Consider the following 57,671-nt stretch of genomic DNA (forward strand, 5'->3'; position numbering starts at 1 on the left):
AGTCCGGCCGCACCAAAATCGTCTCGAAGTGAAACCGGAGAACCCATGGCAAACCTCCATCCGTTTGCCATCTTGAATCAGAAAAACACCGTTCCGGAAAGCCCCTATATGAGTCCCACTCACAGAGACTTGGTATAAGCCATCTTGGCGCAGACGTGGGTTCTTCTACGTCGCGGCGCTCGGAAACGGGGTTTCCAACCTCCCCCTGACGTTCTATAAGGGATTACCCTCGGAGCGCCTATTTCGCTGGACTTCCCGGCGTTCGTGCAGCGCAATATAGGAGCGCTGGCTGGGGCAAAGGGAGAGGACGCGCCACGTGGATTCCTTATTGTTGGAATACCTGCCGATTTTGATTTTTATTGGCATCGCGGTCGGGCTGTCCGCTGTCCTGTTGCTCGCATCCTATATCATTGCCCGGCAGAACCCGGATTCGGAGAAATTGTCCGCATACGAGTGTGGGTTCGAACCGTTCGATGACGCCCGCGGCCAATTCGATGTCCGGTTCTACCTGGTTGCGATCCTGTTCATTATTTTCGATCTCGAGGTTGCGTTCCTGTTCCCGTGGGCGATTACCCTTGGCGAGATCGGATATTTTGGATTCTGGTCGATGGTTCTGTTTCTCGCCATCCTGACAGTCGGATTCGTCTACGAGTGGCGAAAGGGGGCGCTGGAATGGGAGTAGAGGCCGAGTTCAAACAAGGCGGCCCCTTGCCGCCCGGCGCGGAGCAGGACCGCGTTCTCAAATCAGTTACGGAGGAGTTGCAGGAGAAAGGCTTTATCGTCGCCCAATTGGACAACGTGATCAATTGGTGCCGAACGGGGTCGATGTGGCCGATGACTTTCGGTCTCGCCTGCTGCGCGGTCGAGATGATGCATAGCGCGTGTAGCCGCTATGATCTGGACCGGTTCGGCATCGTATTTCGACCGAGCCCGCGCCAGTCCGATGTCATGATCGTCGCGGGCACCTTATGCAACAAAATGGCACCCGCACTGCGCAAGGTCTATGACCAGATGGCCGAGCCCCGCTATGTGATCTCAATGGGGTCGTGCGCCAATGGTGGCGGTTACTATCATTATTCCTACTCGGTCACGCGCGGCTGCGACCGAATCGTTCCGGTAGATATCTATGTACCTGGTTGCCCGCCGACCGCCGAAGCTCTGCTCTATGGGTTTTTGCAACTGCAGAAAAAGATTCGGCGCACCGGCTCGCTAAGCCGGTAGGCAACCGAGAGCAAGGACGCATATGGAACAGGCGCTGATCGAACTTGGCGAGCACGTCCGCGGATCTTTGGGGCGCGACGTTACCGCGGTGGAAGACGGCAACGGCGAACTGATCATTCGGGCCCGCCGCGAAGGGATCGCGCGAGTGCTCCAATTCCTGCGCGATGACAGCACATGCTCGTTCAAGCTGCTGGTCGATGTATGCGGCGTCGATTATCCGGACCGGGCAGAACGGTTTGAGGTCGTCTATAACTTGTTGAGCCTCAACCATAACCAGCGTTGCCGGGTCAAGGTATCGTGCGCTGAAGATAGCCCTGTCCCGACGGTCAGCGGCGTGTTCAGTGTGGCGAACTGGTTCGAGCGCGAGATTTGGGACCTCTATGGTGTGTTCTTCGAGGACCATCCCGATCTTCGCCGTATCTTGACCGACTACGGCTTCCAGGGGCACCCCTTGCGCAAGGACTTTCCGCTGACCGGCTATGTCGAGCCGCGCTACGATACCGAACAGAAGCGCGTCGTCTACGAACCGGTCAAATTGGTCCAGGAGTTTCGGACTTTCGATTTCCTCAGTCCCTGGGAAGGCATGACCCCGTCTTTGCCGGGCGACGAGAAGGCTGAGGAAAAAACGTCCTAATGGCCGAAGTCGCGATCCGAAACTACACCCTGAATTTCGGCCCGCAGCATCCTGCGGCGCACGGAGTTCTGCGCATGGTCATGGAACTCGACGGCGAAGTCGTCGAGCGTGTCGACCCGCACGTCGGCTTCCTTCACCGCGGCACCGAGAAGCTGATCGAGCACAAGACATATTTGCAGGCCATACCGTATTTCGATCGCCTGGATTATGTCTCACCAATGTCGTTGGAACATGCCTTCGTGCTCGCCGCCGAGAAGTTGCTCGGCCTCGAAGTGCCGGAACGCGCCCAGTACATACGGGTTCTGTTTTGTGAAATCACACGCATTCTCAACCATCTCTTGAACGTCCCGGCGTTCGCCCTTGACGTCGGCGCCATGACGCCGATGCTGTGGGCTTTCGAAGAGCGCGAGCATTTGATGGAGTTCTACGAGCGCGCGAGTGGCGCTCGCTTTCATTCGGCTTATTTCCGAGTTGGTGGAGTCCACCAGGATATCCCTGCCGGAATGCTCGACGATGTGTTGGAATGGGCCGGCCGTTTCGGCAAGATTATCGACGACATGGAAGGCCTGCTGACCGAGAACCGCATTTTCAAGCAGCGGACGGTCGATATCGGGATCGTATCGGCCGAGGACGCCATCGATTGGGGTTTCACGGGCCCCATGCTGCGGGGTTCCGGCGTCGCGTGGGACTTGCGCAAGGCTCAGCCGTACGACGTCTACGATCGGATGGATTTCGATATCCCAGTCGGCAAAAACGGGGATTGCTACGACCGCTACTTGGTACGTATCGAGGAGATGCGGCAGAGCCTGCGCATCATCGAGCAATGTTGCGCGCAAATGCCGGACGGTCGGCACGTCGCCGACGATCAGAAGGTCGCGCCGCCGAAGCGGGGTGAAATGAAACGCTCGATGGAAGCGTTGATCCATCATTTCAAGCTGTTTACCGAAGGCTTCCACGTGCCACCGGGCGAGACCTATACGGCGGTCGAGGCGCCGAAAGGCGAGTTCGGCGTCTATCTTGTATCGGACGGCACTAACCGGCCCTATCGATGCAAGATCCGGGCGCCCGGTTTTGCGCATCTTCAGGCGATGGATTTTTGCTGCAAGGGATACATGCTGGCCGATTCGGTCGCCATTCTCGGCTCCATGGACATCGTCTTCGGGGAGGTCGACAGATGACCGCCGATTGGGCAGTGGAGCCGGAAAGCTTCGCCTTTACGCCGGAAAACCTGGCCAAGGCGGACGCGTATATCGCGAAATATCCCGATGGCCGCCAGGCCAGCGCGGTCATGCCGTTGCTCGATCTCGCGCAGCGACAGCAGAACGGCTGGTTGTCGAAAGCGGCCATCGAATACGTTGCCGACTATCTCGGCATGCCGATCATCCGCGTCTATGAGGTCGTCAGTTTTTATGTCATGTATTTCGACAAGCCGGTCGGCACTCATGTTGTGTGGGTCTGCACGACGACTCCGTGCTGGTTGCGCGGCAGCGAAGAGGTTCTTGACGCATGCCGAGAGAATCTCGGTATCGAAGTGGGGGAAACCACCGATGACGGCACGTTCACGTTGCTTGAACAGGAGTGTCTCGGGGCTTGCGTGAATTCACCCATGATGCAAATCGGCGACCATTATTATGAGGACCTGGACCGCGAAAAGACGATTGCGGTTCTGGATGCTCTCCGCCGTGGCGAACAGCCGCCTATCGGATCGCAATCGGGTCGTCAGACATCGGCGCCGCAATCGGGACCCAAGGTCCTGATTGATATTGAGCAGATGGGAGAAAGTTGATGCTGCGCGACGCCGATCGGATTTTCACCAATCTCTACGGTATCCACGATCCAGGCCTTGCCGGTGCGCGCCGTCGCGGCGATTGGGACGGAACGAAGGAGATCCTGGGCCGCGGGCGCGACGCCATCATCGAGGAGATGAAGAGTTCCGGTCTGCGAGGACGGGGCGGCGCAGGTTTCCCCACGGGATTGAAGTGGTCATTCATGCCCAAGGAGAGTGACGGCCGGCCGCATTATCTGGTGGTAAATGCCGACGAGTCGGAACCTGGGACCTGCAAGGATCGGGATGTCATGCGCCACGATCCCCATAAACTGGTCGAAGGGTGCCTGATAGCCGGCTTCTGCATGGGCGCCCATACCGGGTATATCTATATTCGCGGAGAGTTCTACGACGAGGCGGTCGCTTTGGAAAAGGCGATTGCGGAGGCCTACGAGGCCGGGCTGGTCGGCCGTAACGCCTGCGAGAGCGGCTGGGATTTCGACCTTTATGTGCATCGCGGGGCCGGCGCCTACATCTGTGGTGAAGAAACCGCCCTGCTCGAAAGTCTCGAAGGAAAGAAGGGACAGCCGCGGTTAAAACCGCCGTTCCCCGCCAATGCTGGTGCCTACGGTTGTCCAACGACGGTCAACAATGTCGAGACCATTGCCGTCGCGCCAACGATATTGCGACGCGGCGCTTCGTGGTTCACGGGATTTGGCCGCGAAAACAACCACGGAACCAAACTCTATTGCATTTCCGGCCACGTCAACGAGCCGTGCAATGTTGAAGAATCGATGAGCATCCCACTGCGCGAGCTGATCGAGAAGCATGCCGGCGGCGTACGCGGCGGTTGGGATAATCTGCTCGCCATCATACCGGGGGGATCGTCCGTACCGCTTCTGCCGAAATCGATTTGCGATACGGTGCTGATGGATTTCGACGCCTTGCGGGAGGTCAAGTCAGGGCTCGGCACGGCGGCCGTAATGGTGATGGACAAGTCGACCGATATCGTCAAGGCCATCGCGCGCCTTTCCAAATTCTACATGCATGAAAGCTGCGGCCAATGCACGCCCTGCCGGGAGGGCACGGGATGGATGTGGCGCGTTATGGAACGGTTGGTGCGCGGCGAGGCCGAAGTCGGCGAAATCGATATGCTGCTCGAGGTGACCTACCAGGTCGAAGGCCATACGATCTGCGCCTTGGGCGACGCGGCGGCGTGGCCTATACAAGGCCTGATCAGGCATTTTAGGCCTGAATTGGAACGCCGTATCGTCGAACGCCAAACGACCGGCCAAGCGGCGGCGTGAGGGGACGGCCATGGTGAAGCTGACCATCGACGACAAGGAAATCGATGTCGAGCGCGGGCTGACCGTGCTGCAGGCCTGTGAGATCGCGGGCGTGGAAATTCCTCGCTTTTGCTATCACGAGCGCCTGTCGATCGCGGGCAATTGCCGAATGTGCCTGGTCGAGATGGAGAAGTCGCCAAAGCCCATCGCTTCGTGCGCGATGCCGGCAGGCGAGGGCATGGTGATCCGTACCAACTCCGCCGTGGCGCGAAAGGCACGCCAGGGGGTGATGGAGTTCCTGCTCATCAACCACCCGCTCGATTGTCCGATCTGCGACCAGGGCGGAGAATGCGACCTGCAGGATCAGGCGATGGCCTATGGCGGCGATCGCACCCGTTATCACGAGAACAAGCGCGCGGTGAAGGACAAGTACATGGGGCCGTTGATCAAGACGATCATGACCCGGTGTATTCACTGCACCCGCTGTATCCGGTTTGCCACCGAGGTCGCGGGTGTGCCGGAATTGGGCGCGGTCAATCGTGGTGAGCATATGGAGATCACCACATACCTCGAAAAGACGATGACGTCCGAAATGTCGGGCAACGTGATCGACCTTTGCCCGGTTGGGGCATTGACCTCGAAGCCCTATGCCTTTAGCGCCCGGTCGTGGGAATTGACCAAGACCGAATCGATCGATGTCATGGACGCGGTTGGCAGCAATATCCGCGTCGACTCGCGGGGCGGGGCGGTGATGCGTGTTCTTCCGCGTCTGAACGAAGACATCAACGAGGAATGGATTTCAGACAAGACGCGCTTCGCCTGCGATGGCCTATTGCGCCAACGTCTCGATCGCCCCTACGTGAGGCGCGAGGGTAAGCTGCAAGAGGCGTCGTGGACCGAAGCGTTCACCGTCATCGCGACCCGCCTCAAGGAGATACCGGGCGACCGCGTGGCGGCAATCGCCGGCGATCAGGCTGATGTTGAGGCGATGTACGCATTGAAGGATCTCATGGCCGTGCTTGGCTCGCCGCACCTCGATTGCCGTCAGGATGGGGCGTGGTTCGATCCGTCGCGCCGCGAGAACTATATTTTCAATACGACGATCGCCGGTATCGAGCAGGCCGATGCCTGCTTGATGGTAGCGGCGGATCCCCGGCACGAAGCCCCAATCATCGAGGCCCGCTTGCGTAAGCGGTGGTTGATGGGCGGGTTTGGCACCGCTTCGATTGGACCCGATATCGACCACACCTTCCCGGTTCTGAAGCTGGGCGCCGGTCCGGAGACCCTGCTCGCCGTGCTGGACGGAACGGCCGATTTTGCCCGGATTCTCGAAAGCGCGGAACGACCGATGCTGATCCTTGGCCAGGGCGCGCTTGCGCGGGCCGACGGCGCTGCCGTCTATGCGACCGCAACGCAAATCGCAGAAAAGTATGGCGTGGCGATCGACGGATGGAACGGGTTCAATGTTCTCCATACCGCAGCGGCCCGCGTCGGCGGTCTAGATATCGGTTTCTTACCTCGAACAGGCGGCCGTGACGTGTCGGGTATCCTTGCCGGCGCGGGTGCCGGCGAGATCGGCGCGGTCTACTTACTGGGTGCTGACGAAATCGACATGAATGCGCTCGGCGAGGCATTCGTGATCTATCAGGGTCATCACGGTGACGCTGGTGCCCATCGCGCCGATGTTATTCTTCCTGGCGCGGCCTACACGGAAAAGTCGGCAACCTACGTCAACACCGAAGGCCGCTTGCAGATGACCGAAATCGCCGTTTTCCCGCCCGGGGATGCACGCGAGGACTGGACCATCATCCGCGCCTTGTCGGAGCCCTTGGGGCACAAATTGCCCTTTGACAATCTCGACCAATTGCGCGCCTTGATGTTCGACCAGGACGGAACGCTATTCGGCATGCGCGACAACGAAGAAGTTGGCGGCTCGTTGACCGGACCCGCCGCCATGGATGCTTCAACACCGTTCCAGCTTCCTATTCGAAATTTCTATATGACCTGCCCGGTCAGCCGGGCTTCGGAAACCATGGCTCAGTGCGCCGCGGAGCTGGGCATCGGACCCGATGTGAGGACCGGCACCGATGGGTAGTTTCCTCGATACCTATATCTGGCCAACGGCGCTGATCGTGCTCTACATCATTTTGATCGTCGTGCCGATCATCATTAGCGTTGCCTATTTGACCTATGCCGAGCGCAAGGTCATTGCCGCCATGCAATTGCGAAAAGGCCCCAATGTGGTTGGGCCATTCGGCCTGCTGCAACCGTTTGCCGACGGCTTCAAGCTGCTGCTCAAGGAGACGATCGTTCCGAGCAGCGCAAACCGCGTGGTATTCATCCTGGCGCCGATCGTGACGTTCAGCCTCAGCCTGGTGGCTTGGGCGGTAATTCCCTTCGATGCCGGTCTCGTGCTCGCCGACATCAACGTTGGCATCTTGTATCTGTTCGCGATTTCTTCTCTCGGCGTCTACGGAATCATCATGGCGGGGTGGGCCAGCAATTCGAAGTACCCTTTCATCGGCGCGCTGCGGTCGGCCGCCCAGATGGTTTCCTACGAGGTTTCGATCGGGTTCGTAATGATCACCGTGCTGCTGGTTGCGGGATCGTTGAATCTAAGTGAAATCGTCATGTCGCAGGAGGGCGGATTTTGGCGCTGGCATTGGCTGCCGTTGCTCCCCATGTTCGTCATCTTCTTCGTCTCCGCACTGGCCGAAACCAACCGCGCACCGTTCGACCTTCCGGAAGCCGAGGCCGAACTCGTCGCCGGATACAACGTGGAATATTCGGCGTTCCCGTTCGCGCTCTTCTTCCTCGGCGAATATGCCAATATGATTTTGATGAGCGGCATAACCACAGTTCTGTTCCTCGGCGGTTGGTTGGCGCCGATCGAGATCGAGCCGTTGACCTGGATTCCCGGCCCAATTTGGTTTGCCCTAAAAATTGCCGCTGTCTTGTTTGTCTTTCTTTGGGTGCGGGCGACGTTTCCACGGTATCGCTACGATCAGCTGATGCGGCTTGGCTGGAAGGTGTTTCTGCCGATTTCCCTGGCGGCGGTGGTGGTCGTTGCCGGCGTATTGATGGTCACCGGCTGGGTTCCGGTGAGGTAGGCGCACGATGATGGTAAATGAGGCGTCATATCGAGGACGGGCGGCGGCCGATCTCAGACAAAGGCCGGCTCTTAGCGGAGAGAGGACATAGCAATGTTGGACCGCGGGGCACGCACCGTCTTGCTAGGAGAGTTGTTGTCGGGCATGAGCTTGACCCTCAAGTATTTCTTCAAGCCCAAGGTGACGATCAACTATCCTTACGAAAAAGGCCCCCTGAGCCCGAGGTTCCGGGGCGAACATGCATTGCGCCGGTATCCCAATGGGGAGGAACGTTGCATTGCCTGCAAACTCTGCGAGGCGGTGTGTCCGGCCCAAGCGATCACGATCGAAGCGGAACCGCGGGCGGACGGCAGCCGACGGACCACCCGCTACGACATCGACATGACGAAATGCATCTATTGCGGCTTCTGCGAGGAGGCCTGCCCGGTCGATGCCATCGTCGAGGGACCGAATTTCGAGTTTGCAGCCGAGACCCGGGAGGAGCTGATGTATGACAAGCAAAAGCTTCTCGACAACGGCGACCGCTGGGAATCGGAGATCGCCTCCAACTTGGCACTCGACGCACCGTACCGCTGAACGAAATCGATAAGGGGAAGGGGATCAAGGTGGGCATAACGCATCGGCACGGGCGGAGGGTCGCGTGATCATCCAGGCCTTCGCGTTTTATTTGTTTTCCGCCATCGCCATCGCGTCGGCGGTCATGGTGGTCTCCGCCCGCAATCCCGTGCACTCGGTGCTGTTCCTGATCCTAGCTTTCTTCAATGGCGCGGCTCTATTCGTCCTGCTGGGGGCGGAGTTCCTGGCGATGATCCTGGTCGTCGTCTATGTCGGCGCCGTAGCCGTGTTGTTCATGTTCGTCGTCATGATGCTGGACATCAATTTCGTCGAGCTACGCCAAGGCTTTCAGCAGTATTTGCCGGTCGGTGCCGTGCTGGCGCTGATCCTCGTCGTCGAGCTCATTCTCGTCGGCGCCGGGTGGGTGCTTGCGCCTGAAACCAAGGCCATTCTGGCCGATCCGGTCCCGCCCGCGGAGGCGGTCAGCAACACGCGGGCGCTCGGCCAGCTCCTCTACACGAAGTATGTCTATCTGTTTCAGGCGGCCGGCTTGGTTCTGCTGGTCGCGATGATCGGCGCCATCGTGTTGACCCTCCGGCATCGCCCCGACGTACGACGGCAACGCATCGCCAGCCAGATTCGCCGCCGGCGCGAGGATTCGGTGGAGATCAAGAAAGTGCCCACCGGTAGCGGGGTGTAGGCGGATGGAAATCGGATTGGGTCATTACCTCACCGTCGCGGCGATTATCTTCACGATCGGCGTTTTCGGGATCTTCATCAATCGCAAGAACGTCATCGTAATTCTGATGTCGATCGAATTGATGCTGCTCGCCGTCAACATCAATCTGGTCGCTTTTTCGGCCACGCTGCAAGACCTGGTCGGCCAGATATTCGCCGTTTTCGTGTTGACCGTTGCCGCCGCCGAAGCGGCCATCGGTTTGGCTATTTTGGTCGTCTACTTCCGCAATCGCGGCTCGATCGCGGTCGAGGACATCAACATGATGAACGGATAGACCGCCATGGAAGTCCTTGTCGTATTCCCGCCTTTGCTCGGCGCGATAATCGCCGGGCTGTTCGGGCGTTGGATCAAGGACACCGCGGCGATGGCGGTGACCGTCGGGATGATGTGCGTATCCGCCATCTTTGCCGTCATCCTCTTCTTTACGGTGGCGATCGACGGGCACGAGACCCACGTCGTTCTGTTTACCTGGATCGATTCGGGATCACTCGAATTCAGCTGGGCCATCCACTACGACACGCTGACCGCCGTCATGTGCGGCGTGGTGTCGGTCGTGTCGACGGCGATTCACGTCTATTCGATCGGCTATATGGGTCATGACCCGCACAAGCCGCGGTTCTTCGCCTATTTGAGCTTCTTCACGTTCTTCATGTTGATGCTGGTGACCGCCGACAACCTAGTGCAGCTGTTCTTCGGCTGGGAAGGCGTCGGTCTTTGCTCCTATCTGCTGATCGGGTTCTGGTATGAACGCCCCGCCGCCAATGCCGCCGCGATCAAGGCCTTTGTCGTCAACCGTATCGGCGATCTCGGCTTCCTGATGGGTATTTGCGGCCTCTTCCTGCTGTTCGACAGCGTCGACTACGCGACGATTTTCGCCGCCGCGCCCAGCGTGGCGGGAACGACAATGAGCTTCATCGGCATCGAATGGGATGCCCTCACCATCGTCTGCCTGCTCCTGTTCATCGGCGCGATGGGCAAATCGGCGCAATTCCTGCTCCATACCTGGCTGCCGGACGCCATGGAGGGCCCGACACCGGTTTCGGCGCTGATCCACGCGGCGACGATGGTCACCGCGGGCGTATTTATGGTCTGCCGCCTGTCACCGGTTTTCGAATATGCGCCCGATGCGTTGATGGTCGTGACCATCGTCGGCGGCGTCACCTGTTTCTTCGCCGCGACCATTGGCATCACCCAATACGACATCAAGCGCGTGATCGCGTATTCGACATGCAGCCAGTTGGGCTACATGTTCTTTGCCGCCGGCGTTTCGGCATTCCCGGCGGCGATCTTCCATCTGGCTACCCATGCCTTCTTCAAGGCGCTGCTGTTCCTGTGCTCGGGCTCGGTTATCCACGCCATGGGCGACGAGCAGGATATGCGCAAGATGGGCGGCCTGTGGCGCAAGATTCCCTACACCTACGCCATGATGATCATCGGCAGCCTGGCGCTTTCCGGAATACCGATTTTCGCCGGCTACTACTCCAAGGACATGATTATCGAATCGGCGTGGGGCGCCCACACCTATGTCGGCGACATGGCGTTCTGGCTTGGCGTTGCCGCCGCTGCGCTCACCGCCCTCTATTCCTTCCGATTGATCTTCCTGACCTTCCATGGCGCGCCGCGGATGGACCAAAAGACCTGGGACCATGTCCACGAATCGCCGCTGTCGATGTTGGGACCACTGGCATTTCTGTCGATCGGCGCGACTTTCGGCGGGATCCTCGGCTATGACACGTTCGTCGGTGCGGATTTCGAGGCGTTCTGGCGCGAATCGATCCTGATCCTGCCGCAGAACCATGCCATGGAGGCCGCACATCATGCGCCGTTGTGGGTGAAGTTGCTGCCGTTGGTCGTCGGTGTCGCCGGCATTATCCTCGCTTATATCGCCTACATGTCTTGGAAGCAGCTTCCGGGACTCGCGGTTTCCTGGATGCCGCGGCTGCATATGTTCTTGTTCAAGAAGTGGTATTTCGACGAGCTCTATGACGCCATTTTCACGCGCCAGGCGTTTTTCCTCGGCAACGGCCTGTGGCGCACCGGCGACGGCACATTGATCAACGGGTTGGGCCCCGATGGCTTGGCCGCGACGACCCTTAGCCTGGCACGCCGGGCTGGCCGGCTGCAGTCCGGTTATGTCTACCACTACGCCTTCGCCATGCTGATCGGCGTGGTGTTCCTGTTGTCCTGGTATCTGTTCCAGCAGGCGGGCTAGGCAATGGAAACCTTTCCCATCCTCACCGTCGTCACCTTCCTCCCCTTGATCGGGGCATTGTTCATTCTCTTCGTCCGCGGCGAAGAGGAGGTCGTGGCGCGCAACGCGCGCTGGGTCGCGCTGTGGACGTCAGGCATAACCTTCGCCTTGTCGTTGATGCTATGGGCGCTGTTCGATCCGACGACGGCCGCCTTTCAATTCGAGGAGCGCGCCGATTGGCTGCCCGAGTTCAATATCTCCTACCACATGGGGATCGACGGCATTTCGATGTTCTTCGTCTTGCTATCGACCTTCCTGACCCCGATCTGCGTTCTTTCGGCGTGGGAGTGCATCACCTACCGTGTTCGCGAATACATGGTCGCTTTCCTGGTCCTCGAGACCTTGATGGTCGGCATGTTCTGCGCCCTCGACCTGATCACCTTCTACATGTTCTTCGAGGGCGTTCTCATCCCGATGTTTCTCATCATCGGCATCTGGGGCGGCGAGGACCGCGTTTACTCGGCGTTCAAGTTCTTTCTTTTCACGCTGACCGGGTCGGTGCTGATGCTGCTGGCGATGCTGGCGATCTATTTCTCGGTCGGCACCACCGACATACCGACGATCATGGAACACGGCTTCTCGCGACAGGTCCAGATCTGGCTTTGGTTAGCGTTCTTCGCTTCCTTTGCCGTGAAGGTGCCGATGTGGCCGGTTCATACCTGGCTGCCCGATGCCCATGTCCAGGCGCCGACGGCGGGGTCGGTTATCCTGGCCGGCGTGCTGCTGAAGATGGGGGGATACGGTTTTCTCAGGTTTTCGGTACCGATGTTTCCTGACGCCACGGAATATTTCACGCCGCTGATCTTCACGCTCAGCGTGGTCGCCATCATCTATACCTCGCTGGTCGCGTTGGTGCAGACCGACATGAAAAAATTGATCGCCTATTCGTCGGTTGCCCATATGGGTATCGTGACGATCGGCATCTTCGCGCTCAATCAGCCTGCGGTCGAAGGCGCGATCGTCCAAATGTTGAGCCATGGCGTGGTCTCGGCGGCATTGTTCCTCGTAGTCGGCGTGGTTTACGACCGGCTCCACACCCACGTCATCGACCGCTTCGATGGCTTGGTCCACCGGATGCCGGTCTATGCTTTCATTTTCATGGCTTTCATGCTGGCCTCGGTCGGCCTGCCCGGGACCAGCGGCTTCGTCGGCGAGTTTCTCGTCATCGTCGGCGTGTTTCAGGTCAACACCTGGGTCGCCGTGCTGGCCGGGCTGGGGATCATCCTCGGCGCGGCCTACATGCTCTATCTCTACCGGCGTGTCATCTTCGGCACCATGACGAAGGACGACATCAAGGATTTCACCGATCTCAGCCCGCGTGAAATCGCGGTCTTCGCGCCACTGGTGGTGGTAATGCTGTGGATGGGTATCTATCCATCATCGTTCCTCGACATGATCCACACCTCCGTCGTGCATTTGATCCAGAATTACGAGACCGCCTTGGCGGCGAGCCAGGCAATGATCGTGGCGGGGCAATAGGCGATGTCCACGTTTCCTGACCTTCTGCCGGCGTTGCCCGAAATATTTCTCGCCGCGGCCGGCATGGTGCTGTTGATGATGGGCGTGTTTACGCGCGGCGACGGCACTCGCATGGTGTCGTGGTTTACCATCGCCGTTTTGTTGGCGACCACGCTCGCCGTTGTCGCGACTCGCCACGGCACGCCGACGACGACGTTCGCCGGCATGTTTGTCGTCGACGACTTTGCCGCCTTTATGAAGGTTCTGGCGCTGCTCGGCACCGTGCTCGCCCTTATTCTGTCGAGCGACTTCAATCAACGCGAACGCATCGATCGTTTCGAGTACCCGATACTGTTTCTGTTCGCCGCGCTTGGCATGATGATGATGATTTCGGCGAACGATCTGATCGCTCTCTATTTGGGCCTTGAGCTGCAGAGCTTGTCGCTCTACGTCGTCGCCGCATTTCGACGGGATACCATCCGTTCGAGCGAGGCTGGGCTTAAGTATTTCGTCCTCGGCGCCTTGTCTTCGGGTCTCCTGCTGTATGGCGCATCCCTTGTCTACGGGTTCACCGGAACGACGAGTTTTGCGGCCCTCGCCGAAATATTCGGGCACGAATCGCCATCCGTCGGCCTAATCGTCGGCCTGACTTTTGTTATCGCGGGTCTGGCCTTCAAGGTTTCCGCGGTGCCATTTCATATGTGGACACCGGACGTGTACGAGGGCGCGCCGACCCCGGTGACGGCCTTTTTTGCTGCGGCTCCGAAGGTGGCGGCGATTGCGCTCTTGATGCGTGTCATGATCGGGCCGTTTGGCGACCTCGTCGTCCAATGGCAGCAGATCATCGTGCTGATCGCAATCTTGTCGATGGCGTTGGGCGCTTTTGCCGCGATCAACCAGCGCAATATCAAGCGGCTGATGGCCTACAGCTCGATCGGCAACGTCGGTTATGCGCTAATCGGTCTCGCCGCCGGAACCGAGATCGGGATTCGGGGCGTCCTGATCTACATGACCATTTACCTGGTCACCACGATCGGCACCTTCGCCTGTATTCTGACCATGCGTCGGCAAGGCCGCATGGTCGAACAGATTGCGGATCTTGCAGGCTTGTCAAAGACCAATCCGGGCATTGCCCTCGCGCTCGCGGTTTTCATGTTCTCGCTGGCCGGAATTCCGCCGCTCGCCGGGTTCTTCGGCAAGCTTTATGTCTTCCTCGCGGCCATCGAGGCCGGCCTCTATGCGCTCGCCGTCATCGGCGTGCTGACCAGTGTGGTGGGCGCATTCTACTATCTCCGCATCGTCAAGCTTATGTATTTCGACGATGCCGCCGAGCCCTTCGACCTGCCGATCAGCCAGGAATTACGTTCGGTCATCGCGGTCACCGGGCTGATCATCATGTTCTTTTTCTTGTGGCCGACCCCGGTGCTCGATACGGCGGCGGCCGCGGCTGCGTCGCTTTTCACTGGCTGACCCCAATTTCGGTCCGGCGCGGAATGAGCGGCCAGTTCGATCTCCCGTCCTATTGCACTCCGGTGCTGCTCGAACAGGTCGACAGCACCAACGAGGAGGCGAAACGCCTGGCGGCGGACGGCGCACCTCATTTGACGTTGGTGGTCGCCCGGCACCAGACAAAGGGCCGCGGCCGGCAGGGACGCGCCTGGGTGTCGCCACCGGGAAACCTTTACAGTTCCTTGGTGCTTCGTCCCGATTGTTCGCCGGCGGTGGCCGCGCAGATCGGTTTTGTCGCCGCCCTTGCAACCCGGGACGTCATTGTGGACTTCACCCATGGGGCGGTCGACGTCCGCTGCAAATGGCCAAACGATGTCCTTATCGATGGCCGGAAGGTTTGTGGGTTTTTGCTGGAATCCGCCGCACTCGGGGCTGACCGCGTGGATTGGTTGGTGTTGGGCCTGGGCGTTAATTTGGTCAGCGCGCCGGTTGGCATCGATCGCCCGGCGACCTGCCTTGCCGACAACGGTGTCACGTCCTGCCTACCGGAAGATTTTCTTCAGGCCTGGATTCCGACCTTCGTCCACTGGTATAGCCGGTGGCGGAAATTGGGCTTCCGGACCATTCGGGAAACATGGCTGTCGCACGCGATCGGTCGCGGCGAGCCCATCGAAGTACGGCTCGGTGGGGAGACCATCCGAGGTCTTTTCGCCGATCTCGATCGAAGCGGCGCCTTGATAGTGGATCAGTCGAATGTGCGGCGGACCGTCACCGCCGGTGACGTCTTCGCGCTTGGAAATTGACATGCTGCTCGCCATCGATTCCGGAAACACCAACGTCCATTTCGCGATCTACGACGGCGATACGCGGAAGGGCGAATGGCGAACCTCGAGCAATGCCGATCGGACGGCGGACGAATACGCCGTTTGGCTCGACCAGCTAATGCAGCTGGATGGGCTGAAACGTAATGACGTCGACGCGGCGGTGATCGCAAACGTGGTTCCGGCGACCGCCTTCAATCTGCGCAGTCTGTGCCGCCGCTATTTCGACTGCGAACCGCTGGTTGTCGGTGAGGACGGCGTCGATCTCGGCATTAAGGTATTGCTTGGACGACCCGACGAGGTTGGCGCGGATCGATTGGTCAACGCGGTCGGGGCCGGACTTTCCTACGATACACCGCTCGTCATCATCGATTTTGGAACGGCGACGACGTTCGACATCGTAAATGGCGACGGCGACTATCTCGGCGGTATCATTTGCCCCGGCATTTCCCTGTCTTTGGAGGCGCTCCATGCCGCGGCGGCCAAGCTGCCGCTGGTCGCCGTCAAGCGCCCGCCCCAGGTTATCGGAACCGGTACCGTCACGGCGATGCAATCCGGCGTTTACTGGGGCTATGTCAGCATGATCGAAGGTCTCGTGGCGCGGATCGAGGCGGAATACGGCGCCGCCCTGACCGTTATTGCGACCGGTGGCCTGGCCCCCTTGTTCAACGACGCCACGGAGGTCATCCAGCACCTCGATCCCGACCTGACGATGCGTGGATTGTTGGAAATATACGGGCGAAGCAGTCGGGCATGACCGCGTCGATTTCGACGAAGCCGGATGAGCTCTATTTCGTCGCCCTCGGCGGGGCCGGCGAGATCGGTATGAACCTCAATCTATTCGGCCATCGAGGTAAGTGGCTGATGGTCGATTTGGGCGTCACCTTCGGCGACGATCAAGCCCCGGGCGTCGACGTCATCATGCCCGATCCGGGTTTCATCGCCGAGCGTGCCGGCGATCTCGTCGGGCTCATCCTGACCCATGCCCACGAGGACCATATTGGTGCCGTCCAATATCTCTGGCCGCAACTCAGGTGCCCGATCTACGCCACCGCGTTCACTGCTTCGGTCCTGCGCCGCAAGCTCGCGGAAACGGGACTGGAGGAGGCGGCGAAGATCACGATCGTGCCCGCGGGCGGTTCGTTTTCCGTCGGCCCGTTCGACATCGAATACGTGACTCTGACGCATTCGATTCCCGAGCCCAACGGCCTCGCGATTCGGACCTCGGCGGGCACCATCTTTCACACCGGTGATTGGAAGCTGGATCCCGACCCGCTGGTCGGGCCGGTCACCGACGAACAATATCTACGCGACCTCGGTGAAGAGGGCGTGCTGGCGCTGATTGGCGATTCGACCAATGCCCTGCGGGCCGGCACATCGGGGTCCGAGGCGGACGTCCGTCGTCACTTGGTCGATTTGGTGTCGGAATACGACAAGCGGGTTGTCATAACCTGCTTCGCAAGCAACGTCGCGCGGGTCGAGACGATCGCCAAGGTGGCCGAGGCGACGGGCCGCCATGCGGCGTTGGCCGGGCGGTCGATGTGGCGCATTCACGATGCGGCGCGCGAGAACGGTTATCTCGATAATTTGCCGCCGTTTCTAAGTGAAGAAGACGCCGCTCATCTGCCTCGCGACCGGGTATTGATCGCATGCACCGGCAGCCAGGGCGAACCCCGTGCCGCACTGACCCGCGTGGCGACCGACCAGCATCCGCATATCACACTGGAGGCGGGTGATGCCGTCATCTTTTCTTCGCGAATCATTCCCGGAAACGAAAAGTCCATCGGCCGGCTTCACAACCATCTGATACGCAAGGGCCTCGATGTCATCACCGAGCGTGACCACTTCGTTCACGTATCCGGCCATCCGGCGAGGGACGAATTGATTCGGATGTATCAGTGGATCCGACCAAAAATCGCGGTGCCGGTTCACGGCGAGGGCCGTCACCTCCTGGAGCACGCGCGCATCGCACGGCAATGTCAGGTCGGGCAGACGGTAATCGCGGAGAATGGGACGCTCGTACGCCTCGCGCCTGGCGTCGCCGAGACCGTCGGCGAAGTCCCCACCGGGCGGCTCGCCGTCGACGGCAAGGTGCTCGTCGATTTGTCCGCGGTGACACGCGCTCGAAACAAATTGATTTACAACGGTGCCGTCGTCGTCACCATGGTCGTCGATGATGCAGGCGATATGATGGATGATCCGATGGTTTCCCTCCAAGGACTGCCGGACGGCGGCGGCGCGCTGAACCGGGAGGTCGCGCTGGCCATTCGCGAGTTCGTGGAGGATTTGCCGGACGGTGCGAAAACAAGCGACAAGCGTGTCGAGGAAGCCGCTCGGCGGGCTGTTCGGCAGACGATAAATGACGAGATCGGCAAGCGCCCGGTTATCGACATTCATTTGGTCCGAATTTGAACTTACAGTAAGAACGCAAGGTTCGCGGAGAGGCGGTGCAAATGATCGGAAGGCTCAATCACGTTGCCATTGCGGTTCCCGACCTCGAAGCCGCGACCGCGCTCTATCGAGACGCCCTCGGGGCCGCGGTTTCGGAGCCGGTGGATATGCCGGCCCATGGCGTTACGACGGTATTCGTCGATCTCGATAACACCAAGATCGAGCTGCTGCGTCCGCTTGGCGTGGATTCTCCGATTGCCGGTTTCCTCGACCGCAATAAGAGCGGTGGCATCCATCATGTTTGCTATGAGGTGGGCGACATCCTGATCGCACGCGACGCGCTGATCGAGAGAGGGTTGAGGGTCCTCGGCGACGGCGAACCGCGGATTGGCGCTCATGGCAAACCGGTCGTCTTTCTCCATCCCAAAGATTTTTGCGGTACCCTTGTCGAACTCGAGCAGGTCTAAGTGAGCTGGCCTTCCGCCATTGTCACCTTCGTTATAATCTGGTGGTGCGTGTTCTTTATGGCACTGCCGTGGGGCAACCGCGCGCCCGACAACCCCGAGATCGGTCACGCCGATAGCGCCCCCGTGAAGCCGCGGCTATGGCTGAAGGCGGGGATTACGACCGCTGTAGCCGTCGTGCTTTGGGCGATTGCCTATTACATCATCGATTCCGGCCTGTGGTCCTTCCGCGAAATGGTGCGGACATGAACTACTGCGAGATCGCGCCCGACCATCCTTTCCACGGTCCCTACCACGACGAGGAGTATGGCTTTCCGGTCCGTGACGACAGCGCGTTATTCGAACGCCTTATCCTGGAGATCAACCAGGCCGGCCTGTCGTGGCTCACCGTGCTCAAGAAGAAAAAGGATTTTCAACGCGCCTACGACAATTTCGACATCGACCGGGTCGCCGCCTATGGAACTCGAGAGACGGCGCGGCTGCTCAGTGACAGCGGAATCATCCGCAACCGGCTCAAGATCGCGGCGGCGATCGAAAACGCGAGGCGCCTGATCGCGATCCGCGATAGTCACGGCTCGTTCGCGAACTGGCTCGAGGCCAATCACCCGTTGCCGAAAGAGGCGTGGGTAAAGCTGTTTCGCCAGACCTTCAAGTTCACCGGCGGCGAAATCACCGGCGAATTCCTGATGAGTACGGGATACCTGCCGGGGGCTCATGTCGAAGCCTGCCCGGTCTTCGACAAGATCGCCGCTCTCGGTCCGCCATGGATGCGAATCGGGGGCCAATAAAAAAACGGGCAAGGCCCCGTTCGAAGGTCTTGCCAGTTTCATACCCGATGGTCTGACGCGTCAGGAGCAATCCCGGTTCCAAGACGCGATCACGGCCTCCCGAAATCGGGTCGCCATGCGGTTTCGCCGCTTTGGTCCTTTATTGGGACAATTCTATGACATTCCGGGCAGCGGGTCATCTGTTTTGTCCACCAGGCAAAAACTAACCAACGGCGAATTTTGCCACGAATATTAGAGCCAGGACGGCCACCGTCGGCGAAATTTCAGTGAATTTTCCGGCCAAGAGTTTGATCGCCGCGTAACTGATGAAACCGAGCCCAATTCCGGTCGATATCGAAAAAGTGAGCGGCATCGAAATTGCGGTGATAACCGCCGGCACATATTCCGAGACATCGTCCCAATCGAGATCGGCCAGGCTTCGCGTCATCATGCAGGCAACGAATAGAATGGCCGGCGCCGTTGCGTAGGAGGGGATGGTGGCCGCCAAGGGGGCAAAAAACAACGCCACCAGGAACAGAATCGCGACCACTACGGCGGTAAGTCCGGTTCGTCCGCCGGCCTGGATTCCGGCGGTGCTCTCGATATAGCTGGTCGTGGTCGAGGTGCCGATAATAGATCCCGCTACCGTCGCGGTGCTGTCGGCAATCAAAGCTTGTCTCAAGCGCGGCAGACGGCCGTCGGCATCGAGCAGCCCACCCTGATAGGCGACGCCGATCAAGGTGCCGGCCGAATCGAAGAGATCGAACAGCAGCAGGACGAAGACCGCGGTAACGAACCCAATTTCCAGGACGTGGGCAAAGTCGAATTGGAAAAACGTGGGTGCCAGGCTCGGCGGCATGGCGAAGATATCGCCGGCGGGAGTCTCTCCCAACGCGATACCGACAATCGTGATCGATAGGATGCCGATCAGGATCGCCCCGGGAACCCGCCGAACGCTCAGGGCTGAAATCACGACCAGGCCGAGGCATGCCAGCAGCACCGTGGTGCTCTTCAGGTCGCCGAGGCCGACCAGAGTGGCTGGATGGGCAATGACGATCCCGGCATTCTCAAGCGCGATGATGGCGAGGAAGAGACCGATTCCGGCGGCGATAGCCAGTTTCTGTGAACGGGGTATCGAATTGATGATCCATTCGCGAACCGGGAGGATGCTGAGGATTAGGAACAGCAGGCCCGAGAGGAAAACCACGGTCAGGGCGACCTGCCAGCTGTACCCCATCGAGCCGACGATAACGAAGGCGAAGTATGCATTCAGGCCCATCCCCGGGGCCTGTGCGATGGGATAGTTGGCATAGAGCCCCATGATCGCCGAGCCGATCGCGGCCGCCAGGCAGGTCGCGACAAACACGGCACCACGGTCCATGCCGGCATGGGACAAGATGTCCGGATTGACAAAATTGATGTAGGCCATGGTCAAGAACGTGGTCGCACCGGCGATGATTTCCGTCCGTACGGTGGTGCCATGTTCGGAGAGTTTGAAATAGCCTTCGACCATCGTCGTTTCCTTGCCACGGTTCGTTATCCGGTCCCCGGTCCGTTCCGCTGTTCCGTCGTCGTCGGCGAGGATTATAGCCAGGTAATCGGCGCGATTTGGCGCTCTATTTCGGCATGATTCCGCGCGCCAGCGACGGACGATTGGGGCCATTGCCTTGCCGCAGGCCATTGCCTAAAGTCGGCCCGCCGCGGTGGCTCTGAACGGGAATGGATAGCGCGCCTCATGCGATTATCGAAGTTTTTCATGCCGACATTGAAGGAAACGCCGAGCGAGGCGCAAATCGTTTCGCATCGGTTGATGCTGCGCGCCGGCATGATACGCCAATCGAGCGCCGGGATTTACTCTTGGCTGCCCCTCGGCTTTCGGGTGCTCAAGAATATCGAGCGGATCGTTCGCGAGGAGCAGGACGCGACCGGCGCCCAAGAAGTGCTGATGCCGACGATTCAGCCGGCCGACCTGTGGCGGGAGAGCGGTCGCTACGACGACTATGGCAAGGAAATGCTGCGCATCTGTGACCGCCATGACCGCGACATGCTCTATGGCCCGACCAACGAGGAGCAGATCAGCGAGATCTTTCGGGCATCGGTAAAGAGCTACAAGGACTTGCCGATGAACCTCTACCACATCCAGTGGAAGTTTCGAGACGAGGTTCGGCCGCGTTTCGGCGTTATGCGCGGGCGCGAATTCCTGATGAAGGATGCCTATTCCTTCGATATCGACTATGCCAGCTCCCGAAAGTCCTACAACAAGATGTTCGTTGCCTACCTCCGCACCTTCGAACGGATGGACCTGCGGCCTATTCCGCTTCGAGCGGAGACCGGGCCGATCGGTGGCGACCTCAGCCATGAATTCGTCATCCTCGCCGATACCGGGGAAAGCGAGGTGTTTTGCCATCGCGACCTGCTCGGGTTGTCCCTGCGCGATGAAGCGATCGACTACGACGGCGATCTCGAACCCATCGTCGAACGCTACACGTCCCATTACGCCGCCGCCGACGACAAGCACGACAGTGAAACCTGCCCCGTTGCGGCGGAAGACCTGGTCTCGGCGCGCGGTATCGAGGTCGGCCATATCTTCCATTTCGGCACCAAATACTCGAAACCGATGCACGCCGTGGTCACCAGCCAGGCGGGCGAGGAAACCGCCGTCGAAATGGGCTCCTACGGGATCGGCGTTTCGCGCCTGGTCGGCGGCATCATCGAAGCCTGCCATGACGATGACGGCATCATCTGGCCGGAATCGGTGGCGCCGTTCCGGGTTGGCTTGATCAACCTGCGTACCGGCGACACGGCCTGCGACACCGTCAGCGAGGATATTTACGCCCGCTTGATGGCCGGCGGCGTCGATGTCCTCTACGACGACCGCGAGGAACGGGGCGGGGCGAAGTTCGCGGATATGGACCTGATCGGCCTGCCGTGGCAGGTCATCATCGGACCGCGCGGCGTCAAGAGTGGTGTGGTCGAGCTCAAGAACCGGCGCAGCGGCGATCGCGAGGAACTTGCGGTCGACGACGTCTTGGCGCGGTTGGCCGGTTAGATGTTGTTTACGCCGTTCGAGCGCATGGTCGCGTTTCGCTATCTGCGGGCGCGTCGGAGCGAAGGATTCATTTCCGTCATTGCCGGTTTCTCGCTGTTGGGTATCGCGCTCGGCGTCGCCACGCTGATCATCGTGATGGCGGTGATGAACGGTTTCCGCGATGAATTACTGACCCGGATCCTCGGTCTGAACGGCCATGCCACGGTTCGCAGCATCGCCGGATCCATGGCGGACTTCGATCCGCTCGCCGATCGGCTTCGCGTCGCCGATGGCGTCGTAACCATCGCGCCGATCGTCGAGGGGCAGGTCATGGCGACGGCCAATCGCCGCGCCGCCGGTGCGGTGGTTCGGGGAATACGCCCAGGCGATCTGCGCGCGAGAGAGATCGTCTCCGATAATATCGTGGAGGGTTCGCTCGACGAGTTCGGTCAGGACGGCGGCATCGCGGTCGGTGGCCGCCTGGCGCGCAACCTCGGCCTCAAGATCGGTGACAGGGTCAACCTCGTCGCGCCGGAGGGAAGCGTGACCCTGTTCGGCACAGTGCCGCGCATGGCGGCCTATCCGATCGTCGCGATCTTCCGCGTCGGCATGTTCGAATACGACAATACCTTTATCTTCATGCCCCTCGAATCGGCGCAGACCTTCTTCCGGCAAGATGATTCGGTGAGCTTCCTCGAGGTCTATTTCGACAATCCGGAGTTCGCCCTGACCGCCGTCCCGGCGCTCCAGGACATCGCCGGCGTCACCAATCATGTTCTCGATTGGCAGCGATTGAATTACAGTTTTTTCAATGCGTTACAGGTCGAACGTAATGTAATGTTTCTGATCTTGACGCTGATTATTTTGGTCGCCGCGTTCAATATCATATCGAGCTTGATCATGCTGGTGAAAGACAAGGGTCGTGACATCGCGATCCTCCGCACGATGGGCGCGACGAGCGGTTCGGTGCTGCGCATCTTCTTCATCTGCGGCGCCAGCATCGGTGTCATCGGCACCTTGACCGGGTTTGGCCTGGGGATCGCGTTCGCCACCAATATCGAATCCATTCGGCAGGCGCTGCAGAGCCTGACCGGAACCGAATTGTTCGCCGCCGAGATTTATTTTCTGTCGCGGTTGCCGGCGGTTATCGACTGGACGGAGGTGGCCTCGGTCGTCCTCATGGGGCTTGGCCTCTCGTTCCTCGCCACCGCCTATCCGGCATGGCGCGCGGCGCGGCTCGATCCGGTCGAGGCGTTGCGCTATGAGTGACGCGCTCGCGCTCGAAATGCGCGATGTCGTTCGGACCTTTCAGCAGGCGTCGTCGCGACTGGAGGTGCTGCAGGGCGTGAACCTGCAGCTCTCGCGGGGCGAGATCGTGGCTCTGGTCGGGCCCTCCGGGGCTGGAAAGTCGACGCTGTTGCATATTGCCGGACTGCTCGAGAAACCCGATTCGGGTGATGTTCTCATTGACGGCGACGACACCGGCGCCCTGTCTGACGACGCGCGGACACGGACGCGCCGCGAGAGGCTCGGTTTTGTCTATCAGTATCACCACCTGCTGCCGGAGTTCTCGGCGCTGGAGAACATCATGCTGCCTCAGTTGGTGGCACGGATGCCGAAGCACGAGTCGCGGCGCCGGGCGACGGAGCTGTTGGATATGATGGGCCTCAACGATCGCGCCGACCATCGCCCGGCACGACTGTCCGGAGGTGAGCAACAGCGAGTCGCCATCGCCCGCGCGATGGCCAATGTGCCGGCCGTGCTGCTCGCCGACGAGCCGACCGGAAATCTCGATCCGCATACCGCCGATGCCGTCTTCGGCCAGCTCATCACCTTGGTTCATGCGACCGGTCTGGCGGCGCTCGTCGCGACCCACAATGTGGATCTTGCGCGGCGCATGGACCGCATTCTCGAGCTTCAAGAAGGCGTTCTCGTCGCACGCTGATGACGAGTGGTTATCCACAGCATGTTGTGGATAACACTCCCCAAATACATATATCTTGCAGGGGCGCGGGGGTTGTGGAATTCTCGATCGGCACCGCAAAACGTCCCGACATGAGCCACAGCCCTTTCATCCATCTCCGCGTTCACACGACCTATTCGCTTTCGGAAGGCGCGATCAGAATTCCGGAACTGGTGGCCCTGTGCCGAAACGAAAACATGCCGGCGGTGGCGATCACCGATACCAACAATCTCTTCGGTGCCCTGGCCTTTGCCGAGGCCTGCCGTGAAGCCGGTATTCAGCCCATCATCGGCTGCCAGGTTGCGGTCGATACGGGCCGGCCGCTACCAACCGAGAATGGCGTGCCGGCTTCCTTTGATCAACTCGTTCTCCTGGTTCAGAACGAGACCGGTTACCGCAATCTCCTCGACCTCGTCAGCGCCTCGTTCGTCGACACCGACAGTTCGGCGGACCCTCATGTCACGATCGACCAAGTTGCCTCCCGCGCGTCGGGCTTAATTTGCCTAACCGCCGGACCGGCGGGGCCGCTCGGCAGTCGGCTGCAGGACGGGCAGGTCGACGCGGCGGAGGATATGCTGCTGCGGCTGAAAGGCGCGTTCGGCGATCGTCTCTATATCGAAATCATGCGACACGGTCTGGAATGTGAAGATGCCATCGAATCGGCGCTCGTCGAACTCGCGTATCGCCACGAGCTGCCGCTGGTTGCGACCAATGAGGTCTTCTTCGGCGATGCCGCCATGTACGAAGCACACGATGCCCTGGTCTGCATCGCCGGCGGCGCTTACGTCGATCAAGCCGACCGGCGCCGGCTTACTCCGGATCACCGCTTTCGATCGGCGGACGATATGCGCGCCGTGTTCGCCGACATGCCCGAGGCGCTCGACAATACCCTGGTCATCGCCAGACGCTGCGCGTTCATGCCCGAAGCGCGTGCGCCCATCCTGCCGGCGTTCCCGACCATCGATGAGCGCGACGAAGGCGAAGAGCTTGCGCGCCGGGCGAAGGAAGCGCTCGAATCCCGCCTCGAGGCGAACGTCTACACGGCCGACATGGACGCGGCGGCGCGGGAAGCGGCGGGCGAACCCTATCGGCAACGGCTATCCTACGAGCTGGAAATAATCCTCGGCATGGGATTTCCCGGCTATTTCCTGATCGTTGCCGATTTCATTGGCTGGGCCAAGGAGAAGGCGATCCCGGTCGGCCCAGGTCGTGGGTCCGGTGCCGGATCGGTGGTTGCCTGGGCGCTCGGCATAACCGATCTCGATCCCCTGCGATGGGGTCTCTTGTTCGAGAGATTTCTCAACCCCGAGCGTATATCGATGCCGGATTTCGACGTTGATTTCTGCCAGGAACGCCGCGACGAGGTTATTCACTACGTCCAGGAGCGTTACGGCCGGGAAAATGTCGCGCAGATCATCACCTTCGGTACGCTTCAGGCACGAGCCGCCCTGCGCGACGTTGGCCGGGTGCTGCGCATGCCGTACGGACAGATCGACCGCATCTGCAAGCTGGTACCGAACAATCCCGCCAACCCGGTCAAGCTTCAGCAGGCAATCGACGACGAGCCGCAATTACAGGAGATGCGGCGCGAAGACGAGACCGTCGCGCGGTTGATCAATATTGCGCTGAAGCTCGAGGGACTGCACCGCCACGCCTCGACCCATGCTGCCGGCCTGGTGATCGGTGATCGGCCGCTCAAGGAACTGATCCCGCTCTACCGCGACCCTCGGTCGGACATGCCGGTGACCCAGTTCGATATGAAATGGGCCGAGAAGGCAGGCCTCGTGAAGTTCGACTTCCTTGGCCTCAAGACGCTGAGCGTCCTGTCACGAACGGTCGAGCTGTTGAGCCAACGCGGGGTCGAGGTCGACCTTGCCCGCCTGCCTCTGGATGACGCGGCCACTTACGCCATGTTGTCCCGTGGTGAATCGACCGGGGTGTTCCAGATGGAAGGGTCGGGCATGAGGGATACGCTGCGCCGACTGCGGCCGGATCGATTTGAAGACCTGATTGCGGTCGTTGCGCTCTATCGCCCGGGACCGATGAATAACATCCCTCGCTATATCGCCTGTAAGCATGGCGAGGAAACGCCGGACTACCTCGATCCTTCCCTGGAGCCTATCCTGAAGGAGACCTTCGGGATCATGATCTACCAGGAACAGGTCATGCAGATTGCCCAGGTGCTGTGCGGATTCAGCCTCGGCCATGCCGACGTGCTGCGCCGGGCCATGGGTAAGAAGCAGAAGGCGGAGATGGCGGCCCAACGCAAGGCGTTCATCGACGGTGCCGCCGCCAACGGCGTCGACCAATCGCGGGCGTCGCAAATTTTCGATCAGGTCGACAAGTTCGCCGGTTACGGTTTCAACAAGTCCCATGCCGCGGCGTATGCGCTCGTTGCCTATCAAACGGCGTGGTTGAAGGCGAACCATCCGGTCGAATTCATGGCCGCATTGATGAGTTTTGACCTGAACAATACCGATAAACTGGCCGGCTTTCGCCAAGAGGTGGGGCGACTGGGCATTCCGATGCGGCCGCCCGATATCAACCGATCCGAAGCGAATTTCACCGTCGAGGACGAGGATGATGGCGGGGTCATACGTTACGCCCTGGCGGCGTTGAAAAATGTCGGCGCTCAGGCGGTCGATGCCGTGGTCGCCGAACGCCAGGCCAATGGGCCGTTCAAGGATCTTGCCGACCTCGCGGGGCGGCTCGACAACCGAGTCCTCAACAAGCGTCTCCTCGAGAGCCTCGCCGCGTCCGGCGCCCTCGAGCCTTTGATGACGAACCGGAGGCGGGTTTACGAGGGTGTCGAGACGGTATTGCGACACGCAAACGCCGCTGCCAACGACCGGCATAGCAATCAGCACAACCTCTTCGGCGGCAATGACAACGAGGCGGCCGAGGAGATTCCGTTGCCCGACGTCGAGGATTGGCCGGTCATGGATCGTCTCAAGCGCGAATTCGAAGCGGTCGGATATTACCTGTCGGCACACCCGCTTGATGCCTATGGCAAAGGGCTCCAGCGTCTAGACGTGCTGTCGTCGCGAGATCTGATCGCCACGGTCGGACCCGGCGAAGGCAAACGGATCAAGATGGCGGGCACAATCATCGGCCGGCAGGAGCGTACTTCGGCGCGCGGCAATCGATTCGCGTTTGTTCAATTGTCCGATCCTGGCGGCGATTTCGAGGTGACCGTGTTTTCGGAAATTCTGGCCTCGGCCCGCGATTTGCTGGACAGCGGGGATTCTGTTTTGGTTACCATCGATGCTCGCCACGAGGACGATCAGGTCCGTCTGCTGGCTCAGGGCTTCGAATCCCTGGATCATGCCGCGGCTCGCACCGCCGCCGGTCTCGTCGTTTACCTCGACGATGAAGCGGTGCTGCCCAACCTGGCCAGCGTGATCGACCGACAGGAGCCGGGTCGCGGTCGTGTCCACCTAATCCTCGATGCCGAGGGACGGGAAGTCGATCTGTTGTTGGAAAACACCTATCAGATCTCCGCCGCGACGCGGGCGGCGATTAAGTCGATACCTGGAATCGTCGAGGTTCGCGATATCTAGCCGCCCGCCGAGCGGCGGCTTTCTCCTTGCAAATCGGCCCCCCAAGGGCTAACAAACGCGCCACTGAAATCTCACGCGGGATTTGCGGCCAGCGGAGTCTAGTCCGTGCGGTCGATCCGGTGGCCGGGTGCGCCCGGTCCATGACGTCCCGCGGCGGCCAAACCGGAGAAAGGAACCGATTATGGCAGTGCCGACCGTTTCTATGCGCGAGCTTCTTGAGGCTGGCGTACATTTTGGGCACCACACCCGCCGCTGGAACCCGAAAATGGAGCCGTTCATTTTTGGCGTTCGCAACAAAGTCCACATACTCGACCTCAGACAAACCGTGCCGATGCTGCAGCGCGGTCTCGATGCGGTCCGCGACGTCGTCTCGAACGGCGGCCGTGTTCTCTATGTTGGAACCAAGCGGCAAGCCAGCGAGCGAATCGCGGAAGCGGCAGAGCGCTGTGGACAATACTATGTCAACCATCGCTGGCTCGGCGGCATGTTGACCAATTGGAAGACGATGTCGAATTCCATTCGGCGTTTGCGTGAGGTCGAGGCCGAATTGCAGGAAGAGGAATCGGGCCGGACCAAAAAGGAACTCCTGCGCCTGATCCGCGAACGCGACAAGCTCGACCGCGCGTTGGGTGGGATCAAGGACATGGGCGGATTGCCCGATATCCTATTCGTCATTGATACCAATAAGGAATCGATCGCCGTTGCCGAAGCGCGGAAGCTGAAGATTCCGGTGATCGCGGTCGTCGACAGCAACTCGGACCCGGAAGGGATCGAATATCCCGTGCCCGGCAACGACGATTCATTGCGGGCGATCAATCTTTACTGCGATCTGGTGTCGACGGCGGTTCTTGACGGCCTCCAGGAAGAGGCGGCGGCCGGCGGTGTCGATGTCGGCGAGGCCGAGGAACCGGTCGTCGAGGAACTGGTTGTCGCCCAGGCCGAGGACCAGCCCGCCGCGGCCGCCGGTGACGGCGAGGCCGCCTCCGGCAACGGGGCCAGCGAGGACGCTGCCGGTGACCCAGCGGCCGCTGAAGCGACGGCCGAGGTTGCCACCGAAACGGCCGCGGAGTCGGCGCCGGACCAGCCTGCCGTCGAGGAGACCGCGAAGGAAGCACCGGCCTAGGGCAATTGCCACTCGAATAGGTCCATCCGACCGATATCTGTAGAAATTAATATTATATTACAGATATTTCAGGCGAAAAATTAGTGTGAAAGGTGAAGAAATGGCGGAGATCACGGCCGGCCTTGTAAAGGAATTGCGGCAGCAGACCGGGGCCGGAATGATGGATTGCAAGAAGGCGCTGACCGAATCCAGCGGCGATCTTGAGATGGCGGTCGATTGGCTGCGTAAGAAGGGCTTGTCGGCGGCGGCCAAGAAAGCGGGGCGCGTTGCCGCTGAAGGACTTGTCGCGGCGCTCGTCGATGGTCGTCGGGGTGTCTTGGTGGAAGTCAATTCAGAGACCGATTTCGTCGCCCGGAACGAAATTTTCCAGGAATTTGTGGCGTCGGTCGCGCAAATCGCGTTGGTGGAGGGTGGCGATCTCGAAAAGATCAAGGTGAGTAATTTTCCGGCCACCGGTCGAACGGTCGAAGAAGAGCTGGCCCACCAAATCGCGACGATCGGGGAAAACATGACGTTGCGCCGTGTCGCTTCGGTGTCGGTCGATAGCGGGATCGTGGCGAGTTATGTCCACAATCAGGCGGCACCCGGACTGGGCAAGATCGGAGTCCTGGTCGGGTTGGAATCGACCGCCGACGAAAAGGCGCTGGCGCTCGTCGGTAAACAGCTTGCGATGCATGTTGCGGCGGCCAATCCGCAGGCCATCGAGCGCACGAGCGTAGATTCCGTCGCGCTCGACCGTGAGCGGGAAGTCCTCGCGGAACAGGCGCGGGCGTCCGGCAAGCCCGAGGAGATCATCGAGAAAATGGTCGAAGGACGGCTGCGCAAGTTCTACGAGGAAGTGGTGCTTCTCGAACAAACATTCGTTGTCGATGGTGAATCCAAGGTGCAGGGGGTTCTCGACGTGGCCGGCGAGGAAGCCGGCGCACCGATCAATGTGGGCGGGTTTGTCCGCTTTGCCCTCGGCGAAGGCATCGAAAAGCCGGACTAGCGGCCAGCTCGTACTTTTTCATCCCGGCAAGCGGAAAAATACCCATCCGCGCAATAATTTAGTATGATCACCCCAGCGCCGCGCCCCTAACGGGCGCGGCGTGTAATCGTCTGCAACTGATCTCGGATCGTCCATGGAAAGCGCGCCAAGATTTCGCCGCGTTCTTTTGAAGTTATCGGGTGAAGCGCTATTGGGCACGCGGGAATATGGTTTGTGCGCAAAGACCGTCGATCAGGTCGCAGCGGATATTGCGGCCGTCAGTCAAAGCGGCATCGAAGTATGTGTCGTCGTTGGCGGCGGAAATATATTCCGCGGCATCTCCGGTGCGGCGGCGGGGCTGGAACGGGCGAGTGCGGATTACATGGGCATGCTGGCCACGGTCATCAATTCGTTGGCCCTTCAGAACGCGGTCGAACGCCATGGCATTGCGACCCGAGTGATGTCCGCGATCCGAATGGATACCGTTTGCGAGCCCTATATCCGGCGGCGCGCCCTGCGCCACTTGGACAAAGGACGTATCGTCATATTCGCCGCCGGGACCGGCAATCCGTTTTTCACGACCGATACCGCGGCAGCGCTGCGAGCGTCGGAAATGAGCTGCGACGGGCTGTTGAAGGGAACCAAGGTCGATGGCGTCTACAGCGCCGACCCTATGGTGGATAGCGGTGCGGAAAGATATGATCGGCTGAGCTACATGGATGTGCTGTCACGTGATCTGAAAGTCATGGATACCTCGGCTATCGCGCTGGCACGTGAGAACGGCATTCCGATTCTGGTGTTTTCAATACAGAATGCTGGGGCTTTTGCCGGGGTCGTCCGCGGCGAGGGGCAATTCACGTATGTCGGCAGCGAGGATTGAATCGTGGCTAATCCAGACACCAAGGACCTAAAGCGAAGGATGCAGGGTGCGGTCGACGTGCTAGGGCAGGAATTCGCCGGACTTCGAACCGGGCGCGCGTCGACCAGCCTTCTCGATCCGTTGACCGTTGATGCATACGGTTCGCAACTACCGCTCAATCAGGCAGGGACCATCGGCGTACCCGAACCACGTATGCTGACAGTGCAAGTTTGGGACAAGAGCTTGGTCAAGGCCGTCGAATCGGCTATCCGGGAATCCGGGCTCGGGTTGAATCCGCAGTCGGATGGCACGCTGGTCCGGGTTCCGATCCCGGAACTCAGTGAAGAGCGCCGGGTCGAGCTGACCAAGATCGCCGGCAAATACGCGGAGCAGGGCAGGGTGGCGATAAGAAATGTCCGACGTGATGGTATGGAGACTCTAAAGCGAATGGAGAAGGATCACGAAATCTCCCAGGACGAACACCGGGCCTGGGCGGACGATATTCAAAAAATGACAGACGACTTCATTCGCCGGATCGACGAAGCTTTGGCACATAAAGAAGAAGAGATTATGCAGGTTTGAGCGGATGGGCGCGCTTCCGTCGAAAATCGAGAACGCCGAGGCTCCTACTCACGTTGCCATAATTATGGACGGCAACGGGCGCTGGGCGCGCGCGCGCGGCTTGCCGCGCACCGCCGGTCACAGACGGGGCGCCGAATCGGTGCGACGCGCGGTCGAAACCGCGCGCACGATCGGAATTTCGTACCTTACGCTCTACGGCTTTTCATCCGAGAACTGGAAACGCCCACCGAATGAGGTCGACGACCTGATGGGCCTTCTGCGTCTTTATCTCCGGAGTGAGATCAAGGATTTAAGCCGCAACAGTGTCCGCGTGCGGGTCATCGGCGATCGAGGGAAACTGCCCACCGACATCGTGGATCTCATCGAGGACGCCGAGCAGACCACTGTCGGAAACAGTGCGCTGACATTGATCGTCGCGCTGAGTTATGGCGCACGGGCTGAAATCACCGCCGCCGCTCGTTGCGTGGCCCGCAAGGTCAAGAGCGGCGAGCTGGAACCGAACGATGTCGACGAGCATGTATTCGAGCGCTTCTTGTCGACCGATGGAATTCCCGATCCGGATCTCTTGATTCGCACCAGCGGTGAACAACGCCTCAGCAATTTCCTGCTGTGGCAATGCGCGTACGCCGAACTGGTCTTCGTCGATACGCTATGGCCCGATTTCACTCGTGACGATTTCGAAGACGCGATCGATGAGTTTCGGCGTCGAGAACGCCGCTATGGCACAGCGGCAACCTAGGCGCCGACGGATGACGAGACTACGCACGCTCTCCGCCCTTGTGCTCGCTCCGGTCACGCTGGCGGCGGTCTATGCCGGAAGTCCGGTATTTGATCTATTGGTCATCACAGCAGGCGTGATTATGGCCTGGGAATGGACGCGATTGACAGGAAACGGACGATTCGGTTTCGCCGGCGCGACCCTGATTGCCGTCATCTTTGTCGATATCCTGATAGTCGCAGTTGGATGGCCGATCGCGGTGATTCCGATTGCGATTGGCGGTGCAGTCATTACCGCCGGAGTCGCGAACTGGGAAGGCAGCGAGCGACCGATTTGGATGGGTGCTGGCGCCCTCTATGTTGGCCTTCCGTCGGCCGCCTTGCTTTGGTTGCGTGATTATTCGGGCGACGGGCTGGTGATCGTGATATGGCTCCTCGTTGTGGTCTGGGCGACCGATATCGGAGCCTATTTCGCCGGGCGTACCATTGGCGGACCGAAGCTCGCCCCCGCCATCAGCCCCAACAAGACATGGGCCGGATTGGCGGGCGGAGTGTTGTTGGCGGGAGCGACCGGTGCTGTCATTGCGGGCCTTGTTGATGTAACCAATGCGACCATACCTGCGGTGGTTGGCGGCCTTATGGCCATCGTCGCTCAAGCGGGAGATCTTGTTGAGTCGAAGATAAAACGCATTTTCGGTGTCAAGGATACGAGCAATCTCATACCAGGGCACGGCGGATTGTTGGACCGACTCGACGGCGTTGTGGCCGTGGCACCGACGTTGGTCTTTATCAATTGGATTTGGGGAGGCGAAATCCTGACATGGTAGTTGGATCAAATGAGTCGGCGGCCAGCGGCGCGCGCAGTGTGACGATCCTTGGATCGACCGGTTCGATCGGAACCAATACCATTGACCTGATCGAGAATGGTGAAGGTTGCTATAGGATCGCCGCGCTGACCGCCCATCAAAGCGCGGAGACCCTGGTCGAGCAAGCGCGTCGACTCAAGCCCGAGATTGCGGTCATTGCTGATCCGGCGAAATACTCCGCTCTGAAGGAGGGACTGGCCGGTACCGACATCGAGATTGCCGCGGGACCCGAAGCGCTTGTCGAAGCCGCGCAACGCCCCAGCGACTTCGTCATGGCCGGAATCGTCGGATACGCGGGCTTGGCCCCGACTCTCGCCGCAGTTCGCCGCGGCGTGACAGTGGGCTTGGCAAACAAAGAGTGCCTGGTCTGCGCCGGCGATATCGTCATGGCTGAAGTAGAACAGGCGAATGGGACGCTATTGCCGGTGGACTCGGAACACAGCGCCATTTTTCAGGTATTTGAATTCGATCAGGCGCATACCGTTTCGCGCGTGATTTTGACGGCATCAGGCGGGCCGTTTCTAAATCGGGCACGCGTCGAATTGACAAACGTCACTCCGGCGCAAGCGGTGGCGCATCCAAATTGGGATATGGGCGCAAAAATATCGGTTGATTCGGCGACCATGATGAACAAGGGTCTCGAAGTCATAGAGGCCCACCACTTGTTTCCGGTGGAGGACGAGAAGATCGAAATCGTTGTCCACCCACAATCCGTCATCCATAGCATGGTCGAATATGTCGACGGTTCCGTCCTGGCCCAACTTGGGACGCCGGATATGCGAACGCCTATAGCCTATGCACTCGGATGGCCCAGTCGCATTTCGTCACCATCGGCGAAGATCGATTTCATGGCCGCCGGTGATTTGACCTTTCAGGCGCCGGACGACGAAAAATTTCCCGCCATAAGGTTGGCGCGAACAGCGCTCGAAGCGGGAGGGAGCATGCCGGTCACACTCAATGCTGCAAACGAAATAGCGGTGCGGGCGTTCTTGGATGGCGAAATTGGCTTCCTTGATATAACCGACGTTATTGACGCGACGCTCGACAATTCATCGAATACGGCACTCGATTCGCTGGATACGGTCGTGGCAATGGACATCGAAGGACGGCGGCTCGCGACGGAACAGGTGAAGCGAATTTCAAATTCCGAATTCAATGGTTTGAGGAGCGCGGTATCGCAGTGATGGAAATTCTCACAGGAATTTGGGATTACGTCGTTCCCTTCGTGGTCGTTCTTACCGTGCTCGTCTACGTTCATGAAATGGGACATTACCTGATCGCACGCCTCAACGGCGTGCGCGTCGAGGCATTCTCGATCGGCTTTGGCCCGGAATTGTTTGGCTGGACAAACCGCCATGAAACGCGGTGGAAGATCTGTGCGGTGCCCCTCGGCGGCTACGTTAAGATGTTCGGGGATAAGGACGGTTCAAGCGCACCGGATGCCGAATCTATCGCCGAGATGACGGCGCACGAAAAGACTGTGTCTTTTTATCACAAACGGCTGTCGCAACGGACCGCGATCGTGGCTGCGGGACCAATCGCCAATTTCCTCTTTGCGATCGTTGTCTTCACCGGATTCTATATGACCTACGGTCAGCCCTCGACCGTTCCTGAAGTGGCCGCCGTCGTACCGGAAAGCGCCGCCGACCGCGGCGGCCTCAGCGTCGGTGACCTTATCGTCGATATCAACGGTCGAACCATCGATCGCTTCGAAGACGTCCAACTTCTCGTCCAATCCGGCCTCGGTTCGTCCGTGGATATAACTGTCGTCCGTGACGGCAAAGAAATGTCGCTCGTGGTTTTGCCGGAGGTGATCGACATTGTCGACCGTTTTGGCAACAAGGGACAGATTGGTAGGTTGGGGATTCGTAGCTCAAAGGTCGCAATGGAACCCCGCGATAACCCGTTCGATGCGCTTTGGCACGCGACGCTGTCGACCTATGACTACACGATGGTCACCCTCAGGGCGATCGGCCAGTTCATTTCAGGCGCCCGATCGACCAAGGAGATGGCCGGACCGATCGGTATTGCGAAATTGTCCGGAGATATGGCGTCCAATGGTATTAGCGGCATGTTGCTGTTCATGGCCATTCTGTCGATCAATCTCGGTCTCATCAATCTGTTCCCAGTTCCGGTCTTGGACGGCGGTCATTTGCTGTTCTATTTGTTCGAGGCGGTACGAGGCCGCCCGCTCGGGCAAAAGGCACAGGAATACGGTTTTCGGTTCGGCCTCGGTCTGGTCCTATTGCTGATGATCTTCGTGACGTGGAACGACTTGGTGAATATCGTTAGCCGCCTCGTTTAGGCATCACGCAAAGTTGTAGTTCTGAATCGGTATGGGAGGCGTTGTGCGAACAAAATTGGGGTCACTGCTTATCGCCGCCGGTTTTATTTGGGCGCTGTTGGCGTCGGGACTGGCGACAGCTGGTGTCGCTACCGATGAATCGACGCGTATCGATATCGTCGAGGCGATCCGGATTGAGGGCGCGCAGCGGATTGAGAACGAAACCGTACTCTCATACATGGTCATTCGACCCGGCGATCCCTTCGACCCCTCGCGTATGGACCGCTCGCTCAAGAGCCTTTTTGCCACCGGATTGTTTTCCGATGTGACGCTCCGTCGAGAGGTCAATATTCTCGTCGTTCGCGTCGTCGAGAATCCGGTGATCAACCGCATTGCCTTTGAAGGTAACCGCAAGCTTTCCAACGATGATCTCTCAGCCGAGGTGCAACTCCGCCCGCGCGTCGTTTACACCAGAACGAAAGTTCAAAACGACGTCCGCAGAATTCTCGATCTGTATAAACGTAATGGCCGGTTCGGGGCCACGGTAGAACCCAAGGCCATTACCCTTCCGCAGAATCGCGTCGACCTTATTTTTGAAATCAACGAGGGCGACACCACGGATATCGAACGGATCGTATTCATCGGCAACAAGCACTTCTCCGACGCCGAGCTGCGTGAGGTGATCATCACCAGTGAATCGCAATGGTGGAATATCCTCAATAGCAATGACACCTACGATCCCGACCGGCTGACCTTTGATCGCGAACTTTTACGACGCTTCTATCTCTCGAAGGGCTATGCCGATTTCCGAATTATTTCGGCGGTTGCCGAGCTTTCGCCCGACCGCTCCGGGTTCTACATCACGTTCACCGTCGATGAAGGCGAACGGTACAAATTCGGCAAGGGCGAGATAGTCAGCAATATCAAGAATTTGCCGCCGGAAGCATTGTTGGACAGCATCACCTTTGACGAGGGCGATTGGTACAATGCGGAGGAGATCGAAAAGACCATCAATGCACTGACCGATGAGGTTGGCGTGCTGGGCTTCGCATTCGTCGAGATTCGCCCCGATGTCACGCGAGACCCCGATATCAGGACGATCTCGATAACGTTCATTATCCGGGAAGGGCCGCGTGTTTTCGTCGAGCGCATCGACATCATCGGCAACACGCGTACGCTCGACTATGTGATCCGTCGGGAAATCCAATTGGTGGAGGGCGACGCCTTCAATACCCAAAAGGTCCAGCTAAGCCGACGGCGCATGGAGAACCTGAACTTTTTCGAGTCGGTGGAGATCGAAAATCTTCCCGGCACCGATGCGGATAAGACCATTCTCCAAGTCTCCGTTGTCGAGCAACCAACCGGCGAGCTGTCCCTGGGCGCCGGATTTTCGACGGACGAGGGACCTTTGGCCACGGTCGGGATTAGCGAGCGAAATTTCCTCGGGCGGGGCCAAGCGCTGAGGGCGAATTTCTCGATTTCAGGGCGCACCCAACAGGTCGATTTTGGTTTCACCCAACCTTATTTCCTTGGCTACAACATGGTGGCCGGGATTGACATCTTCCGCCTTGCCACGGACCTCGGTGACAACAATACGTTCTCGCAGGAATCGACTGGCGCCAACGTACGTGTCGGATACGAAATTACCGAGTCGCTGTCGCAATCATGGCGGTACACCTATCGGACGGACAACATCACGGATGTTCAGCCGAATGCCTCGACGATCATCATGGAGCAGGAGGGGCGGACACAAACGTCCTCAATTTTCACCGAATTGACATACGACAAGCGCAACAACCGGCAGTTCCCCACCGAAGGCTATTTCATCACGTTTGGAACGCAATACGCGGGACCCGGGGGATCGGAGTATTTTCTGAAACTGACGACAAGCGGCGGCTATTACTTGCCGATTGCGGACGGCTGGAACATCGTCCTCTCCGGTGAAGCCGGAGCGGTCTCCGGCCTGAACAACAAGGACGTCAACATCCAGACCCGGTTCTTCGTCGGCGGTAACGAATTGCGTGGCTTTTCGACATCGGGCATCGGCCCGAGGGATCCGGCATCCAACGACTCTCTGGGCGGCAACTACTTTTATACCGGCACCGTGGAATTGGGTTTCCCGCTCGGGCTGCCGGAAAGCCTTGGCGTCGAAGGCAAGATCTTTACCGATTTCGGCAGCCTGTGGGGCATCGACAATCCGGACAATGATCCCATCCTCGATTCCAGTTCCCTACGGGCGTCGGTCGGTGTCGGTCTGCAGATCACCACGCCGTTCGGTCCGGTCCGCGTTGATTTAGCGCAAGCGTTGCTCAAGGAAAGTTTCGACGAAACCCAGGTGATTCATTTCTCCTTTGGCACGACATTCTAGGGGATCGGTTTGTGATTCGTTCCGTCGTCGCTCGACTCGCTTTGCTCGCACTATTGGCCGTTGCGTTTTGGTCTCCGCCCGGTGCCGGCGCACAACAATTGCCGTCGCCGACAATAGCGATAATTGATGTCGAAGCGTTGATGCGAGATTCTATGGCCTCGAAGAGTATCCGCGCCCAGCTCGAGGAGAGGCGGGCGTCCTATCAGGACGAAATCTCTAGCCGCGAGAGAGACCTCCGAACGGCGGACGAGGAATTGGCGAAACAGCGCTCGGTGCTTTCGGCGGAGGCATTCGCCGAACGCCAGCAGGAATTTCAGAAACAAGTCGCCGAAACACAACGGCATGTGCAGAACCGAAAACGGCAACTGGATCAGGGATTTGCCGAGGCGATGCGTAATGTGGAAGAGGCGATTTCGGAGGTCGCGCAGAACATTGCCGAGCAAACCGGGGTCAATCTCGTGCTGACCAAGAATATGGTGATTTACTCCGTGCCGGCGGTCGATATTACCGAGCAGGTGCTGTTGCAGATGGATCAGTCACTGCCGTCGGTCGAGGTCCTTATTCGAGATAACTAGGACGTCATTTTGAAGCGATGCCTCGCTTCGCCTCCAGTCCCAAACCAATGTAGATTGATAATACGGATCGTCTGGGCAAAAATGCAGGCCAATGCCGATGTTGCATTACGCCGCCCAGGGATAAATTGCGAGCGCGTGGCGCGCGAGGGAAATAGACTTGGAATTAGGGACGCGGAGTGCGGGGGTAGCTAATGCCGGAAACGAAGCCTAAACCGATGGATACGATATCGTCGATCGAAGGCGTTACGGAGATTGGCCTTGAGCGCATCAACGAGGTCCTGCCACACCGTCCGCCCTTCCTGTTTGTCGAGCGCCTCATTGACATCGTGCCTGGCGAAAGCGCCACCGGTGTAAAGACGGTTTCTTCCAACGAAGACTTTTTCCGCGGCCATTTCCCCAAAAAACCTGTGATGCCCGGCGTACTTATCGTAGAGGCAATGGCCCAGACCGCAGCAGCGCTCGTCATGCATTCGCTCGATTGGCCGATCGAACGATTGCGAACCTCGGTTGTCTATTTCATGTCAATGGACACCTGTCGATTTCGTCGCCCCGTGTTTCCAGGGTCGGTGCTTTATCTCCCGGTCACCCGAATCCACACCCGTGGCCGCGTATGGAAATTCCAGGGTTTGGCAAGAGTGGATGGCATTACGGTGGCCGAGGCGCGCTATACAGCGATGATCTCAGACCGATAATGGCGGAAATCCACGCGACGGCATTGGTTCATCCGAATGCCGAACTAGCAGACGATGTCGTCATAGGCGCCTATGTGACGATCGGACCGACGGTCAGATTGGGTCGCTCCGTCGTCGTTGAATCCCATGCCGTCATCGACGGCGATACCGAGATCGGTGAAAGCACGCATATCTTTCCCCATGCGGTAATTGGCTTGGCACCCCAACACCGCCAAGACTCCGGTGCTCACGGTCGAGTAGTTATTGGAGGCAACTGCGTCATCCGCGAGCACGCCACCATTCATCGTGGCACCGAACGCGGTGGCGGGCTCACCTCCGTCGGCAATAACTGCTACCTGATGGTGGGCGTGCATGTTGCTCATGATTGTATCGTTGGCAACGACGTTACGATGGCCAACAACGCGACCCTCGGCGGCCACGTGACGGTCGGGGACCGCGCCTATCTTGGAGGGCTCGCAGGCATTCATCAACATGTTCGGATCGGCAGGTTGGCGATGATTCCGGCGGTGTCCTTGATAAAGGGCAACGTCGCACCGTTTGCGCTGGTCCTGCCGGGTGCCGAGCCGCTAGGTGGAGTATTACGCGGTCCGAACCTTGTCGGCCTTCGTCGCAACGGCTTCTCCCGCACAACGATACAGTGCATCGCCGGCGCGATGACGATGCTATTTTCAGCCGACGACAAATTGGCGGCCAACACGAACGAAGTGGAGTGCCGCTACCCCGACGAAGCTTGTGTTCAAGAAATGGTGCGATTTGTTCAGGACCGCCGCGGCCGAGGTTTTTTGAGGCTGGAAGCTCGCAATGGCGGGTAAGCTCGGTGTCGTCGCCGGCGGCGGAGACTTGCCGATCGAGCTCTACAATGCGGCCGTAAAGCAGGGCAGGGACGCCCTTGTTCTTGCCATCGAAGGCCAGGCGGATGCAGCCAAGTTATCCGGCATTCCCCATAAATGGATCCAGCTGACGGCAATCGGCCGAACGATTGACCTCGCACGCGAGAATGATATCCGTGAGCTGGTCCTGACCGGAGATTTCCAGCCATGGCATTTGAAAGCTCAGGAGCCCGACGCTTGGCTCAGCAAGCGCATGCCGGAAATCATGAGCCGGATGCGGCTTGGTGAAAACGAAGTCGTTGCCTTCCTTATCCAAGAGATAGAAAAGGACGGATTGGCGGTCGTTAGCGCCAGGGCGTTTGCCGCCGACTTGTTTGCGGAAAAGGGGCAGCTTGGAGCATTTGAACCGGACACCGAGGCATGGATGGACATCGTTTTGGGCGTTGAGGCCGCCAAGGCGATCGGCGGTCTCGACATTGGCCAGGCGGTCGTGGTCCAGCGCAGAACGATCCTGGCCGTCGAAGGCGCCGAGGGCACCGATCAACTGATCAGACGATCCAAGGATTTGCAAATGGACGGTCCCGGCGCGGTTCTCGTCAAAATGCGGAAGCCGCAGCAGGAACTCCGCGCCGATCCGCCCACGATTGGCCCGCAGACCATGGTCAACGCTTCCGATGCTGGATTTCGTGGCATCGCGATCGAAGCCGGCGCCGCGGTCGTCGTCGATCGTGAACGGACGATTGCGGTTGCCGACAGCAGCGGATTGTTCCTCGTCGCGGTCCGCGGTGCCGAATGAACAGCATTTCCAAGCCCTCGACACCAGATCCGCTCATTTTTTTGATTGCGGGCGAGCCTTCCGGAGATGCCATCGGCGGCGCCTTGATGACCGCGATGAAACGAAAGACGGGCGGGCGAATTCGGTTTGCCGGGATCGGCGGAGAAGCCATGCAGGCGGAAGGACTCGACAGTCTTTTTCCCATGAGCGAGTTGACGCTTTATGATCTTGGGGACGTCGCCGCGCGATATTGGTCATTGGTGAAAAGGTTGCGGGAGACCGAGAATACGGCCCGCAGCCTCCATCCGGCGGCGATTGTCACCATCGATTGTCCGATGTTTAGCCTTCGCGTTTCCCGTCGCCTGCGCGATCTCGGCGTACCGCTCATTCACTATGTGGCCCCGCGCGTTTACGCCTATCTGCCGGGACGTGCGGCGGCAATGGCAAAATTCCTCGATCATCTGCTGTTTCTGTTTCCCTTCGAGAAGCCCTATTTCGATGCGGTCGGGCTCGAATCGACCTATGTCGGCCCGAATATTCTCGAACGGCCGGACAGTCCCGGTGATGGTCCCGGGTTTCGCCGCCGCCACGGTATCGCGGAAGATGCACGGGTCTTGGCGGTTCTGCCGGGAAGCCGTAACAGCGAACTCCGTCTTATATTGCCGATCTTCGATGCGGTGATAGGACGCTTGGCTCAGGAATTCCCGGATTTGGTGATCGTCGCGCCAACGACGACCCAGATGCGAAAGCGCGTGAGCGACTCGGCAAGCACGTGGCCTGCGCCAACAATTCTCGCCACCGATATCGCGGAAAAGCGGGACGCTTTTGCCGCCTGCGACGTTGCGCTCGCCGCCGCGGGCACGGTGACGTTGGAGTTGGCGGCCGCCGGCGTTCCTGCCGTCGTATGTGGACGAATTGCCGCCCTGAATTTGCTTCGCGTATTTCGCGGCCTGCGCGTTAAATACATCAGCATTCCGAATTGGATCCTCGATCGGGCCGCTATCCCGGAATTCCGCCAATATGGGTGCCGGCCAAAGGCCATCGCCGAGGCCGTCGGCCGTCTGTTGGCCGATCCCGCGGCGCGGGCGACTCAGTCGGCGGATCTCGAGGAAGTGGTCTCGCGCCTTAGGATCGGCGACAAGCGGCCAAGCGATCGTGCCGCCGAACGGATCATGGAGTTGGTTTCCGACGCCAAGATTGCATTAGAATAAAGCGACCGCGAACGATCAAAAAGGGGTACTTGGGCGATGAATGAACGGACGCCGGCAGAAACGCCCCACCGATTGCTTCACACGATGATTCGGGTGCGTGACCTCGATCGCTCGATTGATTTCTACACCCGCCATTTGGGCATGGAGGTTTTGCGCAGAAGTGATTATGCAGCGGGCCGATTTACGCTGGCCTTCGTGGGTTACGGCGATGAGAAGGAACACACCGTCATCGAGCTGACCCACAACTGGGACCAGGAACAGGACTATGAACATGGGTCCGGATTCGGTCACTTGGCGATCGGCGTACCGGATATCTATGCGATTTGCGCCGACCTCGAAAAAGAGGGTGTCAGTATTCCGAGGCCGCCCGGTCCGATGAAACACGGCACCACGGTGATCGCATTCGTCGAGGACCCCGACGGCTACAAGATCGAACTCATTGAGCGCAAGTAAACTAGATGGACGGCGCTAGGCGCGCTCATCGAGGGAGATGAAATTCCGCGCCGACTCCCCGGTATAGAGTTGACGCGGGCGCCCGATTTTTTGGCTGGGATCTTCAATCATCTCGTTCCACTGCGCGACCCAGCCGACGGTCCGCGCCAAAGCGAATATGACCGTAAACATCGACGTCGGTAAACCGATCGCATCCATGATGATGCCGGAATAGAAATCGACGTTGGGGAAGAGCTTCTTCTCGACGAAGTAATCGTCTTCGAGGGCAATGCGCTCAAGTTCAAGCGCTAGCTTGAGCATGGGCTCGTCCTTCTTGCCGAGGTCATCGAGCACCTCATGGCATGAGGCTCTCAGGACGGCAGCGCGGGGATCGTAATTCTTGTAGACGCGGTGGCCGAATCCCATCAATCGGAACGGATCGTCGTGATCCTTGGCCCGAGCGATATACTCCGGAATACGATCAGGATGCTCGATCTCGCGAAGCATGTTCAGCACGGCTTCGTTGGCACCGCCGTGGGCCGGGCCCCAAAGCGACGCGATCCCGGCGGCGATGCACGCGAAGGGGTTGGCGCCACTCGAGCCAGCCAATCTCACCGTGCTCGTCGACGCGTTCTGTTCATGGTCGGCATGGAGAATGAAAATACGATCGATGGCGCGCGCCACAACTGGATTGACCTTGTAGTCCTCGGCCGGCACGGCTTGCGTCATGTGGAGAAAATTCTCCGCATAGGCCAAGCGGTTCTGCGGGTACACAAAGGGCTGCCCAAGAGAATATTTGTATGCCATGGCGGCGATTGTCGGCATCTTTGCGATCAACCGGTAGGACGCGATCATGCGTTGACGCGCGTCATGGATGTCGGTGCTGTCATGATAAAAAGCGGAAAGCGCGCCGACGACGCCAACCATGATCGCCATCGGGTGAGCATCACGCCGAAACCCGCGATAGAAATTCATCAGCTGCTCGTGCAGCATGGTATGCATGGTAATGTCTTGGCTGAATTTCGTTTTCTGCTCGGGGGTCGGTAATTCGCCCTTGAGCAAGAGAAAGCAGACCTCCATGAAATCGCAATTCTCCGCCAGATCTTCAATGCGATAACCGCGGTGGAGAAGGATACCCGCGTCGCCGTCGATGAAAGTGATGGCCGACTCGCAGCTGCCGGTGGCGGTAAACCCAGGATCGAAAGTGAAATACCCGGCGTCGGCATAAAGGCGGCGGACGTCAATCACGGCCGGGCCTTCGGTCCCATGTATTATGGGTAGCTCGTAGGCCTTGCCGGTCGAATTGTCGGTCAGGGTTACGGTATCCGGGGAATCCTGCTTGGCTTGCGCGTCGGTCATCTAACCATCCGGTTAATTGAAAGGAGGGTAGGGGTCAATCTTGCCTCAACAGAATACTTGCCGGGCAACTGAATGGCAAATCGTGGATACGAAACCGAATCCCGCCTCTACGCCGCAATATCGTCGAAGCGGGCGAGGCACTCATCCCGGCCGAGGATGGCCATGACCTCGAAGATGCTTGGTGACGCGGTCGCGCCGGTAAGGGCGGCACGCAACGGTTGGGCAAGTTTCCCCAAGCCAAGCTTTCGCGATGACGCGAATGCACGGGCCTCGGCCTCGAGACTTGCTTCAGACCAGTCTTCGAATACCGATAGCTGTGCGGCGAAGTCGGCAATCAATATTCGGGCCTCGTCGGTCAGCAAAAGTGCCGCCTTGCCGGAAATCCCTATCGGTCGTTTGGCGACATAAAATCTGGCGTTTTCAGCGAGTTCGACAATAGTCTTGGCACGTTTCTTCAGGCCCGGCAGGGCCCCCATAAGCCGCTTTCTGTCGCTTTCCGTCGGCCCTTCGTCGCTTCCGTCGAACAGGTGCGGATCCATGAGCGCGATCAACCGGGCATTGTCGGCATCGCGCAGGTAATGTCCGTTGAGGTTTTCGAGTTTGGCAAGATCGAAGCGCGCCGCCGATTTGCCGACCCCGTCGAGGTCGAACCAAGCGATCGCATGTTCGCGGTCGATGATTTCGTCGTCGCCATGGGCCCAGCCGAGACGGAGAAGATAGTTGCAGATCGCCTCCGGCAGATAGCCCATCTCGCGATAGGCCGCGACCCCGAGAGCGCCATGGCGCTTCGACAATTTCGCGCCATCGGACCCATGAATCAGGGGGATATGGACGAATCGCGGCGGTTCCCAACCGAGCGCCCGATAGAGCTGCGTTTGACGGAACGCGTTGGTCAGGTGATCGTCGCCGCGGATGACATCGGTGATTCCCATGTCATGGTCGTCGACGACGACCGACAGCATGTAAGTCGGCGATCCGTCGGCTCTCAGGAGCACCATGTCATCGAGCTGCTGATTGTCGATCTCGACAGATCCCTGGACGCCATCGTCTATTGTTGTCGTGCCGCCGTTGGGAGCCTTGAACCTCACCGCTGGCGAAACACCTTCCGGCGCTTCGGCGGGGTCGCGGTCTCGCCACCGTCGGTCGTAAGTCGCCGGTCGGCCCTCGACCTTGGCCCGTTCCCGCATTTCGGCCAATTCCGCGGGTGAGGCATAGCAGTTGTACGCGTGTCCGCTCCGCAGCAATTCCTGAGCGGCCTCGCTATGGCGACGGGCGCGTTCCGACTGAAAAACGACATCGCCGTCCCAGGTCAATTCGAGCCAGGACAATCCGTCAAGAATGGCTGCCTTTGCCTCTTCGGTGGATCGTGCCCGGTCCGTATCCTCGATGCGTAGTTGAAAAATGCCGCCATGGTGGCGGGCGAACAACCAGTTGAACAACGCCGTTCGCGCGCCACCGATATGCAAGAAACCCGTGGGCGAAGGGGCGAATCGAGTAACCACGCTCATGGCAATGAGAATCCTTGTTTTGGCCTGATCGGCGCGTGGTGTGTAGCATAAGGGGAAAATCCGCACAGCAGGCTTGATAGATCGATCATGTTCAGCGGTCGGGTCGACGAGAGGAATGACGAAACCCGATGGGGTGCCATGGGGCCGGTTCGGTTGGCCATGTCCTTTCTGGCCGAGGAACGTGACCGATGGGTGCTGTGGATCCCGGTTGGTATCGCTACCGGAATCGCGATCTATTTCTCGCTGCGCACGGAAGCTGCGCTTTGGGTTGGACCTACGCTCCTCATACTCGCCTTAGTGGTCTTGATCGCCAGCAGGCACCGCTCGGTGGCGACGCCAATAGCAATGATCCTGATCGCCCCGGCTGCGGGGTTTGCCGCCGCGCAGGTAGCGACGTTCCTGACCGATGTCGAAACACTGGACGAGCGGATCGGCCCCCGCCAAATGATCGGGCAAATAAGGTCGGTTCAAGACGTCACCGGTGGTTACCGGTTCGTTCTGACGTCGGCGACAATGGATGACCTGGGTCAAGACGACCTGCCACGACGGGTACGCGTTCGAACGCCGAAGGGCGACTGGTTGCCGCTGCCGGGCGATTGGGCCGCGGGCCTCGTCGTACTCAATCCGCCGCCGCCGTCGGTGGCACCGCATGCGTTCGATTTCGAACGTTACGCCTTCTTCAAGGGCATCGGAGCGATTGGGTACTCCCTCGGCAGAATGAAGCCCGCCGCAGATTTCGAATCCGACCACGGCGGTGCAATGCTCTTGTTGTCGCGGATCCGGCGGTCGGTTTACCAGAGGATTGTCGCGGCTCTTCCCGGTCGGGAGGGTGCTGTTGCCGCTGCTTTGATCACCGGCGAACGTGGGTCCATCCCGGCGGGCACATTGCAGGCGATGAGAGATTCCGGGCTCGCTCATCTTCTCGCGATATCGGGACTACATATCGGCCTGGTCGCCGGGCTTATTTTCTTCGCTACCCGCGCTTTGCTCGCTTTGTGGCCGACAATCGCGCTTCGCCATCCGATCAAGAAGTGGTCGGCAGTGGTCGCCCTGGTGGGGGCATTCTGCTATTTGCTGCTGTCCGGCATGACGGTTCCGACACAACGAGCGTTCTTGATGATAGCGCTCGTCCTCCTGGCGGTTATGACCGACCGCGAAGGCGTGTCGATGCGGCTCGTGGCATTCGCCGCGATCGTGGTCCTGTTGCTGGCCCCCCACACGCTGATGAGTGCCAGTTTTCAGCTTTCCTTCGCAGCCGTGATCGCGCTTGTTGCGGTCTATGAAGCGCTACGCGCCCGCTACGCCATCAATTTGCGAACCAGCTCCTGGTGGCGGCAACCGCTGCTCTATGTCGGCGGCGTCGCTTTGACGACCTTCGTCGCGAGTTTGGCGACCTTACCCTATGCCCTATTCCACTTCGGCCGAATAACCCTTTACGGATTGGCCGCAAATATGATCGCGGTGCCGGTTACCGCTTTCTGGATCATGCCGTGGGGGCTGCTCGCCCTTTGCCTGATGCCCTTTGGATTGGAGAAAGTAGCGCTCGTGCCCATGGGTTGGGGCATCGGCGTCGTCCTCGGCGCCGCGGAATCAGTCGCAAGTTGGCCGGGAGCCGTCCTACTGATGCCGATGCCGCCGGCCTGGGCGATCGTTCTGGTCACTATCGGCGGCCTCTGGCTGTGCTTGTGGCGCCGGCGATGGAGGTGGCTCGGCTTACCCGTCATATTGATCGCGCTCATCGGCTTTGGTGCCGCGACCCCGCCAAGCCTTTTGGTCTCGCCCGACGCGCGGCTCGTCGCGGTCCGCGATCGCGACGAGGCTTGGCTATTTTCGTCGGCCCGTCGCGACGCCTTCGTCCGCGACTCGTGGCTGCGTCTGGTCGGTGCGGCGGAATGGCGACCGTGGCCCGAGGAGGGCCCCAGCGAAGGAGGCGCGCTGCAATGCGACACCATCGGCTGTCTCTATTCGATCGCCGGCCGGATCGTCGCGATTGTCAAGGACCCCCGCGCCGCCGCCGAGGATTGCGCCATCGCCGACGTGGTTGTAGCGCTGGTGCCGCTCGATGATCGTTGTCGACCGCGAACCGGTCTGGCGATCGATCGCTTCGATCTATGGCGCAACGGCGCCTACGAAATTCGGTTTGACGGAGGAGAAATTAGGGCGACCTCGTCACGGCAGGTGCGGGGCGATCGTCCGTGGGTGGGATTGCCGTGATCAATAGCGGCGGATAAGACCGACGAGTTTGCCTTGGACCTTGACTTGGTCCGGTCCAAAGATACGGGTTTCATACTTCGTGTTGGCGGGCTCCAGCGCTACAGAATTGCCCTTGCGGCGCAGCCGCTTCAGCGTCACTTCGTTGCCGGCAACCAAGGCCACGACAATGCTCCCGTTTTCCGCGGTTTCGCAGCGTTGAATGATTGCCGTGTCGCCGTCTTGAATGCCGGCGTCGACCATCGAATCGCCATCGATCTCCAGGGCATAGTGCTCGCCGCCGCCCAACAGGGTGGGCGGGACGGCAATCGAATTACCGGGTTCGCGTAAGGCCTCGATCGGTGTGCCGGCTGCGATACGGCCGTAGAGAGGCAATTCCACCACCTCGCCGCCGACCCGAACCGGCGTCGGACCGGATTTGAAATCGGGACGGATGACATTCGACGGACGGCCCCTGCGGGCAGACCCGAGGGAACGATTATTCAGCGCCGCGTCTTGCGGCATTCGCAGGATTTCAAGCGCCCGGGCGCGGTGCGGCAGACGGCGTATGAACCCGCGCTCTTCGAGGCCGGTGATCAAACGATGGATGCCTGATTTGGACTTCAACCCGAGCGCTTCCTTCATCTCGTCGAAGGATGGCGACACGCCCTTGCTGGTGATCCGCTCGTTGATGAATATCAGTAACTCGTGCTGCTTGCGGGTCAACATGTCTGATATCCCCCTCGAACGGACACAAAATGTAGAACAAAATGCCAACTTCTTATTATGTTCTAGTTTAGTTCCACTTTTTCGTCAACCCTTTTTGGCGTTCGATGCAGCGCCCCGGGCGGCCTTCCTAGACGCTGAAGAGGGAGCCGGATAGGTGAATGACTTCGACGCGATCGCCGGAGGCGGCCGACGGCGCATCGGGTGCCCTGACGATAAGGCAGTCCGCGTGGGCCAGTCCCGACAACACCGAGCTGTCCTGTTTGGTGAACGGGGTGGCCACCGGTTCTCCGGCGCCATCGTAGGAGAGTGTCGCGCGTAGATAGTCCTGCCGCCTATCGTTCGCCGGCAAATCGCGGCCGAGCGCCGCTGTCGCGGCCGGCGCCGTATCGACGCCGAGGCCCAGCATCTTGGCCAGTGCCGGGCGCAGGAATACAACCGCGCAAACCAGCGACGAGACCGGATTGCCGGGCAGTCCCAACAACGGCGTTTCGCCCAATTGGCCGAAAATCAATGGCTTCCCCGGCCGCATCGCGACCTTCCAGAAGTCGACCTGCAAGCCTTCCTTGCCGAGTGCCTTTTGCACAAGATCGTGGTCGCCAACGGAAGCGCCGCCGCTGGTCACCAGGAGATCGGCGCCACGCGCTCCGGCCGCCATCGCGGTCAGGACCCGCTCGTCATCGGCGGCGATACCAAGGTTTGACGGTGTGCCGCCGCAGGCGGTGACAAACGCGGCTAGAGAAATGCCGTTCGAACTGACGATCTGGTTCGGTCCTCGCAATTCTCCCGGGTTCACCAATTCGTCACCGGACGACATGATGGCGATTCGCGGTCTCCGCCGCACGCGCAACCAGGGGACGTTCATGGCGGCGGCAAAACCGATGTCCCGCGCGGTCAGAACTCGGCCGGATTGAAGGCCGACATCGCCGGCGCGAAAGTCGAGCCCGGCGGGTCGAACGAAATCACCGGCCGGTCCGCAGGCGGCAATCGTCACCGTTTCGCCGTCGGACTCCGTGTCCTCCTGGATGACGATGGTATCCGCCGCGTCGGGAACGGGCCCGCCGGTGAAGATCCGAACCGCCGTGCCGGGTGTCACCGTTCCGTCGAACGCACCGCCGGCCGGCGCCGACCCGATCAATTGAAGCTTGGTTGGCAGCGACGACATGTCGGCGTGGCGTACCGCGTATCCGTCCATGGCCGAAACCGCCGCGGGAGGTTGTGTCACGCGCGCCACAACATCCTCCGCGAGGACGCGACCCAGACCCTCGGCCAGCGCTATTTGCTCGGCCGCCAGGGGCTCGAAAACCGACGTTATCCTCTCTAGCGCCTCGGCGACCGATATCATGGCCTGTCGTAGGTTCCCGATTTTCCGCCACTCTTGTGGACGAGGCACATATCACCGATGCGCATTCCGCGGTCGATTGCCTTGCACATATCGTAAACGGTGAGGGCAGTCACCGAAACGGCGGTCAAGGCTTCCATCTCCACACCGGTCCGGCCAGTCGTTCGTACTGTCGCCGAAATGTCTATCGCGTCACGGCTCTCGTCGAATGACAAATCGACTTCGATAGATGTGATCGGCAATGGATGGCACAGGGGGATAAGGTCGGCGGTGCGCTTGGCGGCCATGATCCCAGCCAAGCGCGCGACGGCGACGACGTCACCCTTTTTCATCGCGCCTGCCTTTATCGCGGCCATCGTTTCCGGGTTCATATAGACCGATCCCTTGGCGACGGCGACGCGCTCGGTGATGGCCTTCGCGGATACGTCGACCATACGCGCCTGGCCGTGGTCGTCGATATGCGTGAGTTTGCCCATTCCGTTGGCCTTATGCAGTGGCGCGCGCCGGCTCCGATTGATCAAGCAGCTTGCGGGTGGCGGATTCGATATCCGGTTGTGCCATGAGCGAGGTTCCAACCAGGAAGCTGTGGGCGCCGGCAGCGGCCATGCGCGCCAGATCGCGCGGATGGTCGAGACCGCTTTCACACACCAGCAGGCGGTCGGACGGCACCAGCGGCGCCAATTCCTCGGTCGTTGCGATATCGGTTTTCAGTGTCTTGAGGTTGCGATTGTTAATGCCGATCAAAGTTGACTGTAGTTTGAGCGCGCGTTCGAGTTCGGCGGCATCGTGCACTTCGATCAGTGCGTCCATCCCGAATTCCGCGGCGGCGGCCTCCAGATCCGCGGCTTGGTCATCATCCAGCACGGCCATGATGAGGAGGACACAATCGGCACCGATGACCCGCGATTCCACGATTTGATAGGGATCGAGCATGAAATCCTTTCGCAGTACCGGAAGATCGACGACGTCCCGAACCACGGCCACGAAATCATCATGCCCGCCGAAATATTTTTCATCGGTCAACACCGATAGGCAGGCCGCGCCACCGCGCCGGTAGGCCTGCGCGATCGCCGGGGGATCGAAATCTTCGCGGATCAGGCCGCGACTCGGCGAGGCCTTCTTGATCTCCGCGATCAGGCCGTATTTACCGGTCGCGATACGGGCGGCGAGGGCGGCGGCAAAGGGTCGTGCCGGTGACGCTGCGCGGGCATCGCGCTCAAGTGCCGGCTGCGGGTGCGTCAATTTGCGAACGCGAACGGCCTCGCGCTTGTCGCGGCAGATTTGGGCCAGCACGTCGCTCAATTCTGTTCCTCCGCCTCGGCGGCGTTGCGGGAATTGGTGATCTCGACCATGCGATCGAGCGCGGCGCGCGCCCGGCCTTCGTCGATCGAGGCGGCGGCGAGCGTAGCACCTTCCCGGAGGCTTTGCGCCTTACCGGCGACGACGAGCCCGGCGGCCGTGGAAAGCAGAGTGAAATCGCGATAGGGTGTCTTCTCACCGGCGAGAAGACCGCGCATTGCCTCGGCGTTGAACGCGGCATCGCCGCCTTTCAGCGCTTCGATCGGCGCCCGCTCCAGGCCGGCGTCCTCTGGAGTGATCTCGAACGTACGAACCTTGCCGTCCTCGTAGGCGGCGACATGGGTCGGTCCGGTCAGTGTGATCTCGTCGAGGCCATCCGAACCATGGACCACCCAGGCCCGTTCGTGGCCGAGCCGCCCGAGCACCTCGGCGATTGGCTCGACCCACTGTCGTGCGAAAACGCCAACCAAGAGGCGGCGAACATGAGCCGGGTTCGACAATGGACCGAGCAGGTTGAATATCGTCCTGGTGCCGAGTTCCACGCGCGGGCCGGCGACATGGCGCATGGCACTATGATGCCGCGGGGCCATCATGAACCCGATTTTTGCGTCGTGGATCGCCTGCTCGATGAGATCGAAATCCGCATCGATATTCACGCCCAATGCGGTCAGAACGTCGGCCGCTCCCGATTTCGATGAAATCGCCCGGTTGCCGTGTTTGGCGACCGCTACGCCGCATCCCGCGACCACCAACGCCGCGGTCGTGGAAACATTGAAGGTGCCGATTTCATCCCCGCCGGTACCGACAATATCGATGGCATCCGCCGGCGCTCGCATGCGGTGTACCTTGTTGCGCATGATGCGGGCCGCCCCGGCGATCTCATCGACCGATTCGCCACGGACCCGGAGACCGAGCAGGAAACCGCCAATTTGCGCGGGCGTGGCGTCGCCCGACATCATAATGTCGAACGCCGCCTCGGCCTGATCCTGGGTTAGTCGCTTGCCTTGGGCGACGCATCCGATGAGCGATTTGAAACTAACGATTCCGCTTGTCATGCCGCCGCACTCTTGGCCGCCGGGTTCGGTTCATGGCCAGTGATCCGCAGGAAATTTGCGAGCAGGGCGTGGCCGTGTTCCGAGGCGATACTCTCGGGATGGAACTGGACGCCATAGACCGGGAATTCGGAATGCGCCAGCGCCATGACCAAGCCGTCATCGGTTTCGGCGGTCACGTGCAGGCAACTCGGTAGGGAGTCGCGGGTCACGATCAGGGAATGGTAGCGCGTGGCATCGAATGGATTGGGTAGTTCGGCAAATATACCCTGGCCCGTATGCCGGATAGAGCTGAGCTTGCCATGCATACACACCGGCGCACGCTCGACCCGGCCGCCGAAGGCCTGTCCGATGGCCTGATGACCGAGGCAAACCCCGAGAATTGGGATCGTACCGGCGGCCAACTCAATGAGGTCGAGGCAGATTCCCGCCTTGTCGGGATCGCACGGGCCCGGCGACAGCACGATGCCGCGCGGGTTCTTGGCCACCACCGCGGCGGCGCTCAGCGCGTCGTTGCGGTGGACCTCGACGTCGGCGTCCAACTCACCCAGAAAATGGACCAGGTTCCAAGTGAAGCTGTCATAGTTGTCAATGAGTACATACATCGCAGCAGTTTAGTTCTGTTCTCTTAAGATAATTGTTTAATTGCAATTGCCCCCTTATATCAGGTTCCGAGGGAACCGTAAAAGGCGGCGTTGAGGGCTTGTCGGGAGACCGCCTGAAGCAGCTTCAATCAACGGCCGGCGGCGAACCGCACCGCTTCCTCGGCCGCTCGGATTAACGCCTTGGCCTTATTCAGGCTCTCCTGGTACTCGGCCTCCGGGTCGCTGTCGGCAACGATGCCACCGCCGGCCTGAATATAGGCAGTGCCATCCTTGACCAACGCGGTACGAAGCGCGATGCAGGTGTCCATCGATCCGTTGGCCGCGAAATAGCCGATCGCCCCGGCATAGGCGCCCCGCCGTTCGGTCTCCAATTCGTCGATGATCTCCATCGCCCGCACTTTGGGCGCACCACTGACTGTGCCGGCCGGAAATCCGCCAATCAATGCATCGACCGCGCTCATATCGGCGCGAATTCGGCCTTCGACGTTGGATGCGATGTGCATGACGTGGGAGTAGTACTCGATCGACATTTGCTCGGTAACCCGAACCGAACCGATTTCGGCGACCCGTCCAACGTCGTTGCGGCCGAGGTCGAGCAACATGAGATGCTCGGCGAGTTCCTTGGGATCGGCCAGCAAATCGGCGGCAAGGGCCTTGTCTTCTTCGCGGTCGGCGCCACGGCGGCGGGTGCCGGCGATGGGTCGGATCGTCACCGTCCCGTCGCGCAGCCTGACCAGGATTTCGGGGCTCGAGCCGACGATCGAGAAGCCGCCGAAATTGAAGAAAAACAAGAATGGCGACGGGTTGAGCCGACGCAACGAACGATAGAGGGTGAAGGGGGGCAGGCGAAAGGGCAGACGGAACCGCTGCGATGCGACGACCTGAAAGATATCGCCGGCGCGAATATATTCCTTCGCGCGCTCCACCATCGCGTGGTAGGCGGCGCGGCTCACGTTCGATTCCGGTTCCGGCAGTGTTTGTAAATCGGCGGCCGGTTCGCGCCGGTAGGGAAGGTTTCGCTCGAGATCGGAAACAACGTCGGCAAGCCGCTCTCGAGCCATGTCGAATGCGCCCCGAACGTCGATGCCCGGCTCCGGCCACACCGGCGTAATGACGGTAACCTGGTCCTCGATACTGTCGAAGACGGCGACCACGGTGGGCCGGATGAAGATGCTCTCGGGAATACCCAGGACATCGGGGTTGTTGTCGGGCAGCAATTCCATCTGCCGGACCATGTCATATCCCATATAGCCGAAGAGCCCCGACGCCATCGGCGGTAACGATTCGGGAACCACGATGCGCGACTCTGCCAGCAGGTCGCGAAAAGAATCGAGCGGCGGGCCCGTGACAGGATCGAAGGCGTCGGGGTCATATCGCGCGCGGCGATTGACTTCGGCCCGGCCATTCACGCACCGCCAGATCAGGTCCGGCTTAAGTCCGATCAGCGAATATCGGCCGCGGGCAGCGCCACCCTCGACGGATTCCAAAAGAAAACTGTTCGGACGTTCCTCGGCCAGCTTTAGCATCGCCGATACTGGAGTTTCCAAGTCGGCAACCAGGGTCGTCCAAACGACTTGCGGCCGACCTTTGCTGTAAGCCGTGGCGAAGCTGTCGTAGTCCGGCGAGGCGCGCACGGACTAGAGGATGCTCTCGATCACGGGCCGGTTTATCGTGACCTCGTGATCTTGCCGGATGGCGCGGTCGAGCTGCTCGAGAATGTCGGCCTTCACCGCATTCGTCGTCTGACCTTGCAGGCGCTGAACGGTCTCTTCGTCGTCGCCGGGTTCGGCGGGAATAATTTCTTTCAGCTCGATGATCGCGTAGCCGTCGTTCGAGGCGGCCATGGCCGGCTCACCGAAACCGACCTTGAACAGCTCAGCAGTTACCGCGGCCGAAACGCCGGCGCCGATATCTTGTTCCGTCCGCGTCACCGGTCGACTGGTCGCCACACGAAGATCCTGTTCTGTGCCCAAATCGACAAGGGTCCACGACCCCTTGGCCAGATTGAGCAGGTCCGAGGCATACTCCTTGGCTGCCTCCCGCCGTCTTTCCTCGATGACAGCCTCCTTCACTGCATCCATGACGCTATCGAAGGGCCGCGGCGCCTCACCATCGATCGAATCGACGCGCAACAGGAAATACCCCTCGGTCGTTTCGGTGAGGAAGCTGTCGAGCCCGGGCTCCGATTCGAAAGCGACCGACAAGAAGCTTGAATTGCCCGGTATGTCAGCGACCGGCTTTCCGTCGGGGTCCATGCCATTACCGTCCACGGCGGGGATTCGAAGGATATCGAGATTCAGGCCGGCCGCCGCCTCTTCGAGCGTTGCGCCGCCGCCCAACTCGTCCTCCAGGAGGTTCGCGAGATCGGCCAGCACATCGACGGACTGATCCCGCGCCAACGATTCGCGGAGCATTTCCCGAACCTCGTCAAATTCGATTACGGCGCCTGGAACGATGGTCGTGACTTGAAGAATGTGCCAACCGAAGGGGCTCTGAACCGGCGTGCTGATTTCACCGTCGCCGAGCGCGAACGCCGCGTCGCCGAGTTCGGTGAAGGGAAGCTGGTCTTTGGTTATTTCGCCCAGTTCAATCGGGGATCCGTCGGCAATTTCCGTCGCAACGGCATCCAATGAGCGCCCTTCCAGGAGGAGTGATTCGGCCTGTTTGGCTTTGTCCTCTTCGCGCAGGACGATCTGCCGAATACCACGTTTCTCCGGCGTCTCGAACTCTGCGCGGCGACTGTCGTAAGCGTCGCGAAGGGCCTCTTCGTCGACACCGATTTCGTCCAACACCGCCTCCGGCTCGAGCACGATGGCGGTTATTTCCCGGTACTCGGGCGCCATGTAGTCGTCTGTGCGCGAGTCGTAATAGGCGCGGAGCTCGCTGTCGGTCGGGGTCGCCACGATTTGATCCTCCGCACGCACTTCAAGCACGTCGGCAACGCGTCGTTCGTTACGGTAGGCGTAAAGTCGATCGAACAGAAGACGCGGCGCCTCTTCGAGCATCGCGACGCTGCTCACCAATTGGCGGCGCGCCATGTCTTCGCGCAGAACTTCGACATAGGTCGCTTCGTCGAGGCCGTTATTGCGAAGAACCGCGAGAAACACGTTGGCATCGAATTGGCCGAACTGATTGCGGAACGCAGGATCCAATTGGATCGAACGCCTAATCAAATCCTCCGAAATCGTGACCCCCATCTCCTTCGCCTTGACGTCGAGCAAGGCCTCGGCGATCAAACGGTCGAGCGCTTGATCGACGAGACCGATCTGTTGCGCCTGCCTGGAATCGATTTGAACTCCTAGCTGTTGCTGCAACCGTTGGACCGAAAGCTGAAATTCACGAGCCAGGGAAGCCGCATTTATCTCCATCGGCCCGACTTCGGCGACCACATCCGATTGAACGCCGGTACGAAGGATATCGCCGATGCCCCATACACCGAAGCTGAGGACCAGCAGCCCAAAGAGAATCTTTGCGAAAATCGAGGCCGTTTTCTTGCGTAGGGCCTGGAGCATTGCGAGCCTTTCCGTTTAGGGCGCGTACCGAATTTCTGGTCCGAGATTGGGCGCGGATAATATGAACGCGCGGTGGCCGCGGCAATAACGGATTCCGTCCTACCGCACTTTGATCCCGCCTGACCATGTGATAATTAGCGCCACCGACGGCAAGCTAGCGAAATTACCGATGCCCCCATTAGACCGTACTTTGATTGCCGGCAATTGGAAAATGAACGGCAATCGGGAAATGACCCGCGGCTTTGTCACGGGCCTGCGCGCCGTCTTGGATACGGTCGGGCGATCGCCCTGCGATGTTGTGATCTGCCCGCCGGCACATCTTATCGGGATAATGGCGGATTTGGCCGACGGCAGTTCGATCGCCATCGGCGGACAAGATTGCCACGTCGAGGAATCGGGGGCGCACACCGGTGACATTGCGGCGGAAATGTTGGCCGACGCCGGCGCCGAATTGGTTATCGTCGGGCATTCGGAACGTCGCACAGACCACAACGAGACGAGCGATCTGGTGCGAAACAAGGCCGCCGCCGCACACCGAGCCGGCCTGACCGCGATCGTCTGCCTCGGCGAAACCGAATCCGAGCGCGATTCCGGGGCGGCGCTATCCGTCGTCGAGGAACAGCTGGCGGTATCCGTTCCGCATTCCTGCGACGCGACGAACACGGTGGTCGCCTATGAGCCGGTGTGGGCGATCGGTACCGGGCGCACCCCGACCCTCGATGACGTTGCCGAAATTCACGCCCAGCTTCGGCGCCAGCTTAGTGAGCGGTTCCCCAGCGGTCCGGCCGTTCGGTTGCTCTATGGGGGCTCCGTCAAACCGAACAACGCCGCCAAACTGCTGGCGATCGACAATGTCGACGGCGCACTCGTCGGCGGCGCCAGCCTCGACCTCCGGGATTTCCTAGCCATCATTGACAGTTGTCCCTAGCGCAACGATCTAAGAGTGGGTAAAAGACGCTCAGTTTGGAGAGCCCGCCTCAAGGTGGGCTTCGGAGAGACGAGTTCATGACAGCGGTTTTGCTAGCTATTCACATTTTGATCACGGTCGCGCTGGTCGCATCGGTTCTGTTGCAGCGAAGTGAGGGCGGCGCCTTGGGAATTGGCGGTGGCGGCGGCGGTGGTGGCCTTATGAGTGGGCGCGCGGCCGGCAACGTGTTGACGAAAACGACGGCGATCTTGGCCGCGGGGTTCATGTTGACCAGCATATTATTGGCAATCCTGGCTGGCGGTCGCGATGGCGGGTCCATTCTTGACGGACCTGTCGCGCCGATCGAGGCACCCGCTGCGCCCTCGGAACCGGCGCAGCCGGCGACGCCAAGCGCCCCGATCAGCGACTGATCATATGATCGAATACCGTTAAGATTCGTGAGGCGGCACATTAGCCGCCTCTTCTTCTTGGGAATGCAACAAAGTTCGTTTAAGGTGGAGGTCCATGACGCGGTTCATCTTTATCACCGGCGGCGTGGTCTCCTCTCTCGGTAAAGGTCTGTCGGCGGCGGCGCTCGGCGCGTTGCTCCAGGCGCGCGGTTTTTCGGTCAGGCTGCGAAAGCTTGATCCCTATCTGAACGTCGATCCGGGAACGATGAGCCCTTACCAGCATGGCGAGGTCTATGTCACCGACGATGGCGCGGAGACCGACCTCGACCTCGGCCACTACGAGCGTTACACCGGGGTCGCGGCCCGCCAGTCCGACAACGTGACCTCCGGCCGCATTTATCGGGACGTGATAAGCCGCGAACGCCACGGCGATTATCTGGGGGCGACGGTTCAAGTCATTCCCCACGTCACCGATGCGATAAAGGAGTTTGTGCGGGCCGATTCCGACGAAACCGACTTCTTGCTATGCGAAATCGGCGGAACCGTCGGCGACATCGAGGGGTTGCCATTTACCGAGGCAATCCGGCAACTCGGCAACGAGCTCGGGCGCGAGCGTGCCTGTTATGTGCATCTGACGCTGCTGCCCTATATCCCCGCCGCGGGCGAGCTAAAGACCAAACCGACGCAGCATTCGGTCAAGGAATTGCTTAATGTCGGAATTCAGCCAGATGTCCTGCTGTGCCGCAGCGACCGCACGATTCCGGCGGACGCTCGGCGCAAGATTGCCTTGTTCTGTAATATCCCCGAACCGGCCGTTATTCCTGCTCTCGACGTGGCGAATATCTATGAGGTGCCGCTGCGCTACCACGACGAAGGGTTCGACGACGCGGTCTTTGCCCATTTCAAGATGACGCCACCGGAACCCGATCTGTCGCGGTGGGAGGATATCGTCGAGCGGCTCGACAAACCGGAAGGCGAGGTCACTATTGCCGTTGTCGGTAAATACACCGGGCTCCCC

At 59.9% G+C, this 57,671-nt stretch carries 54 protein-coding genes (1 of these 54 running past the window's edge); 43 read left to right on the plus strand and 11 right to left on the minus strand.

All coding sequences use genetic code 11. From position 1 onward, the window contains the following. Positions 1 to 316 precede the first annotated feature (316 nt). The 20 genes from GY791_10130 to GY791_10225 all read left to right on the plus strand — a co-directional run bounded on the left by GY791_10130 (position 317) and on the right by GY791_10225 (position 18,932). Positions 317 to 682 (plus strand): NADH-quinone oxidoreductase subunit A, encoded by a 366-nt coding sequence (locus GY791_10130; protein ID MCP4328777.1) that lies wholly within the window; start codon positions 317 to 319, stop codon positions 680 to 682. After that, on the plus strand, positions 673 to 1,221 hold the full coding sequence (locus GY791_10135; GenBank protein ID MCP4328778.1) for an NADH-quinone oxidoreductase subunit B: 549 nt from the start codon (positions 673 to 675) through the stop codon (positions 1,219 to 1,221). The genes GY791_10130 and GY791_10135 overlap by 10 nt, the downstream gene beginning before the upstream one ends. A gap of 22 nt (positions 1,222 to 1,243) precedes the next feature. Beyond that, the gene (locus tag GY791_10140; protein ID MCP4328779.1) at positions 1,244 to 1,855 is read left to right on the plus strand and encodes an NADH-quinone oxidoreductase subunit C; all 612 of its coding nucleotides are present in this window, start codon (positions 1,244 to 1,246) and stop codon (positions 1,853 to 1,855) included. Further along, positions 1,855 to 3,033 (plus strand): NADH-quinone oxidoreductase subunit D, encoded by a 1,179-nt coding sequence (locus GY791_10145; GenBank protein MCP4328780.1) that lies wholly within the window; start codon positions 1,855 to 1,857, stop codon positions 3,031 to 3,033. The genes GY791_10140 and GY791_10145 overlap by 1 nt, the downstream gene beginning before the upstream one ends. After that, positions 3,030 to 3,641, plus strand: coding sequence for an NADH-quinone oxidoreductase subunit NuoE (gene nuoE, locus GY791_10150; protein ID MCP4328781.1), 612 nt, complete (start codon positions 3,030 to 3,032; stop codon positions 3,639 to 3,641). Before GY791_10145 ends, nuoE begins: the two co-directional genes overlap by 4 nt. Continuing rightward, a complete protein-coding gene (gene nuoF, locus GY791_10155; GenBank protein ID MCP4328782.1) occupies positions 3,641 to 4,927 on the plus strand; it encodes an NADH-quinone oxidoreductase subunit NuoF in 1,287 nt (428 codons plus the stop codon). Before nuoE ends, nuoF begins: the two co-directional genes overlap by 1 nt. Before the next feature lie 10 nt (positions 4,928 to 4,937). Continuing rightward, complete coding sequence (locus GY791_10160; GenBank protein MCP4328783.1) at positions 4,938 to 7,001, plus strand: NADH-quinone oxidoreductase subunit G; 2,064 nt, start codon at positions 4,938 to 4,940, stop codon at positions 6,999 to 7,001. Then, positions 6,994 to 8,016 (plus strand): NADH-quinone oxidoreductase subunit NuoH, encoded by a 1,023-nt coding sequence (gene nuoH, locus GY791_10165; GenBank protein MCP4328784.1) that lies wholly within the window; start codon positions 6,994 to 6,996, stop codon positions 8,014 to 8,016. Before GY791_10160 ends, nuoH begins: the two co-directional genes overlap by 8 nt. Positions 8,017 to 8,103: 87 nt before the next feature. Next, a complete protein-coding gene (nuoI, locus tag GY791_10170; GenBank protein MCP4328785.1) occupies positions 8,104 to 8,592 on the plus strand; it encodes an NADH-quinone oxidoreductase subunit NuoI in 489 nt (162 codons plus the stop codon). 64 nt (positions 8,593 to 8,656) lie between these two features. After that, complete coding sequence (locus tag GY791_10175) at positions 8,657 to 9,271, plus strand: NADH-quinone oxidoreductase subunit J (GenBank protein ID MCP4328786.1); 615 nt, start codon at positions 8,657 to 8,659, stop codon at positions 9,269 to 9,271. A 4-nt stretch (positions 9,272 to 9,275) separates the two neighbouring features. Continuing rightward, a complete protein-coding gene (nuoK, locus tag GY791_10180; GenBank protein ID MCP4328787.1) occupies positions 9,276 to 9,584 on the plus strand; it encodes an NADH-quinone oxidoreductase subunit NuoK in 309 nt (102 codons plus the stop codon). Between the two features lie 6 nt (positions 9,585 to 9,590). Then, positions 9,591 to 11,522, plus strand: a complete 1,932-nt coding sequence (nuoL, locus tag GY791_10185; GenBank protein ID MCP4328788.1) for an NADH-quinone oxidoreductase subunit L — start codon at positions 9,591 to 9,593, stop codon at positions 11,520 to 11,522. A 3-nt stretch (positions 11,523 to 11,525) separates the two neighbouring features. Beyond that, positions 11,526 to 13,040, plus strand: coding sequence for an NADH-quinone oxidoreductase subunit M (locus tag GY791_10190; protein MCP4328789.1), 1,515 nt, complete (start codon positions 11,526 to 11,528; stop codon positions 13,038 to 13,040). A gap of 3 nt (positions 13,041 to 13,043) precedes the next feature. Next, positions 13,044 to 14,489 carry an NADH-quinone oxidoreductase subunit NuoN gene (gene nuoN / locus GY791_10195; GenBank protein MCP4328790.1) on the plus strand — a complete coding sequence of 482 codons (1,446 nt, stop codon included), beginning with the start codon at positions 13,044 to 13,046 and terminating at the stop codon, positions 14,487 to 14,489. Between the two features lie 23 nt (positions 14,490 to 14,512). Continuing rightward, positions 14,513 to 15,271 (plus strand): biotin--[acetyl-CoA-carboxylase] ligase, encoded by a 759-nt coding sequence (locus GY791_10200; protein MCP4328791.1) that lies wholly within the window; start codon positions 14,513 to 14,515, stop codon positions 15,269 to 15,271. Position 15,272: 1 nt separating this feature from the next. Further along, positions 15,273 to 16,046 (plus strand): type III pantothenate kinase, encoded by a 774-nt coding sequence (locus tag GY791_10205; protein ID MCP4328792.1) that lies wholly within the window; start codon positions 15,273 to 15,275, stop codon positions 16,044 to 16,046. Further along, positions 16,043 to 17,701, plus strand: a complete 1,659-nt coding sequence (locus GY791_10210) for a ribonuclease J (GenBank protein MCP4328793.1) — start codon at positions 16,043 to 16,045, stop codon at positions 17,699 to 17,701. The genes GY791_10205 and GY791_10210 overlap by 4 nt, the downstream gene beginning before the upstream one ends. Before the next feature lie 41 nt (positions 17,702 to 17,742). Then, positions 17,743 to 18,147 carry a methylmalonyl-CoA epimerase gene (mce, locus tag GY791_10215; GenBank protein MCP4328794.1) on the plus strand — a complete coding sequence of 135 codons (405 nt, stop codon included), beginning with the start codon at positions 17,743 to 17,745 and terminating at the stop codon, positions 18,145 to 18,147. Then, entirely contained in the window at positions 18,148 to 18,393 is a 246-nt protein-coding gene (locus tag GY791_10220) for a DUF1467 family protein (protein MCP4328795.1), read from the plus strand. Next, on the plus strand, positions 18,390 to 18,932 hold the full coding sequence (locus tag GY791_10225; GenBank protein ID MCP4328796.1) for a DNA-3-methyladenine glycosylase I: 543 nt from the start codon (positions 18,390 to 18,392) through the stop codon (positions 18,930 to 18,932). The genes GY791_10220 and GY791_10225 overlap by 4 nt, the downstream gene beginning before the upstream one ends. Before the next feature lie 202 nt (positions 18,933 to 19,134). Here the strand turns inward: GY791_10225 and GY791_10230 are convergent, their stop codons facing one another. Continuing rightward, on the minus strand, positions 19,135 to 20,424 hold the full coding sequence (locus GY791_10230) for an NCS2 family permease (protein MCP4328797.1): 1,290 nt from the start codon (positions 20,422 to 20,424) through the stop codon (positions 19,135 to 19,137). 222 nt (positions 20,425 to 20,646) lie between these two features. Here GY791_10230 and GY791_10235 point away from each other — a divergent pair, with 222 nt between their 5' ends. From GY791_10235 to gloA, 19 genes are all read left to right on the plus strand, one after another. Beyond that, positions 20,647 to 21,960 carry a proline--tRNA ligase gene (locus GY791_10235; GenBank protein ID MCP4328798.1) on the plus strand — a complete coding sequence of 438 codons (1,314 nt, stop codon included), beginning with the start codon at positions 20,647 to 20,649 and terminating at the stop codon, positions 21,958 to 21,960. Beyond that, entirely contained in the window at positions 21,961 to 23,208 is a 1,248-nt protein-coding gene (locus GY791_10240; protein ID MCP4328799.1) for a lipoprotein-releasing ABC transporter permease subunit, read from the plus strand. Further along, positions 23,201 to 23,884: an ABC transporter ATP-binding protein gene (locus GY791_10245; protein ID MCP4328800.1), complete on the plus strand. Its 684-nt coding sequence runs from the start codon at positions 23,201 to 23,203 to the stop codon at positions 23,882 to 23,884. The genes GY791_10240 and GY791_10245 overlap by 8 nt, the downstream gene beginning before the upstream one ends. A 110-nt stretch (positions 23,885 to 23,994) precedes the next feature. Further along, positions 23,995 to 27,462: a DNA polymerase III subunit alpha gene (gene dnaE, locus GY791_10250; GenBank protein MCP4328801.1), complete on the plus strand. Its 3,468-nt coding sequence runs from the start codon at positions 23,995 to 23,997 to the stop codon at positions 27,460 to 27,462. Positions 27,463 to 27,643: 181 nt separating this feature from the next. Then, positions 27,644 to 28,585 carry a 30S ribosomal protein S2 gene (gene rpsB, locus GY791_10255; GenBank protein ID MCP4328802.1) on the plus strand — a complete coding sequence of 314 codons (942 nt, stop codon included), beginning with the start codon at positions 27,644 to 27,646 and terminating at the stop codon, positions 28,583 to 28,585. A 100-nt stretch (positions 28,586 to 28,685) separates the two neighbouring features. Next, the gene (locus GY791_10260; GenBank protein MCP4328803.1) at positions 28,686 to 29,573 is read left to right on the plus strand and encodes an elongation factor Ts; all 888 of its coding nucleotides are present in this window, start codon (positions 28,686 to 28,688) and stop codon (positions 29,571 to 29,573) included. 133 nt (positions 29,574 to 29,706) lie between these two features. After that, on the plus strand, positions 29,707 to 30,432 hold the full coding sequence (locus GY791_10265; GenBank protein MCP4328804.1) for a UMP kinase: 726 nt from the start codon (positions 29,707 to 29,709) through the stop codon (positions 30,430 to 30,432). A 3-nt stretch (positions 30,433 to 30,435) separates the two neighbouring features. Continuing rightward, positions 30,436 to 30,993, plus strand: a complete 558-nt coding sequence (frr, locus tag GY791_10270) for a ribosome recycling factor (GenBank protein MCP4328805.1) — start codon at positions 30,436 to 30,438, stop codon at positions 30,991 to 30,993. Between the two features lie 4 nt (positions 30,994 to 30,997). Next, entirely contained in the window at positions 30,998 to 31,732 is a 735-nt protein-coding gene (locus GY791_10275) for an isoprenyl transferase (protein MCP4328806.1), read from the plus strand. Positions 31,733 to 31,742: 10 nt separating this feature from the next. Next, positions 31,743 to 32,537, plus strand: coding sequence for a phosphatidate cytidylyltransferase (locus GY791_10280; GenBank protein ID MCP4328807.1), 795 nt, complete (start codon positions 31,743 to 31,745; stop codon positions 32,535 to 32,537). After that, positions 32,531 to 33,760 (plus strand): 1-deoxy-D-xylulose-5-phosphate reductoisomerase, encoded by a 1,230-nt coding sequence (locus GY791_10285; protein ID MCP4328808.1) that lies wholly within the window; start codon positions 32,531 to 32,533, stop codon positions 33,758 to 33,760. Before GY791_10280 ends, GY791_10285 begins: the two co-directional genes overlap by 7 nt. Further along, positions 33,760 to 34,881, plus strand: coding sequence for an RIP metalloprotease RseP (gene rseP, locus GY791_10290; protein ID MCP4328809.1), 1,122 nt, complete (start codon positions 33,760 to 33,762; stop codon positions 34,879 to 34,881). Before GY791_10285 ends, rseP begins: the two co-directional genes overlap by 1 nt. Positions 34,882 to 34,912: 31 nt before the next feature. After that, positions 34,913 to 37,228 (plus strand): outer membrane protein assembly factor BamA, encoded by a 2,316-nt coding sequence (gene bamA, locus GY791_10295; GenBank protein MCP4328810.1) that lies wholly within the window; start codon positions 34,913 to 34,915, stop codon positions 37,226 to 37,228. A 152-nt stretch (positions 37,229 to 37,380) separates the two neighbouring features. Then, positions 37,381 to 37,803 (plus strand): OmpH family outer membrane protein, encoded by a 423-nt coding sequence (locus tag GY791_10300; protein ID MCP4328811.1) that lies wholly within the window; start codon positions 37,381 to 37,383, stop codon positions 37,801 to 37,803. 215 nt (positions 37,804 to 38,018) lie between these two features. Further along, positions 38,019 to 38,495 carry a beta-hydroxyacyl-ACP dehydratase gene (locus GY791_10305; GenBank protein ID MCP4328812.1) on the plus strand — a complete coding sequence of 159 codons (477 nt, stop codon included), beginning with the start codon at positions 38,019 to 38,021 and terminating at the stop codon, positions 38,493 to 38,495. Next, positions 38,495 to 39,307, plus strand: coding sequence for an acyl-ACP--UDP-N-acetylglucosamine O-acyltransferase (gene lpxA, locus GY791_10310; GenBank protein ID MCP4328813.1), 813 nt, complete (start codon positions 38,495 to 38,497; stop codon positions 39,305 to 39,307). Before GY791_10305 ends, lpxA begins: the two co-directional genes overlap by 1 nt. Then, complete coding sequence (gene lpxI / locus GY791_10315; protein MCP4328814.1) at positions 39,297 to 40,121, plus strand: UDP-2,3-diacylglucosamine diphosphatase LpxI; 825 nt, start codon at positions 39,297 to 39,299, stop codon at positions 40,119 to 40,121. The genes lpxA and lpxI overlap by 11 nt, the downstream gene beginning before the upstream one ends. After that, the gene (gene lpxB / locus GY791_10320) at positions 40,118 to 41,311 is read left to right on the plus strand and encodes a lipid-A-disaccharide synthase (protein ID MCP4328815.1); all 1,194 of its coding nucleotides are present in this window, start codon (positions 40,118 to 40,120) and stop codon (positions 41,309 to 41,311) included. Before lpxI ends, lpxB begins: the two co-directional genes overlap by 4 nt. A 36-nt stretch (positions 41,312 to 41,347) precedes the next feature. Next, positions 41,348 to 41,764 (plus strand): lactoylglutathione lyase, encoded by a 417-nt coding sequence (gloA, locus tag GY791_10325; protein MCP4328816.1) that lies wholly within the window; start codon positions 41,348 to 41,350, stop codon positions 41,762 to 41,764. 15 nt (positions 41,765 to 41,779) lie between these two features. Here the strand turns inward: gloA and gltA are convergent, their stop codons facing one another. Both gltA and GY791_10335 read right to left on the minus strand, forming a co-directional pair. Continuing rightward, positions 41,780 to 43,102 carry a citrate (Si)-synthase gene (gltA, locus tag GY791_10330; protein ID MCP4328817.1) on the minus strand — a complete coding sequence of 441 codons (1,323 nt, stop codon included), beginning with the start codon at positions 43,100 to 43,102 and terminating at the stop codon, positions 41,780 to 41,782. Between the two features lie 107 nt (positions 43,103 to 43,209). After that, positions 43,210 to 44,610, minus strand: a complete 1,401-nt coding sequence (locus tag GY791_10335) for a glutamate--tRNA ligase (protein ID MCP4328818.1) — start codon at positions 44,608 to 44,610, stop codon at positions 43,210 to 43,212. An 87-nt stretch (positions 44,611 to 44,697) separates the two neighbouring features. On the opposite strand from GY791_10335, the gene GY791_10340 reads away from it, so the two are divergent. Then, positions 44,698 to 46,824: a ComEC family competence protein gene (locus GY791_10340; protein MCP4328819.1), complete on the plus strand. Its 2,127-nt coding sequence runs from the start codon at positions 44,698 to 44,700 to the stop codon at positions 46,822 to 46,824. On the opposite strand, the gene lexA is transcribed toward GY791_10340, so the two are convergent. The 8 genes from lexA to GY791_10380 form a co-directional block, all read right to left on the minus strand. Then, complete coding sequence (gene lexA, locus GY791_10345) at positions 46,825 to 47,529, minus strand: transcriptional repressor LexA (protein MCP4328820.1); 705 nt, start codon at positions 47,527 to 47,529, stop codon at positions 46,825 to 46,827. 127 nt (positions 47,530 to 47,656) lie between these two features. Further along, positions 47,657 to 48,871 carry a molybdopterin molybdotransferase MoeA gene (locus GY791_10350; protein MCP4328821.1) on the minus strand — a complete coding sequence of 405 codons (1,215 nt, stop codon included), beginning with the start codon at positions 48,869 to 48,871 and terminating at the stop codon, positions 47,657 to 47,659. Then, positions 48,868 to 49,344: a cyclic pyranopterin monophosphate synthase MoaC gene (gene moaC, locus GY791_10355; protein MCP4328822.1), complete on the minus strand. Its 477-nt coding sequence runs from the start codon at positions 49,342 to 49,344 to the stop codon at positions 48,868 to 48,870. The genes GY791_10350 and moaC overlap by 4 nt, the downstream gene beginning before the upstream one ends. Before the next feature lie 10 nt (positions 49,345 to 49,354). Next, positions 49,355 to 50,170 (minus strand): indole-3-glycerol phosphate synthase TrpC, encoded by an 816-nt coding sequence (gene trpC / locus GY791_10360; GenBank protein ID MCP4328823.1) that lies wholly within the window; start codon positions 50,168 to 50,170, stop codon positions 49,355 to 49,357. Then, positions 50,167 to 51,222, minus strand: coding sequence for an anthranilate phosphoribosyltransferase (gene trpD / locus GY791_10365; protein MCP4328824.1), 1,056 nt, complete (start codon positions 51,220 to 51,222; stop codon positions 50,167 to 50,169). The genes trpC and trpD overlap by 4 nt, the downstream gene beginning before the upstream one ends. Further along, on the minus strand, positions 51,219 to 51,824 hold the full coding sequence (locus GY791_10370) for an aminodeoxychorismate/anthranilate synthase component II (protein ID MCP4328825.1): 606 nt from the start codon (positions 51,822 to 51,824) through the stop codon (positions 51,219 to 51,221). The genes trpD and GY791_10370 overlap by 4 nt, the downstream gene beginning before the upstream one ends. A 128-nt stretch (positions 51,825 to 51,952) precedes the next feature. Next, complete coding sequence (locus GY791_10375; protein ID MCP4328826.1) at positions 51,953 to 53,458, minus strand: anthranilate synthase component I; 1,506 nt, start codon at positions 53,456 to 53,458, stop codon at positions 51,953 to 51,955. Positions 53,459 to 53,461: 3 nt separating this feature from the next. Further along, positions 53,462 to 55,336 (minus strand): hypothetical protein, encoded by a 1,875-nt coding sequence (locus GY791_10380; protein ID MCP4328827.1) that lies wholly within the window; start codon positions 55,334 to 55,336, stop codon positions 53,462 to 53,464. A 169-nt stretch (positions 55,337 to 55,505) separates the two neighbouring features. Here GY791_10380 and GY791_10385 point away from each other — a divergent pair, with 169 nt between their 5' ends. From GY791_10385 to GY791_10395, 3 genes are all read left to right on the plus strand, one after another. Then, entirely contained in the window at positions 55,506 to 56,264 is a 759-nt protein-coding gene (locus tag GY791_10385; GenBank protein ID MCP4328828.1) for a triose-phosphate isomerase, read from the plus strand. Between the two features lie 77 nt (positions 56,265 to 56,341). Next, positions 56,342 to 56,674 carry a preprotein translocase subunit SecG gene (gene secG, locus GY791_10390; GenBank protein MCP4328829.1) on the plus strand — a complete coding sequence of 111 codons (333 nt, stop codon included), beginning with the start codon at positions 56,342 to 56,344 and terminating at the stop codon, positions 56,672 to 56,674. A gap of 94 nt (positions 56,675 to 56,768) precedes the next feature. Beyond that, positions 56,769 to 57,671 carry the 5' portion of a CTP synthase gene (locus GY791_10395; protein ID MCP4328830.1) on the plus strand. 726 nt of this gene lie beyond the right edge of the window, so the window shows 903 of its 1,629 coding nt (coding positions 1-903); its start codon is at positions 56,769 to 56,771; the stop codon falls past the right edge of the window.

This window comes from Alphaproteobacteria bacterium (assembly GCA_024244705.1).
Lineage (GTDB): Bacteria > Pseudomonadota > Alphaproteobacteria > JAAEOK01 > JAAEOK01 > JAAEOK01.

Coding starts and splice junctions, on each gene's coding strand:
- GY791_10135 (MCP4328778.1), top strand. CDS start 673: ATGGGAGTAGAGGCCGAGTTCAAACAAGGCGGCCCCTTGCCGCCCGGC.
- GY791_10140 (MCP4328779.1), top strand. CDS start 1,244: ATGGAACAGGCGCTGATCGAACTTGGCGAGCACGTCCGCGGATCTTTG.
- GY791_10145 (MCP4328780.1), top strand. CDS start 1,855: ATGGCCGAAGTCGCGATCCGAAACTACACCCTGAATTTCGGCCCGCAG.
- nuoE (MCP4328781.1), top strand. CDS start 3,030: ATGACCGCCGATTGGGCAGTGGAGCCGGAAAGCTTCGCCTTTACGCCG.
- nuoF (MCP4328782.1), top strand. CDS start 3,641: ATGCTGCGCGACGCCGATCGGATTTTCACCAATCTCTACGGTATCCAC.
- GY791_10160 (MCP4328783.1), top strand. CDS start 4,938: ATGGTGAAGCTGACCATCGACGACAAGGAAATCGATGTCGAGCGCGGG.
- nuoH (MCP4328784.1), top strand. CDS start 6,994: ATGGGTAGTTTCCTCGATACCTATATCTGGCCAACGGCGCTGATCGTG.
- nuoK (MCP4328787.1), top strand. CDS start 9,276: ATGGAAATCGGATTGGGTCATTACCTCACCGTCGCGGCGATTATCTTC.
- nuoL (MCP4328788.1), top strand. CDS start 9,591: ATGGAAGTCCTTGTCGTATTCCCGCCTTTGCTCGGCGCGATAATCGCC.
- GY791_10190 (MCP4328789.1), top strand. CDS start 11,526: ATGGAAACCTTTCCCATCCTCACCGTCGTCACCTTCCTCCCCTTGATC.
- nuoN (MCP4328790.1), top strand. CDS start 13,044: ATGTCCACGTTTCCTGACCTTCTGCCGGCGTTGCCCGAAATATTTCTC.
- GY791_10200 (MCP4328791.1), top strand. CDS start 14,513: ATGAGCGGCCAGTTCGATCTCCCGTCCTATTGCACTCCGGTGCTGCTC.
- GY791_10205 (MCP4328792.1), top strand. CDS start 15,273: ATGCTGCTCGCCATCGATTCCGGAAACACCAACGTCCATTTCGCGATC.
- GY791_10210 (MCP4328793.1), top strand. CDS start 16,043: ATGACCGCGTCGATTTCGACGAAGCCGGATGAGCTCTATTTCGTCGCC.
- mce (MCP4328794.1), top strand. CDS start 17,743: ATGATCGGAAGGCTCAATCACGTTGCCATTGCGGTTCCCGACCTCGAA.
- GY791_10225 (MCP4328796.1), top strand. CDS start 18,390: ATGAACTACTGCGAGATCGCGCCCGACCATCCTTTCCACGGTCCCTAC.
- GY791_10230 (MCP4328797.1), bottom strand. CDS start 20,424: ATGGTCGAAGGCTATTTCAAACTCTCCGAACATGGCACCACCGTACGG.
- GY791_10235 (MCP4328798.1), top strand. CDS start 20,647: ATGCGATTATCGAAGTTTTTCATGCCGACATTGAAGGAAACGCCGAGC.
- GY791_10240 (MCP4328799.1), top strand. CDS start 21,961: ATGTTGTTTACGCCGTTCGAGCGCATGGTCGCGTTTCGCTATCTGCGG.
- GY791_10245 (MCP4328800.1), top strand. CDS start 23,201: ATGAGTGACGCGCTCGCGCTCGAAATGCGCGATGTCGTTCGGACCTTT.
- dnaE (MCP4328801.1), top strand. CDS start 23,995: ATGAGCCACAGCCCTTTCATCCATCTCCGCGTTCACACGACCTATTCG.
- rpsB (MCP4328802.1), top strand. CDS start 27,644: ATGGCAGTGCCGACCGTTTCTATGCGCGAGCTTCTTGAGGCTGGCGTA.
- GY791_10260 (MCP4328803.1), top strand. CDS start 28,686: ATGGCGGAGATCACGGCCGGCCTTGTAAAGGAATTGCGGCAGCAGACC.
- GY791_10265 (MCP4328804.1), top strand. CDS start 29,707: ATGGAAAGCGCGCCAAGATTTCGCCGCGTTCTTTTGAAGTTATCGGGT.
- GY791_10275 (MCP4328806.1), top strand. CDS start 30,998: ATGGGCGCGCTTCCGTCGAAAATCGAGAACGCCGAGGCTCCTACTCAC.
- GY791_10280 (MCP4328807.1), top strand. CDS start 31,743: ATGACGAGACTACGCACGCTCTCCGCCCTTGTGCTCGCTCCGGTCACG.
- GY791_10285 (MCP4328808.1), top strand. CDS start 32,531: ATGGTAGTTGGATCAAATGAGTCGGCGGCCAGCGGCGCGCGCAGTGTG.
- rseP (MCP4328809.1), top strand. CDS start 33,760: ATGGAAATTCTCACAGGAATTTGGGATTACGTCGTTCCCTTCGTGGTC.
- bamA (MCP4328810.1), top strand. CDS start 34,913: ATGGGAGGCGTTGTGCGAACAAAATTGGGGTCACTGCTTATCGCCGCC.
- GY791_10300 (MCP4328811.1), top strand. CDS start 37,381: ATGGCCTCGAAGAGTATCCGCGCCCAGCTCGAGGAGAGGCGGGCGTCC.
- GY791_10305 (MCP4328812.1), top strand. CDS start 38,019: ATGGATACGATATCGTCGATCGAAGGCGTTACGGAGATTGGCCTTGAG.
- lpxA (MCP4328813.1), top strand. CDS start 38,495: ATGGCGGAAATCCACGCGACGGCATTGGTTCATCCGAATGCCGAACTA.
- lpxI (MCP4328814.1), top strand. CDS start 39,297: ATGGCGGGTAAGCTCGGTGTCGTCGCCGGCGGCGGAGACTTGCCGATC.
- lpxB (MCP4328815.1), top strand. CDS start 40,118: ATGAACAGCATTTCCAAGCCCTCGACACCAGATCCGCTCATTTTTTTG.
- gloA (MCP4328816.1), top strand. CDS start 41,348: ATGAATGAACGGACGCCGGCAGAAACGCCCCACCGATTGCTTCACACG.
- gltA (MCP4328817.1), bottom strand. CDS start 43,102: ATGACCGACGCGCAAGCCAAGCAGGATTCCCCGGATACCGTAACCCTG.
- GY791_10335 (MCP4328818.1), bottom strand. CDS start 44,610: ATGAGCGTGGTTACTCGATTCGCCCCTTCGCCCACGGGTTTCTTGCAT.
- GY791_10340 (MCP4328819.1), top strand. CDS start 44,698: ATGTTCAGCGGTCGGGTCGACGAGAGGAATGACGAAACCCGATGGGGT.
- lexA (MCP4328820.1), bottom strand. CDS start 47,529: ATGTTGACCCGCAAGCAGCACGAGTTACTGATATTCATCAACGAGCGG.
- GY791_10350 (MCP4328821.1), bottom strand. CDS start 48,871: ATGATATCGGTCGCCGAGGCGCTAGAGAGGATAACGTCGGTTTTCGAG.
- moaC (MCP4328822.1), bottom strand. CDS start 49,344: ATGGGCAAACTCACGCATATCGACGACCACGGCCAGGCGCGTATGGTC.
- trpD (MCP4328824.1), bottom strand. CDS start 51,222: ATGACAAGCGGAATCGTTAGTTTCAAATCGCTCATCGGATGCGTCGCC.
- GY791_10370 (MCP4328825.1), bottom strand. CDS start 51,824: ATGTATGTACTCATTGACAACTATGACAGCTTCACTTGGAACCTGGTC.
- GY791_10380 (MCP4328827.1), bottom strand. CDS start 55,336: ATGCTCCAGGCCCTACGCAAGAAAACGGCCTCGATTTTCGCAAAGATT.
- GY791_10385 (MCP4328828.1), top strand. CDS start 55,506: ATGCCCCCATTAGACCGTACTTTGATTGCCGGCAATTGGAAAATGAAC.
- secG (MCP4328829.1), top strand. CDS start 56,342: ATGACAGCGGTTTTGCTAGCTATTCACATTTTGATCACGGTCGCGCTG.